Origin of the sequence: Anaerotignum lactatifermentans (assembly GCF_014982935.1) — a bacterium.
In the GTDB taxonomy this organism is placed as follows: domain Bacteria; phylum Bacillota; class Clostridia; order Lachnospirales; family Anaerotignaceae; genus Anaerotignum; species Anaerotignum lactatifermentans.
Window position 1 is genome coordinate 1 of the sequence record NZ_JADCKK010000012.1, and the last position, 57,671, is coordinate 57,671.

Genomic DNA, 57,671 nt, shown 5'->3' on the forward strand with positions numbered 1-57,671 from the left:
AAGTTTAAGTGAGTACATTGACCCGTTCACGGGTGAAAAAGTAAAAGGGAACAAATAAAAATAGCCGCCAAGGGCGGCAGTTGAGAAAGTAGAGCACTTGGCGGACTTTCAATGCGCTTGCAAGCGCTGCTGGTAAGAGCCCCTTCTAGGGGCAGAGCAAACCACCGGCTAAGCCGGTGGTCCTGATTCGTTTCTAAAAATAGACAAATTTGTAGTAGACGAAAATAACATTGCCCATAAAACAACTGTAGAAACAGGGCTGGAAAATGATACATACATCGAAATTACCAGTGGTTTGAGCATTGGTGATACAGTTGTTACCAAAGGTCAGGACTTTTTGTCAGATGGCAACACTGTAAATATTACAAACGGGACAACAGAACAGGAAACCACCGCAGAAGAAACAGAACAGGAATGATAAATTTTTCTGCGGATTTCTAAAACAAAGGAGTTGATATGTTTGGATATTACGAAGATTTCCATCAAACGTCCCGTTGCGATCATGATGGTTATGTTCATCATTATCATTCTGGGTGCGGTTTCCATTACCAAAATGGAAATGGAATTGACACCTGAAACGGAAATGTCTACGGTCATGATTATGACGACCTACGAAGACGCTGGACCGGAAGAGGTAGAAAATCTGGTTACAGAAAAAATCGAAAGTGCCGTTGCCAATGTAGAAAATGTAGAATCCATTTCTTCCACATCATCAGAAGGCAGCTCTATGGTTTCCATTGAATTTAATTATGGAACCAATCTGGATACAGCCATTACAGACCTGCGTGATAAATTGAGCATGGTAGAAGCGACTTTGCCTGATGGCTGTGATTCTCCTAATATCATGAAAATGGATATGAATTCCATGCCTATTGCAACAATTGTTGTTTCCGGCGATGATATGACATCTGATGAATTGAAATCATTTGCAGAGGATGATATCGAACCACGTCTGGAACGTCAGGAAGGCGTTGCTTCTGTAGACATCATGGGTGGTACAGAACAGGAAATCCTGATCGAGATCGATCCAGAACGACTGGAAGGTCTGGGGCTGACCATGACTTCCATCGGGCAGACCCTTTCCGCAGAAAACAGCAACCAGTCTGGCGGCAGCATCTCTTATGGCGAAAAGAGCATGACTATCAGTACAAAACTGCAGATGGAAAGCATTGAAGATGTTAAAAATACACCAATTCAGATTGCAGATGGTACAGTCATGCGTTTGGGTGATATTGCTACCGTTACAGAAACACAAAAAGAAATTACATCTATCAGCCGTTATAATGGAGAATCCTGTGTCACACTTTCTGTTACACAGTCCAGTGACGGTAATACCGTAACAGCTGTAAATAATATTTTGGATGAAGTGGAAAAACTCAATGCGGAATATCCTGATATGACCAATGAAGTGGTAAGTGAATCTGGCAGTACCATTGAAGATTCCGTTATGAACGTTGTTTCCAATATTTTTACAGGTGCCATTCTTTCCGTTCTGGTTATGTTTGTTTTCCTGAAAAATATTGGTTTGACAGGCGTTATTGCTGTTTCCATGCCAATTTCCATTATTGGTACATTCGTATTTTTGTATTTCTCCGGCACCACACTGAATATGATCTCTCTGGGCGGTTTGTCCGTTGGTGTTGGTATGCTGGTAGATAACTCGGTCGTTATGTTGGAAAACATTTACCGTTATCGTACCACTCTTGGCTACGGTAAGGTAAAAGGAACCTATCGTGCCGGCAGAGAAGTGCGGTCTTCCTTGATCGCATCTACATTGACAACCATTGTTGTATTCATTCCTTTCGTTTTCGTATCAGGTATGATGATGCAGATGATGACAGACTTGGCTCTTGCCATTGTATTCTCTCTGGCAATGTCTTTGATCTCTGCCATGACAGTGGTACCTATGCTGGCAGGTAACTATGTAAATAATGTACATCGAAATAAAGCACCGAAAAAACTGGACTTTATCAATAAGATGCTGAACATGTTCGATATCGGTATGAAAAAACTGAGCGAATTGTATGGCAGATTTTTGAGATGGGCAGTTTGGCACAAGAAAAGAACGCTTTCCTGCGTTCTGCTTGTATTCCTTGCTTCCCTGTGTATGCTTCCGTCCGTTGGTATGGAATTGATGCCATCCTCTGACGAAGGTACTTTCTCTGTAACCGTGAAAGCACCAAAGGGCAGCAATCTGGATACAGTGGATGCATTGTCCCTGCAGGTGGAAGAAATTCTGGAACAGATTCCTGAAATGGTATCCATGAGCGTTACGATGTCTGGTTCTTCCGGTTCCATCATGGGCAGTTCTGAAGAAAGCAGCATCAGCTGTGTATTGGTTGACAAAAACAAACGTGACCGCAGTACAGATGAAATTGTAGAAGAAGTACGTAATTCTGTGAAGAATATCGCTGGCGCGGAAATCAGCGTTTCCTCCAGTTCCAGTATGGGCTCTATGATGGGCGGTGGTGTATCTGTAGAAATCTATGGTGATGATATGGATAAACTGCAGGAAATCAGTGACCAGATTGCATCCCAGATGGAACAGGTGGAAGGTGTGCGTCAGGTAAGCAGCTCTCTGGAAGATCAGGATACAGAAGTTGCATTGAAAATTGATAAAGAACGTGCAAGACAGTATGGTTTGACAGGCTCTGATATTGCAAGTCAGGTAAGAAATACCGTTTCTGGCTTTACAGCAACCACATTGAAAGCAGACGGTACAGAAATGGATATTCGTATCGTATTCCCTGATGACAGTATGTCAACATTGAGTGATATCAATGATCTGTCTATTATGACAGGTGACGGTAAGGTGATTCCTTTGTCCTCTGTTGCTGAAATCACTATGGAAAATGTACCATCTTCCATTTCCAGAGATGACCAGAGCAGATATGTAACCATTTCCTGTGATGTATATGGTCGTGACAGCGGCAGTGTCGGCAACGATATTCAGGCAATCATCGACCAGATGACTGTACCTGATGGCTACAGTGTGAAGCTGGGCGGTAGCAATGAGATGATGAATGATACATTCTCCTCTTTGGGTCTGGTCATTGTACTGGCAATCGCGCTGGTTTACATGGTCATGGCAGCACAGTTCGAATCTTTTGTAAATCCTTTTATCATTATGTTTACCATTCCTCTGGCATTTACTGGGGCAATCTTCCTGCTGTTCATTACAGGAGAACCTCTGAGCATGATGGCTTTGATCGGTTGTCTGGTGCTAGTAGGTATCGTTGTAAACAATGGTATTGTATTGATTGACTATATTGATATTTTGAGAAACAGAGATGGTTATTCTCTGGTAGATGCCATTTTGACTGCGTGTCCTACCAGATTACGACCTATCCTGATGACAGCATTGACGACAATTTTGGGGCAGTTCCCTATGATTTTCTCCAATGGTACCAACAGTGAAACACTGAAGGGCATGGGTCTTGTCATTGCCGGCGGTCTGGCGGCATCTACATTCCTGACATTGGTAGTCGTTCCTTTGCTGTACATGATTTTGGATCGTTTTGTGCAGGCATTCCGTAATAAGATGAAATTTACTAAGAAGGCAAATCCTTATGAAATTGAACAGGAATGCTGCTAAAGAAAGGAGGTTTTTTATGAAGTATAAATTGGCGTTGCTGCTGACGTTGACGATGATGATGCCAACTGCAACGACTGCTTTTGCAGCAGAAACCAGTACAGAAACTGCAGCAGAAAGCACTTCCGAAGAAGGTACTGTAAGTACAGAAGAAAGCGGCGTTTGGCAGCTGACATATGAAGAAGCGCTGGAACTGGCAGAAGACAACAGCTCTGATCTGGATAATGTGGCAGAAAAGGCAGAATATCTGCAGGATTTGAAGGAAGATATCTGGGATATCACCGGTTCTTTCTCAGTGCCTACTGTCAGCTATCAGCAGTGGGTGGATGATGAAGTTTACAGCATCTATTCTCAGATTCAATCTATCAGCAGCAGTATGACGCAGAATCGTTATACAGAAGAAATCACAAAGCTGACATTGGAATCTACTGTAAAAAGTTACTTTACTTCTATCCTAAGTGACGAAAGCTCTCTGGAAGTTGCGAAAAAAGAGGCAGAGGTGAAGAAAACACAGTATTTGCAGGGTCAGACAAAAAACAAAATGGGGCTTATCAGTGACTACAATCTGCGTACACTGGAAACAGATTATAAGACGGCAGTGGACAATGTGGAAACACTGGAAAGAACCATTGAGGAAGAATATCGCTCCTTCAATCAGCTGCTGGGTATCAGCGATGATACAGAATATGAATTGGTATACGATATAGAATACACTCCCTATGAAATGGGGCAGAGTATGACACAGTATATCCAAAATAAGCTGAATACAGACTATACCATCAAACAGTTGGAACAGAATGTGGACGATGCTGAATTCAACAAAAACTATATGTCCATGTCCAGTACAAATTCTCAGTCTGCTTCCAACAAGTATTCCTATGAAGAAGCAAAAAGCACTTTGAAAACAGCCAAAGAAGATAAAGAACTGGCAATTCAGAATGCTTATAATGAGGTGCAGGAACTGGAAAACCAGTATGAAACAGCCCAGCGGAATCTGGAAACAGCAAAATCCAATCTGGAACTGGCAGAACTGAATTATTCATTGGGCAGAAATACAGCGTTGGATGTGACAAAAGCGGAATTGGATGTGGAAGAAGCAGAAAACACATTGGAGCAGATTGTATATTCCCATGACATGAAAGTTTATCAGTTGGAAAATACAGAATTGTTGTAAAATCAAACATAAAAGTGACTTTTCATAATTTGTGAGCTAGGATAAAAATATAGAAAGATATGTGATTTTCATTTAGAATTTCGCATATCTTTCTTTTTGTTTTTTTGGTAGAATAAAAAATAGAGTGGCAATCAAAAAAGAACAAATGGGGCAAAGGAGGGGAAGCCATGGCATACAGTGAACTGGTGAAAAATTTTAACCGCATCCGTGAGTATATGCGGGAGTTTTATGTCTATGGCTTTAAAAGCCGAGAAGAATATACGAGAAAAAGTGCGCGTTCTTATGATGATGAACGTAGGAGATTGGAAAGCTGGCTGGGAGATTATATGCGATTCCGCCAGAACGCAGATGGAAAGAATGTTTTTATCTCCATTGACAGCAGGGCTGTACAGCACAACCCTCTCTACACCGCATGGAAAACAAAAAGTTTCACCGATGGAGATATTACGCTGCATTTTATATTGATGGATATTTTTGCTTCCGCAGAGGATGCTCTTTCCCTGACGGAAATCATGGAGCAGATCGATACATACCTTTCTGCTTTTCAGGAACCGAAAACTTTTGATGTTTCCACTGTACGAAAAAAGCTGAAAGAATATATTTCAGAAGGAATTGTATCAGGCGAGAAGCAAGGGAAAACCATGTATTATCGCTGGACCATGTCAAAGTATGATTTGGATGGAGATATTCTGGACTTTTTCTCCGAAGTTGCGCCTTGCGGCGTTATTGGCTCCTTTTTGCTGGACCAGACAAAGAAACAAAATGACCATTTTTCCTTTAAACATCATTATATTACTGGTGCCGTAGACAGTGAAATTCTGTGTACTGTTTTTATGGCAATACGAGAAAAACGAAGCATTCTCTTGGAAACATGTCATCGCCATAAGGAACGTTCTTCAGAATCCCATGTAGTTCCTCTTCGCGTCATGGTCAGTGCGCAAAGCGGCAGACAATACCTCATTGCATATTCTCCAAGGTTCAGGCGGATTTTGTCCTTTCGGACAGATCATATTGTATCTGTAAAAATGGGAGAGGTCAGTGAACGTTTTGACCATATGCGGCAGAAGCTGGAAGAAATGCAGAAAAATATGTGGGGTGTCAGCACACAAAGCAGATGGGGAAATCGTATGGAGCATGTGGAATTTACCATTCGTTATGGGAAAGGGGAACAGCACATTCCCAAGCGGCTGGAACGGGAAAAACGTTGCGGAACCGTAGAACATCTGGACGAAAATACATGCAGGTTTACGGCGGATGTATATGATGCCAGTGAACTGATTCCATGGATTCGGACATTTATCTGCCGCATTACAGAAATTCATATTTCCAATGAAAAACTGGAAGAAAAGTTTCGGGAAGACATGTATGCAATGTATGCCCTTTATGGTTTGGAAGATGGTGATGAACATGATATTCAGTGAATTATACAGTATATATTACCAAACGATGGCAGCTATCCTGAAAGCGGCAACAGATCATCCGTTGGAAGCAAAAGAAATGCAGCACATTGTAGGGAAACATGCTTTTGGGGAAAGCCTGCTGCATATTTTGCCTGCTATCGAGGAGCAAAGGTGGCAGCTCATTACGCTAGATGGCACAACACCTCTGCATAAAGAGCCTGCTATGCCGCTGACTCTTTTGGAGAAACGGTGGCTGAAAGCCATTGCCAACGATCCTCGCATGCGGTTGTTTGGTGATGATATTTTTGATTTCCCAGATGTGGAACCGCTTTTTTTGCCAGAGGATATCCTTGTGTTTGACCGTTACGCAGACGGTGATGATTACACAGATGAAGCATATATTCGGAATTTTCGCATCATTCTGGATGCCATCAAACAGCAGTATCCGCTGAAGATTACACTGCAAAACCGCAGAGGTAATCCATTGCAGATGAATGTAATGCCCAAGTGTCTGGAATATTCGGAAAAGGACGATAAATTTCGATTGATCGGTTCTTCTGACCGTTACGGAAGTACTATCAATTTAGGGAGAATTATAAGCTGTGAAAGATGTCAGGATGGGATGGCAAGGCATCTGACGAGAAAATCAGAGCAACAACGTAAAGTAGTTTTTGAACTCTTTGACCAAAGAAAGGCATTGGAAAGGGTACTGCTTCATTTTGCCCATTGTGAAAAAGAGGCAGAAAAGCTGGATGATCAGCATTACCGTATTACGGTTGTTTATGACAAAGAGGATGAAACGGAGATGGTCATTCGTATTCTTTCCTTTGGACCATTGATAAAAGTAACGGCGCCACAGCATTTTGTAAACTTAATAAAACAGAGATTACTGAATCAAAAAAGTTGCGGACTTTGATGTTCGCAACTTTTTTTCCGTGATGAGATTGGAAATAACAGGTAGAATAAAGATACAAACAGAGACACAAATCCAAAGGAGATACATATCCAAAGGAGATACATATCAGTACAAGGAAATGATTCTCTGAATGAAAGGCGCATACAGCAAACCCAATGCAGACTGTTGACGAATCAACCCTTCAACAACGGCAGATGGAAATCTGCGAAATTTGCGCCTTGTAAAAATGAAAAAGGCGTAGACAGCAATCGAACTGTAGAGGGCTAGAAATCCTCGGTGCAGGCAGATGTAAATCTGTAAAAGATGCGCCTTGTGAAAATTGAAAAAGGCACCAACAGCAAATGATGGATTTTACTTTACATTCGATGGTTTCAGACCATTGGTGCGAGCTGGCCCCGCTTTATATGGTGCCTTGTGATAATAAAGAAAAGGAGGATCATGATGTTAAAATACATGAAACAGGAAGCCAATATGACCACAACAGAAAATGGCGCAGCTGCATATGTTTCTACAGGCTCTAAATGTCTGGATTTGTTTGCCACCATTGGAGCACTGCGCGGACAAAGTGAAAAAGAAATCATTGCACGTTTTGTGCAGGCGTATACAGAAGATGCGGATTTAGCCATGAAACTTCTTTTCTTTGCAAGAGATATTCGGGGCGGATTAGGCGAAAGAGAAGTGTTTCGGACAATTCTTGGCTGGCTGGCCGAAAATAAACCTGCATCTGTTCAGAAAAATCTGACTTATGTAGCGGAATATGGTCGTTTCGATGACCTTTTGGCATTGATGGATACGCCCTGTGAAAAAGAGATGTTGATTTATCTGCGGAAACAGTTTGAAGCGGATATGAAAAAACTTGCAGAAGGAGGATCTGTTTCTCTCTTGGGAAAATGGCTGCCTTCTGTCAATGCATCCAATCAGGAAACTGTATATCAGGCTAAAAAGGTTGCCAGAGCCTTTGGCATGAACGACGCAGCTTACAGAAAAGCCTTGACAGCACTTAGAGCCAAAATACATATCATTGAGAATCACTTGCGTGAAAAAGATTATACCTTCGATTATGAACAGCAGCCCTCTAAAGCGCTGTTCAAATACAAAATGGCTTTCTGGCGGAACGACAGGGAAAGATATCAAGCTTTTCTCTCCAAAGCAAGTACTGGAGATGCAAAGCTCCATGCAGATCATGTGGCACCCTATGAGTTGGTTGAATCTTATCTGAATACAAGATGGAATAGCACTTTTTCGGAAGAAAAGGCATCGCTGAATGCGACATGGGCTGCTTTGCCAGATTTTGGCGGAGAAGAAAATGCCCTTGCTGTCATTGATACTTCCGGGTCTATGTATTGCGGTAGAAACCCCATTCCTGCGGCAGTGGCACTGTCCTTGGGACTTTACTTCGCAGAACGGAATAAAGGGGTTTTCCGCAATCATTTTATTGAGTTTTCTGAAAGACCGCAGCTGATTGAAATCAAAGGGGAAACCTTTGTTGACAAACTGCAATATCTAACAACATTTGAAGAAATTGCGGATACCAATCTGGAAGCAGTTTTTGATCTGATTCTGCGGGCAGCGGTGAAAAATCAGGTTCCCCAGGAAGAATTGCCTGCAAAACTGATTATTATTTCAGATATGGAATTTAATGCCTGTGTCAATAAGGCTTCTAAAACGGTTTTCAAAAACGCCAAGAGAAGATACAAGGAAAAAGGATACCGCTTGCCGGAAGTTGTCTTTTGGAATGTAGCCAGCAGAAACCGCCAGCAGCCCGTAACCAAAAATGAACAGGGAGTTGTATTGGTTTCCGGCGCGACACCAAGGATATTTTCTATGGTAGCAGGGGGAAATCTCTCACCTTATACATTTATGATGGAAGTGCTGCAGAGTGAGCGTTATGCGCCCATTGCAGCATAGCTTCAAAAGGAGGGAAGCAGTATGTTAGAAATCAAAGGAAAAGTAAATACAGCTATTTGCTATGCGAAAGTCATTGAGGATGTTGCCATTGAACAGATTCGCCGTATGTGCGACTATGGTCTGACAGAAGGCAGCAAAATCAGAATTATGCCTGACGTTCATGCAGGAAAGGGCTGTACCGTTGGTACAACCATGACAGTCAAAGACAAGGCATGCCCCAATATTGTAGGGGTAGATATTGGATGTGGGATGTATACCGTAAAACTAGCGGAAAAAGAAGTGGACTTTGCGAAACTGGATGAAGCCTGTCATTATATTCCTTCTGGCAGAAACGTGTGGGAAGGCAGAATGGAACGGTTTAACCTGACAAAACTGCGTTGTTATCGCTCTTTGCGGGATGCAAAAAGACTGGAACGCTCTCTGGGAACATTAGGCGGCGGAAACCATTTTATCGAAGTCGATCAGGCAGCAGACGGAACTTGCTATCTGGTGATTCATTCCGGCAGCCGTAATCTGGGAAAACAGGTGGCTGAGGTATATCAGCAGCTGGCTGTTGACCTGCATATGGGAAAAGAGGATTATTTCCGTCAAAGAGAGGAAATCATTCATACATACAAGGCAGAAGGCAGACGGGCAGAGATTCAGGATGCTTTGAAAGAACTGAAGAAAAATTATGAAACACAGGAACTTTTGGTTCCAGAAGATATTTGCTGGCTTTATGGAACATTCCTGGATGATTATTTGTATGACGTAGAAATCTGCCAGCGTTTTGCAAAGCGGAACAGGGAAAGAATGGCAGAAATCGTTCTGGAGAGAACAGGCATGACTGCTGTGGAATCTTTCCATACCGTTCATAACTATATTGATGTGAATGAAATGATTCTCCGCAAAGGTGCCATTGCGGCTCACGCTGGAGAAAAAGTCCTCATTCCCATCAATATGCGGGATGGTTCTATCATTGCAGTGGGAAAAGGCAATCCAGAATGGAATGATTCTGCGCCCCATGGAACAGGGCGTGTCATGTCCAGAGCAAAAGCAAGAGAAACTCTGAATATGGAATCTTACAAGGAAGCCATGGCAGGGATTTACACAACTTCTGTTAACGAGGACACACTGGACGAAGCGCCTATGGCTTACAAATCATTGGAAGATATTCTGGATGTCATCGGCGAAACAGTGGAAGTCATGGATGTGATGAAGCCCATTTATAATTTCAAAGCATCCAATGAAGACGCACCTTGGATGAAAAAGAAGGAGGAAGCCGATGGAACAGACGATTGTCAGAAAACTCCGTGAAATTGAGAAAAATGAACATGTTCGCATCCTGCTTGCAGTGGAATCCGGCAGCCGCGCATGGGGATTTCCTTCTACTGACAGCGACTATGATGTACGGTTCATTTATATTCGTCAGAAAGAGTACTATTTGCGTTTAGAAAAAACGCGGGATGTCATTGAATTGCCCTTGGATGACGTTTTGGATATCAATGGATGGGACTTGCAGAAAACATTGCGGCTTTTCCGAAAATCGAATCCTACGCTGTTTGAATGGTTTTCTTCACCCATTGTATATATGGAAACACCTTTTGCAGAAATGTTCAGAACAATGATGGGAAATTACTTTTCCACAAAGAGAAGTCTCTATCATTACATCCATATGGCAGAAAAAAACAAACGAGAGTATCTGGAAGGAGACATGGTCAAAGTCAAAAAATATTTTTATGTACTTAGACCTGTATTGGCATGTCGATGGATTCTGGAGAAGAAAACACCGCCTCCCATGCTTTTTTCAGAACTGATGGAGGCAGAACTTCCGGATGCATTACGGGCAGATGTAAACAGGCTGCTGGATTTAAAACAAAATTCACCCGAAGTCAAAATGACTGCGAAAGTGGATAAAATCAATACATATCTGGAAGATTCCATTGCAGATATCCAAAATATTTTAAAAACCTTGGAAGAAACAAACCCCGCCGACTGGCAGGAATTGGATGATCTGTTTTTGCAGCAATTGCAGACTATGTAGCAAATCGGCACAAGAAGTATTTTCTGTGCCGGTTTTTTATATGTTCTTGACAAATGACAAAAATTCAACTAAGATATGTCGTAAGCGACGGATTAGGGGGTCATGATATGGATATCATCGAATTTAAGATTCTGAACACAGCCATTGAAAGAGTGCTGAATCAGGAGTTAGCGGAACTGGATATTACATATATGCAGGCATATGTGATTGGTTATTTGAACATGAACCGTACACAGGAAATATGCCAGAAAAACATTGAACATAGTTTGGGTTTGACACATCCAACGGTAAGCAGTATTTTAAATCGTCTGGAAGAGAAAAAATTGATTATGACAGAACCTTTGGAAAGTGACAGACGCTATAAAAAAATTGTTCTTACAGATAAGAGTTCAGCAATGACAACTGCTATTGAGGAGAAGATCGGCAAAATTACAGAACGTATCTTTGCAGGGATGTCTATGGATGAAATCGAATCTCTTTCCGGCGTGATAAAAAAATTAACCAAAAACATCAAATAAAAAAATTTACATTAATAGGTCGCAAGCGACTTAAAAAGGAGGAATATTTATGAAATATTTGGTTACAGGTGCAGATGGCAAACTGGCAGGCAGAGTGGCAAACAATATGTTGGAAGACGTTGCAGGAACAGATTTGATTTTTACATGTCCAAACCTTGCAAGAGTGCCTATGGAAAAGAAAACTGCTTGGGAGGAAAAGGAGTAACTGTAAAAGAAGCCAATTATGATGATGTGGAACAAATGACAAAGGCTTTTGAGGGAGCAGACAGACTATTCTTTATTTCCAGCATTATCAATGGACCCAAAAGAGTGGAACAGCATAGAAAAGTCATTGAGGCATGCAAAAAAGCCGGTGTGAAACATATTACTTATACATCCTTTTTTGGCGCAGATAGAGAAGGCTATAACCAGTATGTGCTGCCAGACCATAGAGCCACAGAGAAAATGCTGAGAGAAAGCGGCATTGAACACAACATTATGAGAAATAATCTTTATATGGAAAATTATTTGACCACTTCTGTTATGCTGGCAATGTTGAGTGGAAACGTATGGGGTACCACCGCAGGAGAAGGGAAAGTCACAAGTATTGCAAAAGACGACAGTGCAAGATGCGGTGCGGCTCTGCTTCTTGGAAAAGGCGAACCTAATCGAGCATATGACCTGACCAGTACCATTCCCTTAAGCCAGAGAGAGATCTGTAATATGATTGCAGAAAAATCAGGGATTCCTTTTGAATATAAGCCAATGACAGAAGAGGAATTCAGAGCATATCTGGAAGCACTGCATATTCCAAGAACAACAGACGGGGATTTTTCTCAGGCGCCGGTTCCTTTTTGCAGTAACGATATGATCACCAATGAAGCAGGTATTTCCGAAGGACAGATGGGCGTTGTCACCCATGATGTGGAACTTCTGACAGGCAGAAAACCTTTGGAAGTATACGATTTGCTGGATCAGTATAGTTATGTATGGAAAAACAAAGTTCGTCATTGGAAAGATTTGGTTTAAAAAATATTTTTTTGGACAAATAGGTCGTAAGCGACGGAAAGGAGGACATGATGCAGAATCAGGAAGTGTTGCAGAATCCACTGGCAGTGGATTCTGTATGGAAGTTACTTGGCAAATATGCCATTCCGTGCGTCATTTCCCTGTTGGTGAATTCCCTTTATAACATGGTCGACCAGATTTTTATCGGACAGGGCGTAGGGTATCTTGGAAATGGCGCAACAAATATCATATATCCACTGACAGTGATTATGCTGTCCATTGCATTGATGCTGGGCGATGGCGGTGCATCTTTTTTAAGTCTTCGCCTTGGAGAAGGAAAAAAAGAAGAAGGGGCAAAAGGGATTGGCAGTGTCATCACATTTTCTGTTGTGGTGGGGATTATCATTGCTGTTCTGATGGCTGTTTTTCTGGAAGATCTTGTTTATCTGTTTGGGTGCACAGAAACCCTTTATCCCTATGCCATGGATTACGGCAGGATTATCATCATCGGTTTGCCTTTTGTTTTGGTCGGAACGGTTTTTACTGCCATTGAACGAGCAGACGGCAGTCCCCAGTATTCCATGGTTTCATTGTTGGTTGGCGCAGTGACCAATACCATTTTAGACCCGATTTTCATTTTTGTTTTTCAGTGGGGTGTCAAAGGTGCGGCATTGGCAACAATCATCGGGCAGATTTTTACTTTTTTGATGGGGCTGAACTATATCAGACGATTCCGTTCCATTTAGCTGAAAAAATCGGATTATAAGATTCATTTTCATTCCTGCAAAAAAGTAATGGGATTGGGTATTTCCAGTTTTATTACACAAATGTCTATTGTCATTGTGATGGCTGTCATCAATAACCTGCTTACAAAATATGGCGCTCTTTCGGAATATGGTTCTGAAATACCCATAGCTGTTGTAGGTATCGTCATCAAAGTCAATCAGCTGGTAATTGCAGCAACAGTCGGGATTGCTTCCGGTGCACAGCCAATCATTGGATTCAACTATGGGGCAGGCAATATCAAACGGGTGAGACAGACATTCCGATGTGTTGTGATTGTGGCAGAAATACTGGCTGTGATTGCTTTTGCGGCATATCAGCTTGTACCCGTTCAGATTATTTCCATTTTTGGTAAGGAAAGTGGATTGTATAACCAGTTTGCGGAATTATGTTTCCGTATATTTTTGCTGGCAACTATTTTCAATGGTTTTCAGACAGTGGCAGCATTGTTCATGCAGTCCATTGGCAGAGCAGTGAAATCTGCGGTCATTTCTTTGTCCAGACAGATCATCTTTTTGCTGCCGGCAGAATTTATTCTTAGCAGTATTCTTGGAATTTTAGGTGTGTTGTGGGCAGGACCTGTGGCTGATACCCTTGCCTTTATACTGGCAGTAGCGATTGTAGGCAGAGAATTGAAGATATTAGAGAAAGAGGTGTAACCATATGCAGTACAAGATTATTACCATCAGCAGAGAATTGGGAAGCGGAGGAAGGCTCATCGGAAAAAAGGTGGCGGATCAGTTAGGTTATCATTTTTATGACCGTGAAATTATTGACCAGACCGCAAAAATTTCCGGCTTTTCCAAGGAGCAGATACTCCATTCCGAAGAAAAAATCACAAATAGTTTTCTGTACAATGTTGCAATGGGAACAGGTTACGGATTAGGCGTTTTAAGTGGAAACGGCAAAGAATCCCTGCCATTAAATGCGCAGATTTATTTGGCACAGCGTCAGGCAATCCAAGCATTAGCCAAGAAGGGACCGTGCGTCATTGTTGGCAGATGTGCAGACTATATCCTGAAAGACGAACCGGGAGTACTCAGCTGCTTTGTCTATGCGGAATTGCAAAAGCGGGTCAACGGAGCAGTCAATGAATATGGTATGGACGCAGAAAATGCAGAAAAACAGATTTTGCAGACAGATAAATCAAGGGCTGTATACTACAATGCAGTAACTGACCAGAAATGGGGAGATTACAGCAATTATGACTTAATGATAAATAGTGAAAAAGTCGGCATCGATATGGCTGCCAAATTGATTGCGTTTCTGGCAATCGGCAGCAATCAGGATACATGATGACTAAGAAAATTTTGGAAAACAAGAAATCTGGTGAAGTAATTCAAATACGAAATGAATGAGAATCAAAAAATAATTGCAAATTTAGGGATTATGCATCATACTATTCGAAAATTTGCAGATGCAAAGTTTATGGAAATACAGAATGGATTGTCAGGCATGTATGTTTTTGTCCTATTGTATTTGGCAAAGCAGGAACAGGCGCACAAAAAAGTCTTTCAAAAAGATCTGGAACAGGAATTTCAAATTTCCAAAGCCACTGTGTCACGTATGCTTTCCAGAATGGAGAAAAAGAATCTCGTAAGAAGAAAGGGAAATGGGGAAGATGCTCGGTTTAAATGGATTATTATGACAGCGTATTCCAGAAAAATGATTCCTGACCTCAAAAAGGCAGAAGAACAGTTAGAGTGTACCGTTCTGGATGGGTTTTCTAAAAAAGACAAAGATGTACTGCTAAGCTGTATTGCAAAAATGGAGCATAATCTCTTGAAATCTAATAAATAAAGGAGTGTCACTATGCTGAAATCCTTATTGAAAAGCGTAAGGCAGTATAAAACTGCATCCTTGCTTACGCCCATACTGGTTGCAGCTGAAGTCGTTTTGGAATGCCTGCTGCCATTTATCATGGCAGAGTTAATCGACGAAATGACAGGAGCTTCCATGACGCCGATTATCAAATATGGCAGTGTACTGATCATCATGGCGATATTGTCATTGATTTTTGGGGTATTGTCCGGGAAGACGGCGGCGACAGCTTCCTGTGGGTTTGCAAGGAACTTAAGACAGGATATGTATTTTAGAATACAGGAATTTTCTTTTGCGGATATTGATCAGTTTTCGACATCCTCTCTTGTCACAAGGATGACGACGGACGTAACGAATATACAAAATGCCTACCAAATGAGTATACGAATTGCGGTCAGAACACCTTTGATGCTGATCTTTTCGATTATCATGAGCATGAACATCAATGTCCGCATGGCAGTGATTTTTGTAATCATGTTTCCTATTCTTGGGGCAGTATTGCTGGGAATTTCCATGTATGTATATCCAATATTCAAACGAATTTTTAAGAAATATGACGCAATGAACAATTCTGTGCAGGAAAATATTGCCGGAATCCGTGTTGTCAAATCCTTTGTGCGTGAGGATTATGAAAAAAGAAAATTTGAGCATGCTTCCGAAGAAGTGCGGAAGGACTTTACTAGAGCAGAAAAAATTCTGGCTCTGAACAATCCTTTCATGATGTTTTGTATTTATATTGCCATGCTTCTGGTCAGCTATTTTGGGGCAAATATTATCATAAATACGGTTTCTGTAGACTTAACAACAGGTGAGTTATCCTCTCTCATCAGTTATGGCATCCAGATTCTGGCGTCCATGATGATGCTGTCTATGGTATTTGTTATGACTTCCATGGCGACAGAATCAGCAAACCGTGTTGTGGAAGTGATTGAACATGAAAGCGTTCTGGATAAAAATCCTGAAGGCATCCAAGAAGTGAAAGATGGCAGCATATCTTTCCAGAATGTAAATTTCAAATATTCAGAAAAAAGCGAAAAGAATGCCTTAAGCGATATTAATATTGATATCAAAGCCGGGGAAACTGTAGGTATCATCGGCGGAACCGGCTCCGGGAAGACGACACTCATCCAGCTTATCTCAAGGCTTTACGATGTAACAGAAGGGGCTGTTCTGGTTGGCGGAAAAGACGTAAGATCCTATGATCTTACAGCGCTGAGAAATGAAGTGGCAGTGGTCCTTCAGAAGAATGTCCTCTTTTCTGGAACCATCAAAGAAAATCTGAAATGGGGAAATGCAGAGGCATCTGACGAAGAATTGGTTCGTGTATGCAAACTGGCGCAGGCAGACAGCTTTATCCAGCGTTTCCCGGATAAATATGATACTTATATTGAGCAGGGCGGAACCAATGTTTCCGGGGGACAGAAACAGCGTTTGTGCATCGCAAGAGCACTTTTGAAGAAGCCAAAGATTTTGATTCTGGACGATTCCACATCGGCAGTGGATACCAAAACCGATGCTCTGATTCGCAATGCCATGTACAAAGAAATACCGGAAACAACGAAAATCATCATTGCACAGCGTGTATCATCGGTACAGGATGCGGATAAAATTCTGGTGATGGAAGGCGGTAGGATTGCAGAACAGGGAACTCATGAAGAACTGTTGCGTCTGAATGGTATTTATCGTGAAGTATATGATTCACAGACAAGGAACAGGGGGATGAATGATATGCGTGAAATAGAAAAACATGCCGGACGCGGAAATACATTTTTCAGACTAACGGTCTATTTAATGAAACATTATAAACTGGAACTCATTGTGGTAATGGTTTGCATTGTCATCAGCTCCTGTGCGTCTGTTGTTGCGACGGTGTTCCTGCAAAGGCTTATTGATGAATGTATCACACCAGGGATTACGTTGGGAATGGGGGCTGTGTGGTCACAGCTTGTTTCCATCCTTACAACCATGGCAGTGGTTTCCATTTTAGGTGTCATTGCGGCGTTTGCCTACACACGTATTATGGCAATCGTCACGCAGGGAACACTGAAGCATATGCGTAATGATATGTTTTCAAATATGCAGACACTGCCGATCCAATATTTTGATACAAATTCCTACGGGGATATTATGAGTACCTATACCAACGACACAGATGCCATCAGACAGCTGATCGGGCAGAGTATGCCCATGCTTTTGCAGTCTTTTCTGACGGTATTGGCTATGTTTGTCATGATGCTTTGTTACAGCATTTGGCTGACACTTGCAGTATGTGTATTCCTTGTGTTTATGCTCTTTATGACACAGAAAGTAGGGGGCGCAAGTTCTCGTTTCATGATGGCACAGCAGGAATCTTTGGCAAAAGAAGAAGGCTTTGTGGAGGAAATGCTCAATGGGCAGAAGGTCATACAGGTGTTTTGCCACGAAGAAGAAAGCAAGAGCGATTTTGTAAAAATCAATGATCAGCTTTTTTCCGACAGTGAAAAGGCATTTCAATTTGGGAATATCTTGATGCCAATTCTGAACAACGTAGGGAATCTGATGTACGTGTCTTTGGCAATCATTGGCGGTTTGCTTCTGCATTTTCAGGTAGGTAATCTGTCTTTGGCTGGCATCGGAACTATATCTGTTGGTATCATTATTTCCTTTTTGGGTATGGCAAGACAGCTTTCTCAAACAATCGGACAGGCAGCCATGCAGGTTTCTCTCATTGCCATGGGGCTTGCCGGCGCAAAACGTGTTTTTCAGTTAATGGATGAAAAATTGGAAACAGACCAAGGCTATGTGACATTGGTCAAAGGGAAAAAAGACGAAAAGGGAAAAATTACAGAAACAGACGAAATGACAGGCACATGGTTCTGGAAGCAGCCTGACAAGGAAAGTGGTCAGGTAATCTATCGGGAATTGACCGGCGATATCCGTCTGGAGCATGTGGACTTTGGGTATGAACCCAGAAAGCTTGTTCTTCGAAATATATCCCTGTTTGCCAAACCGGGTCAAAAGATTGCTTTCGTTGGTGCAACCGGTGTCGGAAAAACAACCATCACCAACTTGATCAATCGCTTTTATGACATAGCAGATGGGAAAATCTATTATGACGGCATTGATATTTCGAAAATCCGCAAGCCTGATCTGCGGAAGTCCCTGGGTATTGTATTGCAGGATGTAAACTTGTTTACCGGAACCGTGATGGATAATATTCGATATGGTAAATTAGATGCTACCGACGAAGAATGTATTGCGGCTGCAAAACTTGCAAATGCAGATGATTTTATCAGACGATTGTCGCAGGGCTACCAGACAGTCCTGACAGGGAATGGTTCCAGTCTTTCTCAAGGACAGCGGCAGTTAATTTCCATTGCTCGTGCCGCAGTGGCAGACCTGCCTGTCATGATTCTTGACGAAGCCACATCTTCCATTGATACACGTACTGAGGCATTGGTACAGGATGGTATGGATAATCTGATGAAAGGAAGAACTGTTTTTGTCATTGCCCATCGGTTATCAACCATTCGGAACAGCCAAGCCATTATGGTACTGGACCACGGCAGAATCATTGAACGCGGCAGTCACGAGGAATTGATTGCACAGAAAGGCACTTATTATCAATTGTACACAGGAGCATTTGAACTGGAGTGATATGCATTTTAGATGATTCTATGAAAAGAAAAACAACTTTAGCAGCGAGATGATATTTCGCTGCTTTTTTCTTTGTTGAGACATGAGCAGTATCATAAATTTCGAAAGAAATTCTTACAAAACGAGGGCTTTCCTATTCTTTATTCCTTTCTATGATATGATAAACATATAGATGTATTTTTCAAGATACATTAAAAGAGGCATTGTTTGGATGATTGGGAAAGAGGGATGACTATGAAAAAGTTTGATTGCAGTATTGGGAAAAAACTGGCAGTTCCGCTTCTTTGCTTTGCGTTTCTTTTGCCAGCAGGTGAGTGCGCATTGGGGGCAGAACCGCTCAAATGGACAGAAAACAAGGCTGATGTACGTATTTATCAAACAGAATTATCAGATTTTTATGAAATTTCTTTTTTGAATTTAGATTCAAATTGCGAGGAGAGCACTTATGAAAGAGATGTAAAAAATGGTATCCGTCTGCTGATGATTAACGGCGGATTTGTACCGGAACCAGAAACCGTGCTGCAAGATGGTGTTGTGTATGCCCCTTTGGAAAAAATCGCAGAACCTCTGGGCATTACCTATGATCTGACCGATGAGTCTGGAAATTATCTGACATTGAAAAAAGGGGACAACACCCTTGTTTTTCCAAGATATAATGAAAGTACCGTGCTGCTGAATGGTCATGAAATGGCTGCATCTTATTACCTGTGTGATTACGATTATTTGTATGTTCCACTGCGCTTTGTTGCGGAGACCTTTGGTGGAAAGGTACAGTATGTGGATGACTACGAAAAAACTTATTGTCATGAAGATAATTCGGAATCCCCCAATTGGGTAAAAGTCAGTGTCATTGCCATTGAAATGCCGAACGGAACAAAGCCCCAATATGTTTCCAAAAATGGTCTGGAAAAAATCACTGATGTTTCTGTTCAGTATCAGAAGGATTTGATTGCTGCAAAAGAAGAAACAAATCAGGAAATTGAGCAGAAGTTTTACTATGATGCTTCGGCAGTGACCTATACCGGGAAAAAACTTGCCAGATTTTATGTATATGAGTTAAAAGGGTTCGAAAATTTCCCAATCTATTTCAATGAATATACAGGAGAAATTTATAGCGAATCAGCGGGTCTGGCATTTGCAGGCTTGCATAAAGGATTCATCAATATTGGTTTTATGCTTTCATAATGGAGGAAGCGAGGGAAGAACAATGAAAAGAAGCCTCGTTTTTCTGGCGACTGCCTGTGCTTTATGTGTGGCATGGGTGCTTTGCAAAGGAATGCAGGCTGATACCCGAACCGTTGAAATAGAGGGAGAAGCCATTCCATATATTTGCCAGAATGAAAAAGTGTATGTTTATCTAAAAGATTTGCTGGACTCTGGATTTTTTGTGGATGCTGCAGAAAGTCGTACACTGGAAACCAGATCGGGCATGGTATCAGAAATCGTTTTGTGGCAGGAGGATATTTATCCAAATGAAGATAAAAAAAGGCGATATCCCACATGTGCAGGATGGATGGAAATATGAAACATATATCAATGGTCTGCAGATTGGCACTTATGCCTGCCAGGGAGAATTGCTTGTTGATGCGGAAGAGTTGATTGGACAGCCTGTTTCATTCAAAGAAGATGCATCCATATCGGAAAAAACTGTTTTATATGACCAGAATGGAAATGAGGAGGTTTTACCTGAGAATCTGGAACAGATTACAAAAACAAATAGAAATTCTGTCCATGGCAATCCAGAAGCACCAAATCGTTTTTCTTTTGAAAACTGTTCCCAGTATCTGATGCGGGCAGAGAAAAATACAGCGCATAAGCTAGGGATAGACGTGCTGCAGAAAGGGGATATTCTGAAAACAAAGAAGGGCTCTTTCCCTTTGGAAGAAGTGAAAGCGGGAGAATGTGCAGGGGTTTCCATTCTGACCATTCAGGAAGAGTATACGGAACTTTCTGCTGTTCTGAAGGAGTTAGGCATTTCCTATTCTTTCAACAATGGAAAGCTGGAATTACGAGGAAAAGGAAATGGGAAAACCATCAACCAGAAAAGTACCGATGCCATGGGCACCATTCCCCAATATCCATATCGTATGTTTGCCATGACATTGGAACTTTCTAATGGAGATAAGTTGGACTGTTTATACGATGGTGAGAAGCTTTTTGTCGCAAACAATGATTTGGAACAGACCGATATTTGGAAAGAATACGGATATGTTTATGAAAATGGCAATTGGACTTCATTGAAATAAAGGTGTTGTTGTTAAAAAAGAACAGATTCTCTGTCACATCTTGTCTATATAAAATTTACAAGAATCTTGTCACGAAACAGAAGAAAATAAAATGTTTTCGACAAAAAAACAATAATCTTTGTGAAAAACACAAATTTCTAAAGATTTCCATTTGACACACAAAATAAAGTATGCTAGTATCAACTCGTGGATTATATGACTGACGGAATCGTGGATCTAACCACATGGAGTATAATCGTTACCACAAGCCGACCGTCTGGGCAGGAAAAGCCCGGGCGTGCGGCTTTTTCTATTTCAAAAAATTGGATAGAAAGAGGTGATGATATGCAGCAAGGCAGAATCCATTCCATTGAGTCCATGGGACTTGTGGATGGACCTGGAATCCGTACCGTTCTTTTTCTGCAGGGGTGCCATTTGCGGTGCCGCTACTGCCATAACCCTGATACATGGCAGCTCTCCGGCGGAAAAGAAATGGATGTAGGTCAAATTATGAAGATGCTGAAACGTTATCGTCCCTATTACGGCAATACAGGTGGTGTCACCTGTTCCGGTGGGGAACCTTTGTTGCAGGCGGATTTTGTAACGGAATTGTTCAAAGCCTGTAAAGCCGAGCATATTTCTACCTGTCTGGATACGGCAGGTTATGGAAATGGTTCTTATGATGCATTGCTGGATTACACAGATCTGGTGATCTTTGATATCAAGCATGTGATATCGGAGAAATACCACAAACTGACGGGAGGCGATTTTTCCATTGCGAAAACGTTCTTGGAAACGGTCATTGCAAAGAATGTTCCGCTTTGGATCAGGCATGTAGTAGTGCCCGGTTTGACTGATGAGGAAGCGCATATTCGGCAATTGGGGGAAATGATTCAGACAATTCCTAATGTACAGAAAGTGGAACTGTTGCCTTACCATACCATGGGCGTGGGAAAATACCATGCTTTAGGCATTCCATATTCTCTGGAAGGCGTTCCGCCTATGGAACAGAAAAAAATACAGTATCTTCAAAATTTGCTGACGGAAATGATTGCATAACATGTGGTTAGAAAGGATGACGCAGAAATGAATACAATGGCTTGGCAGGGTTTTCAGACAGGAAAATGGACAAAAGAAATTGATGTCAGAAACTTTATTCAGAAAAACTATACCCTTTACGAAGGTGATGACACTTTCCTGGAAGGGGTTACAGATAGAACACAGAAAGTATGGGATAAATGCCATGAACTGATTTTGGAAGAAATGAAAAAAGGCATTCTGGATGTGGAAACCAATATCGTATCCGGTATTGACAATTTTGCACCGGGATATATTGACAAGGAAAATGAGGTAATTGTGGGCTTGCAGACAGATGCGCCCCTGAAACGGATTGTCAATCTTTATGGCGGCATGAAAATGGCAAAAAGTGCCTTGGAACAGTACGGCTATGAATTGAATCCCCAGCTGGAAAAAGATTTCCATGCTTATCGGAAAACTCATAACGAAGGCGTATTCGACGCATATCCAAAGAGAACAAAAGTAGCAAGACACGTAGGTCTTTTAACAGGTCTGCCTGACGCTTATGGTCGTGGTCGTGTCATTGGGGATTACAGAAGAGTTGCCCTCTATGGTGTGGATTTCCTCATTGGCGAAAAAGAAAAGGAACAGGACAAGTTTGATGGTCCTATGACAGATGAAAGAATCCGTTTGCGAGAAGAAATCAGCATGCAGATTCAAGCGCTGAAAGAAATGAAATCCATGGCAATGAAATATGGTGTGGATATCAGCGAACCTGCGAAAAATGCCAAAGAAGCCGTTCAGTTTTTGTATATGGCATATCTGGCAGGGGTAAAAGAAAACAATGGTGCCGCTATTTCCTTGGGACGTACATCCACATTCCTGGATATTTACATCGAAAGAGATTTGCAAAACGGTGTTATCACAGAAAAAGAAGCGCAGGAACTCATTGATCAGTTCATCATTAAATTAAGACTGGTGCGGCACCTGAGAACACCGGAATATAACGAACTTTTCGGCGGCGATCCCACTTGGGTGACAGAAGCCATTGGCGGTGTCAGCATCAATGGCAGACCTTTGGTTACAAAAAATTCCTTCCGTTATCTGCATACCCTGACCAATCTGGGAACAGCACCGGAACCCAATATGACAGTACTGTGGAGCAGAGATCTGCCGGAAGAATTCAAGAAATACTGCGCAAAAATGAGCATTCAGACAGATTCTATTCAGTATGAAAACGATGATGTCATGCGTCCTCTTTACGGCGATGATTATGCCATCTCCTGCTGTGTATCCGCTATGCGTGTGGGCAAACAGATGCAGTTCTTCGGCGCAAGAGCAAATCTGGCAAAATCTCTGCTGATGGCGTTAAACGCAGGCGTGGACGAATTGCAGAAAGTGCCTGTAGTTCCCGGAATCAAACCATTGAAAAACGAAGTTTTAGATTTTGATGAAGTTTGGGATCGTTACAAAAAGGTGCTGGACTATGTTGCAGAACTTTATGTGGATACCATCAATATCATCCACTACATGCACGATAAATACGCGTATGAAGCAAGCCAGATGGCGCTTCATGACGGCAATGTGGAACGACTGACCGCCTTTGGTATGGCTGGCATTTCTGTTGTGGCAGACTCTCTTTCTGCCATCAAGTTTGCCAAAGTAACTCCTGTCCGTGATGAAAATGGTGTGACTGTAGATTTTAACGTGGAAGGGGATTTCCCGAAATACGGCAATGACGACGACCGTGTGGATGAACTGGCAGTGGAAGTGGCAACCTATTTCTCCAATGCATTGAAGAAGCATCCCATCTACCGCAATGCAAAACATACACTGTCTGCTTTGACCATCACAAGCAATGTCATGTATGGCAAAAAAACAGGTACAACACCTGATGGTAGAAAACATGGGGAACCTTTGGCTCCCGGTGCAAACCCCATGCATGGCAGGGACGAAAATGGTGCATTGGCTTCTTTGAATTCTGTTGCAAAAATTCCTTATAGAAATGTATGTCAGGATGGTGTTTCCAATACATTCTCCATTGTTCCTGATGCATTGGGAAAAGATGAAGCGCAGCGTATTGAAAATCTGATTCACATTTTGGATGGTTATTTCTATCAGGGTGCGCATCACTTGAATGTCAATGTCATGAATAGAGAAATCCTTTTGGATGCCATGGAACACCCCGAAAAATATCCTACACTGACCATTCGTGTTTCTGGTTATGCCGTAAACTTCAATCGTTTGTCCAAAGATCAGCAGAGAGAAGTTATCATGCGTACATTCCACGAGGCGGTATAATTAGGAAGAAATAGAATTTGTTTACGACAAAAAGCCAAACGCTTTTAAGAAGGGTTTGGCTTTTTTGTATAAATGTTTGTGCAAGGGTGTGAAAATATTGTAAAAAAATCTTACATTAATTTACATTTATAGAAATAAGTGGTAGTATATAGCGATGCTGAACAAGAGGTGCTTCTGCTATGCTCAAAGATGTCTGAAATACATCAGATAAAGATATGCATTTGGTATCGGCAACGGATTTTGGTCAAAAGTTTATGATTCATAACAAATATAGGATTACATTTTTAGGTAAGAATAGAAAAGAAAATAAACGAACTGAAAAAGAAAAATCAATCCTTTTGTGAATCATTCAACCGTTGCTGGCAAAGGTCAATACATGTTTTTAACCAATGGCAGCTTGTTTCCTCTCTGGCAACTGCACCACCAAGGACCAGGTAATCACTAAAATAGGGTTCTTCCGTAGGTGGAATTGCATCGAACTTCTGTATGATCCGTTTTAGTTTCTGCAATTTTGCTTGATGCAGGGCTAATTGGTGTTCCAATAGTTCAATGCGTTTTTCCGGTGGAAGACAACTGGAAAAGTATAATTGCAATCGAAATTCGTCTTTGGTATTTGGCTGCAATGGAAGTTTTTTGGATTCCCAATGCAGGAAATCGCTGCGTCCTTCCTCTGTAATGGAATATACCTTCTTTTCCAATACAGTGCCAGAGATTTCAACTTCATATTTGACCAGACCTTTTTGTGTCAAAGATTTTAATTCTGGATAAATTTGGCTGTGTTTTGCGCGCCATGATCCCAGAAGGCTGTGTTCAATTGCTTTTGTCAATTCATAGCCCGTCATCTCTTGGCGGTTTAATAACCCAAGGATGGCATATTTTAACGTCCCCATATATTTCACTCCTTAATGTATTACTATGCCATGAAAACTAGATGTATTATATCACAAACAAAGAAACATTTCTAGAATTACATGTTAAAAAAAACATGGAATTTTAAACATGTAAATATTGACATGTTGCAAATGGAGTGATAATATGAGTGCGTGTTTGAAGAGTATCATCTTTACACGGAAACACCCTGGATTTTGAAGCGTAAAAGGAGTGTGATGTGGTTGGAAGAGGATTGTGATTGGAAAGTCCAAAATGGTCGCTGGATTTAATGAAAATTGAAGTCTGGTGTGCCGAAAAACCTGAGGGGATACAGATGTATTTCCCTCATAATGGTGATATGAAATTATAGAATGAAATTTTTGTAAACGCTCTTATGAAAAAAACGACAAACAGGTGCATCAGCACAAGGAGTTTGCCGCGTGACTAGAAAGAAGGGATGCGGCGGCAAAAATTCAAAAAAGAAAAAACACCAATGAAAGTACAGAAAAAAGATAACATCACAGCGGAAAAAATCAAAAAATGTTTGGTAATTCTATTGTTTGAATTGCCCTGCATGTTCTAAAAAGATATTGGGTATAATTTCCTACAAAATGAAATCATTTCTGCCGATTTCGGAGAAAAAGACGAAAATAAAAAAACACTTACATGACCCACAAGAAATTACTACAATATTTCTTGTGGACAAAAAAGGCAGTAATGGAAATAAAAGGAGGATAATTATGCCGCAGAATAAAAGAGAAAGTTTGATTTATACCGTATTGATGTGTTTTGTAATGGTGTTTTGGATGAGTATGTATAATGTTACACTCCATATGGGCAGTCCGTCATTGGATGTATTGAGAGAAGGTTGGCTTGGTTTTCCCATCGCTTACATATACGCTATGTGCTTTGACTGGTTTTTGGTATCTAAACTGGCAAAAGGCTTTGCCTTCCGTTTTTGGTAAAACCTGAAAGCAGTACACTGCGTAAGGTCATTTGCATTTCCTCTTGTATGGTAGTACCCATGGTCATTGTCATGAGTTTATATGGCGGTTTGGAAATGTGCGTCAGAACGGGAGAATGGGGACAGCTTGGTATGATTTGGCTGACCAATATCCCCAAAAACTTTATCATGGCTTTGCCATTTCAGCTGCTCATTGCAGGACCCATTGTTCGGAAAGTATTCCGCAGTGCTTTTCCGGTAGGGAGTGTACAGTAATCGTAAAAAAGGAGTAATCATATGGGAAGTTTAGCAGAAGAACTGATGAACGAGCTGAACTGTGAAACGGCATTTACCATTCCTGTGTTTGGCGGGATACCGGTTCCCGAATCCGTGGTAGCTACATGGATCATCATGGCTTTTCTTGTAGTGGCTTCGCTTTACCTGACCAGAAATCTGCAAATCGTGCCAACAGGAAAACGTCAGGTTTTTGTGGAATCCTGTGTGACATTTTTACAGGATTTTTTCACGGGGATTTTTGGTGAACATGGCAAAAGATATGTGCCATATCTGGGAACGGTGCTTCTGTTCATAGGCTGTGCGAACCTCATCGGACTTTTTGGCATCAAACCGCCAACAAAAGATCTGAATGTGACAGCAGGACTTGCCATCATGAGCATTGTGCTCATTGAGTACGCAGGCATTCATCAGAAAGGTGTGAAAGGCTGGGTTAAAAGCTTTGCAGAGCCTATGCCAATCATTACCCCCATTAATATTTTGGAAATCTTTATCAAGCCGCTGTCTCTTTGCATGCGACTTTTCGGGAATGTATTGGGTGCATTTGTTGTTATGGAATTGATTAAAATCATTGTACCAGCAGTCATTCCAGTGGCATTCAGCCTGTACTTCGATATTTTCGATGGACTGATTCAGGCTTATGTATTTGTATTCTTGACCGCTTTGTTTATCAAAGAAGCCATAGAGTAATAAAAAGATGAAATTAGGATATTCAAGGAGGAAATAAAAATGACAACTTTAATCGCGATTGGTGCAGGTATTGCAGTATTGACAGGTATTGGCGCAGGTATCGGTATTGGTATCGCTACTTCTAAAGCAGTAGAATCTATTGCAAGACAGCCCGAAGCAGAAAGCAAAATCAGCAAAACACTGCTGCTTGGTGCCGCACTGGCCGAAGCAACTGCAATTTACGGCTTTGTTATCGCATTGCTGATTATCCTGTTCTTAGGCTGATAAAAGGAGAATGTGGAAATGTTAACGCTGAATTGGAATATTATTTGGACTTTTGTTGATTTGATCGTACTGTATGTCCTTATGAAAAAATTTCTGTTCGCAAGGGTACAAAAAGTTCTGGATCAGCGGCAGGAAATGATTCAGGGACAGATGGATCATGCCAAAGAGCAGGAAGCATTGGCAAACCAGAATCTCCAGCAGGCACAGGAAACCGTGGAAAATGCCACAAAAGAGGCAAGGGAAAAGGCGCAGCGCATTTTGGAAGCAGCCAGCAAAAAAGAAAAAGAACAATTGCAGGCTTCTGAAGAAGAGGCAAAACGCATTTTGATTTCATCCAGAAAGCAGGCTGAGCAGGAACGAAAAAAACTGCTGGCAGATACTCAGGATGAAATGGTTACCATTGCCATGCTTGCAGCTAGAAAAGCAGTGGGAAACAATATCAACGAAGAAAAAGAAAAAGCGCTCTTTGAAGATTTGCTGAAGAAGGTAGGTGAAGCGTGATGGCAGAAAATTTCACAAAAGAATTTTTTGAAGAAAATCGAATTTTGAAGGCGATCATTCATTATGCCAAAAGACCTTCTGAAGGAGATTTACAGGAGCTGAAAAAAATCCTCCAGAAAACATATAATGCCACAGACGTGGTACTGGAGGAACATCAACATGATGACATTCTGGGCGGTTATATGCTCCAGATTGGGAATAAAGTTTTTGACAATACATTCAAACTGACTTTTGATAAACTGGAACGTCAGCTTCGGAAAGAAAAAGGCAGAGAAGATATCATCTCCATTATGAAAAGTGATATCAATGGTTTTGAAGATGAATTTTCCATTGAAGAAGGCGGCTATGTACACCATCTTCATGATGGGATTGCTGCGGTAAAAGGTATCTCCAAAGCCATGTATGGTGAAATCGTATTGTTTGAAAACGGTCTGAAAGGTCTGGTACAGAATATCGACGAAACAGAAATCCTTTGCATGGTTCTGGGTGATGAACAGACTTTGACAGAAGGTACCCGTGTGCTGCGTACCAAACGCAGAGCCGGTATTCCCGTAGGGGACAGCATTCTGGGACGTGTTGTGGATGCCCTGGGTGCGCCCATTGACGGTAAAGGTGAAATTGAAGCAAAAGATTGGTATATGCTGGAAAGAAAAGCTGCCGGCGTTATTGAAAGACAGTCTGTCAATGTTCCTTTGCAGACAGGTATCATGGCGATTGACTCCATGTTTCCCATTGGTCGTGGTCAGAGGGAATTGATCATCGGCGACAGACAGACTGGTAAAACAGCCATTGCCATTGATACCATTCTGAACCAGAAAGATAAAGATGTGATCTGTGTATATGTAGCCATTGGGCAGAAAGCCTCTACCATTGCACAGGTAATGACCAATTTGAAAAAACATGGTGCAATGGACTATACCGTTGTTGTTGCGGCAACAGCCAGCGCACCGGCGGCATTGCAGTATCTGGCACCTTATTCCGGTACTGCCATTGCGGAATACTTCATGGATCAGGGAAAAGACGTTCTGATCATTTATGATGATCTGTCAAAACATGCGGTGGCATATCGTGCACTGTCACTGTTGCTGGAACGTTCTCCAGGACGTGAAGCATATCCCGGTGACGTATTCTATCTGCACTCCAGACTGCTGGAACGTTCCTGTCGTATGGATGAAGCCCATGGCGGCGGCTCCATTACAGCACTGCCCATTATCGAAACACAGGCAGGGGACGTTTCTGCGTACATCCCTACCAACGTTATTTCTATTACCGATGGTCAGATTTATCTGGAAAGCGATTTGTTCTTTGAAGGCTTCCGTCCTGCGGTTAACGTAGGTCTTTCCGTATCCCGTGTAGGTGGTGCGGCGCAGACAAAAGCCATCAAGAGCGTAAGCGGTACCCTGCGTATCGACTTGGCACAGTATAAGGAAATCGAATCCTTCTCCCAGTTCAGTTCTGAACTGGATACCAGCACAAGAGAACAGATCGAATATGGTCAGCAGCTGATGGAATTGCTGAAACAGCCTTTGTATCAGCCAAAATCTCTGGAAAGACAGGTTATTACCCTTTGTGTTGCCACTAGCAGAAAACTCCTTGGTATTCCCAAAGAAAAAGTTGCTGGTTTTGTATCTGACTTTTATGGATACATGGAAGAAAATAAACCTGAAATTCTGGAATTTATCAGAAATGAAAAACAATTTACACCGGAACAGAAAGAAGCTGTTCTGGCAGAATTAGACGTATTCAAGAAGGAGCAAGGATATGGCAAGCAGTAAAGAAATTCAGGATCGTATGAAAAGTATTTCAGACACCATGAAGATCACCAATGCAATGTATCTGATCTCCTCATCCAAATTGCGAAAAGCAAGAAAAAATATGGAGCAGGTGCATGATTACTTTTATACCATTCGCCGAAGCATTGGCGATATTTTGCATCATATACCAGAAATGGAACATCGCTTTTTGGAACCTGTAGATGGACCCAATTTTGCCGGAAAACGGGCTTATATTGTTATCACGGCAGATAAAGGTCTTGCCGGGGCATACAATTTGAACGTGGAAAAGAAAGCAGAGCAGGAATATCACGAACATCCAAATGCCCGTTTCTTTGTTGTTGGGCTGGTTGGTCGCCATTATTTTCAGCACAAACAGATCCCCATCGAAGAAGACTTTTTGTATTCTTCCCAAAAGCCTACCTTACAGCGGGCAAGACAGATTACAGTTGACTTGCTGGAAGAAGTGCGTAATGAAAGCGTACAGGAAGTGTACATCATTTTCACACGTATGAAAAATGGCTTGCAGTCAGAACCTGTCATGATGAAACTGCTGCCCCTTTCTCGTGAACAGTTTCATCATAAAGATATGGGTCTGCCGGAAGGTGACGAACCGGAAGTACCGGAAGAATTTTTCCCGGATGCGGTTTCTGTGTTCAATCAACTGGCACCTATCACCATGCAGGGTATTATTTTCAGTGCATTGACAGAAAGTTACTGTGCCGAACTCAATGACCGTATGGTTGCCATGGATGGCGCAACCAAAAACGGAACGGAAATGTTACAGCAATTGCAGCTGCAGTACAACCGCTTGCGGCAGGGCAGTATCACACAGGAAATCACAGAAGTCATTGCTGGTGCGAAAGCCCAGAAAAAGAAGCGGTTGTAAAGGAGGAACTGGTGTATGGAACAAGGAAAAATCATACAAATCATGGGTGCTGTTGTGGACGTGCGTTTTCCACAGGAGCATGTACCCAAAATTCAGGAAGCACTGACTGTTGTGGTAGAAGACCATACACGGGTAATGGAAGTAGCACAGCAGTTGGGGGAAGGCGTCGTGCGCTGTATCATGATGGATACCAGCGAAGGTCTTTCCAAAGGATTGGAAGTTACCGCAACAGGTGCCGGTATTACGGTTCCTGTTGGCGAAAAAGTATTGGGCAGAATGTTTAACCTTTTGGGGGAACCCATTGACGGCGGAGAACCTGTGCAGTCAGAAGAACACTGGTCTATTCACCGGAAAGCCCCTGATTTTGAAAAACAAAGCCCCGCAGTAGAAATACTGGAAACAGGCATCAAAGTTATTGACTTGCTGGCACCTTACGCAAAGGGCGGTAAGATTGGTCTGTTCGGTGGTGCTGGTGTTGGGAAAACCGTATTGATTCAGGAACTGATTCATAATGTAGCAACAGAACATGGCGGTTATTCCATCTTCACAGGCGTTGGCGAACGTTCCAGGGAAGGCAATGACCTGTATTGGGAAATGAAAGACTCTGGTGTTTTGAGTAAAACCGCACTTGTATTCGGTCAGATGAATGAAGTACCAGGTGCCAGAATGCGTGTTGCAGAAACAGGCTTGACTATGGCAGAATATTTCCGTGACAGAGAACATCAGGACGTACTGCTGTTCATCGATAATATTTATCGTTTTGTACAGGCTGGTTCTGAAGTATCCGCATTGCTGGGTCGTATGCCTTCTGCCGTTGGTTATCAGCCTACACTGGCAAATGAACTGGGTCAGTTACAGGAACGTATCACTTCCACAACAGATGGGTCTATCACTTCTGTACAGGCAGTATATGTGCCTGCCGATGACTTGACTGACCCTGCGCCTTCTACTACATTTGCCCATCTGGATGCCACAACAGTATTGTCCAGAAAAATTGTGGAACAGGGTATTTACCCCGCTGTTGACCCCTTGGCATCTTCCTCCAGAATTCTGGAAGCGGACATCGTAGGGGAAGAACATTATCAGACAGCTATGAAGGTACAGCAGATGCTGCAGAAATATCAGGAATTGCAGGATATTATCGCAATTCTGGGTATGGATGAACTGAGTGATGAAGATAAACAGACTGTTTATCGTGCAAGAAAGATTCAGCGTTTCCTGTCTCAGCCATTCTCTGTGGCTGAAAACTTTACAGGCGTTAAAGGTGTATATATCCCTCTGGCAGAAACTGTACGAGGATTCAAAGCCATCGTATCTGGTGAAATGGATGACTATCCAGAAGCAGCATTCTTCAACGTCGGCACCATTGATGATGTGAAGAAGAAAGCAGAACTGATGGCACAGGGCGCATAAGGAGGCGGCAATATGACACAGTTTCAATTGAAGATTTCCTCCAGCAGTGGTCTGTTCTATGAAGGTACCTGCGAAAGTTTGGTAGTGCCTACCAGCGATGGGGAATATGGCGTTCTGGCGAACCATGTTTCCATGGTAATCGGTATTGCCATTGGCATCCTGCGTTACAAAATGGATGGAAAATGGTATTATGTGGCTGTTGGACAGGGATTTGCTCGTGTCGTAGGGAATACAGTCACCATGGTCGTAGACAGTGCCGAAAGACCGGAAGACGTTGACGCAAAACGTGCGCAGGAAGCAAAAGAACGTGCGGAAGAACGCATAGCTTTGCAGACAAGCCGAAAAGAGTATTATCGCGGTCAAATGGCTATGGCCAGAGCTATGACGCGTTTGAAAATCAAAGAAAAGAAATTTATGTGATAATTTTGATGAAGTAGTAGTATGGAATGAAAAGGCAGAGCCGTGGACGGTTCTGCCTTTTCTGATGTGATATGGGAAAATTAAATTTGACGGAATGGAAAACAAGGACCATAATGGAATCAGTACAGATTGTGAGGAGAGGATTGAATGCGGATATTGGTTGTAGAAGACGAAATGGATATGAACCGTTTGTTGGTAAAGACACTGAAACGAGAAGGATATAGCGTAGACGGCTGTTTTGATGGAGAAGAAGCTTGGCTCCACCTCATGGGTGCGGAATATGATGCTGTGGTACTGGATGTGATGATGCCCAAAAAGGACGGCTATACGCTGATACAGGAACTGCGTGATAAAGGAAAAGACATTCCTGTATTGTTTTTGACTGCAAAAGACAGTATCGCAGACAGAGTCAAAGGATTGGACTTAGGGGCAGACGATTATTTAATTAAGCCCTTTGATTTTGATGAACTTTTGGCAAGAATTCGAGCAATGACACGAAAACATGTTGGGAATAGAAACAATAGTTTTACAGCGGGAAATTTGACGATGGATGTGAAAAGCCATGTTGTCACAAGAGATGGGAAAGAAATCACTCTGCTGCCAAAGGAATTTTCTATTCTGGAATATCTTTTGCGGAACAAGGGGAATGTTGTATCCAGAGAACAGATTGAAGATCGTATTTGGAATTATGAGTATTCGGGCAATTCCAATAATGTGGATGTGTATATGAGTAAATTACGGAAGAAAATTGATGATGGATATGACACAAAACTTATCCATACCATCCGCGGCGTTGGCTGGGTACTGCGCGAAGACGAACAAGGGGGAAAATCATGAAACGTGTTTCCATTAAGCTGAAAATCACCATCTGGTATTTCATACTTATGACCATTATGAGCGTGCTGATGATTGGTTTTCTTTGGTTTGTCAGCAATGCGGTTACAACCCAGACAGCCATGAACAATGTATTTCAGGTGGTGCGCAGCAATTTAGATGAAGTGGATGTAGCAGATGGAAAATTGCAGCTGGGTAATGAATTCCAGTTTTATCAAAATGGTGTATACACTGTAATTTATAGCCAGAAAGCATCTTTGCTGGCAGGACAGATACCTGCGTCTTTCACTGTTTCAGAACCCTTTGAAAATGGCTTGACGCGCATGGTTTCCAATGGAGAGAATCGGTTTTATGTTTTTGATCTTTGGTGCCCATTTGGCTGGGATGATGGTGTGTGGGTAAGAGGGGTCATGGAAGTATCTGAAGATACTCTAATGATTCGAAATCTGGTTATGAGTTCCGTTGCAGCCATGCCTATCTTTATTCTGCTGGCTACCATTGGCGGTTATTTGATTGCAAAGCGTGCTTTCCGGCCGCTGGAACAGATGATACAAAAAGCAGATACCATTAGCGAAGCATCTGACTTGTCTGCACGAATGGAAATTCCGGAAGGAAATAATGAATTTACCAGATTGGCAACGACTTTTGATAAAATGCTTGAAAGGCTGGAAAAATCTTTTGAAGCGGAACAGCAGTTTACTGCCGATGCTTCCCATGAATTGAGAACACCTACTTCTGTTATCAAAAGCGCCTGTGAGTATGCGAAAAAATATGAAGAAACGCCGGAAGAACGAGCAGAAACCATTGATATGATTTATCGGCAGGCAGTAAAAATGTCGGATTTGATTTCTGAACTCCTCAGCATTACCCGATTGGATCAGGGAACGGAGTCTGTGAAATTTGCGCCTGTAAATTTTGTTGGATTGATTCATAAGACTTGTGAAGAAAATGGATATGACCTTACAAGATTCCATTTTGCATTGGATGAGAATATGGTGTTGCAGCTGGATATGTCTTTGATGGGACGGCTGATTCAGAATCTGGTGGAAAATGCTATCAAATATGGAAAGCCGGATGGACAGATTTGGATAAAGCTGGAACAGAAGGGCAATGAGGTTTTGTTCCATGTGCAGGATGATGGCATCGGCATTGCCAAAGAGGAACAGGAAAAAATCTGGAAGCGTTTTTACCAAGTGGATGCTTCTCGTACTGGCAAACGTGGTGCAGGCTTGGGGCTTTCCATGGTACAGAAGATTGCGGAACTGCATCATGGATATATGGAGTTGGAAAGCACACTGGGAAAAGGCAGTACATTTACACTTCATTTGCCAGCGTCACAGAAATAAGAAAAAATTTAAAAATTCTTTCCAAATTTCATGTTTCTTTCATGTTTGCAGGTTATGATAAGTACAACAAAGAAAACAAACATAACCGAAGCAAAAAGGGAGGCGTTTATATGAAATATTTAGGTAGATTGACAGTAATGACAGCGGCAGCGTGGATGATGACAGGCTGTGTACAGCAGACAAAACAGGCAGAATATCTGGGCGTTGATGCAGCAAAAGCCATTGCGTTGGCAGCGGCAGATATTACGGAAAGTGACGCCGTGTTTACCACAGCGGAATTGGAAGAAAAAAATGGACTTTCCTACTATGAAATTGATTTTACTGTAGGTGGTCAGGAATATGATTATGATATCGATGCCATCAGTGGTAAGATCATTGAGAACCAGACAAAGGCAGTGGACGATACAGCAGCAAATGAAGCTACCACAGCAAATACCACAAATGCCGCTTCTGACGGACAGGTGACACTGGAAGAAGCTAAGGAAATTGCACTGAATCATGCTGGATTGACTGCCGATGGAGTAACTTTCATCAAGGGCAAACTGGAACGTGATGACGGCAGAGAAAAATACGATATCGAATTCTATACTTCTGATTTCAAGGAATATGACTACGAAATCGATCCTCAAACAGGAGAAATCCTTTCTTATGACTATGACGCAGAAGATTATGCACCTCAAAAATCATCTACAGGAAACAGCAGTGCCATTACAGAAGCAAAAGCTAAAGAAATTGCAGTAGCGCAGGTTTCCGGTGCTACAGTGGATGACATTCGAGAATGGGAAGCAGATTATGATGATGGACGTCTGGAATATGAAGGTAAAATCTATGACGCAGATACAGAATATGAATTTACCATTGACGGATACAGCGGTTCCATCATTAGCTGGGAAACAGAACCTCTGCGCCGCTAAATAACAATCAATTACAGCAAAAACGGTTAAAGCCTCTTGGTTTTAGCCGTTTTTTTGTATTGGCGTAATTTTAAGGAATGCGTAAGAAAAAAGCCTTGACTATGAAATATTACTGATGTAATATTTAGAAAACTATTTTTTTGGTTTGAAATATTACATTTGTAATAAAATGAGGTGGAATGAATGTATAGAAAAAGGTTACTTGTTTTATGTGTGCTTGCTGCAACTTTGGGATGTTCCTGTGCAAAGATAGAAACAGAACTGCCCATAAAATCGAATGTTGATACGCAAACATCTTTTGATGAAGAAAAATCCTCTCAAATTATTGTCATTTCATTGGAAGCAATGAAAGAACAGGCTAGCAATCCTTCTGAAACGAAATTAGAGAAGGTAAAACAGGTTATGCAAAGACTGGAAGAGCAGGGATATGCTGCTGTAGACAGCAAAAATCAGATCAATATGGTTTGTGCAGATCAGGCAATTGATTTTTGTCAGGCAGTGGAAGAAAAGCAGCAGGATGATTTTATGCTTACGGTGATTTCAGATACTTTAAAGTGGACTATATATGATTTTCATTGTGAAGATGGAACTGTTACTGTAGCAAGAAATATCTATCAATACGAAGATGGCAATATGCAACTGGAAGATTCAGCCGTTTACACTGCTTTAGATTGGAAATACACAGCGGAGGGATATATCATGTTTTCCGGAAGCTGGTATTCAGAAGCATATTACCTTTTCACACTGAGTGATATGCAGGAAAAAGTTGCTCTGCGTGTCCTTCCTTTGGATGAGAAATACCGCACATTGAATGAAACTTATATGATGCCCATTAGCTATGTAAAAAACAATATGTTTCTGGTGGACTGGAGTGAGGACGATTTTTCTGCCCTTGATTTTTATGATCTGTTTGATATTTTTTACCGCCAGATTTACGGAAAAGAAGTGCCATATGGACCAAGTGATAACTTAGGTATGGGTACAGTATATCAAATTCCAAAGGAGGAATTTGAACATACCATTATGACATATCTGAATATCGACAGCCAAACATTACAGCAGAAAACATTGTATCATGCGGATACAAAAACATATGAATATCGTCCACGAGGTTTTTATGAGGCAGAATATCCAGAGCATCCATACCCAGAAGTGGTTGATTACACGGAAAATGCGGATGGAACCATTACGTTGCTTGTAAATGTGGTATTTCCCTATGAGGGTTTATCCAAAGTCTTTTCTCATGAAGTGGTGGTGCGCCCGCTGGAAAATGGCGGTGTGCAATACGTTTCCAATCATGTGATACCGTCAGAAGATAACGTAGAAGAAAGCTGGTATAAGCCGCGGCTGACGCTGGCAGAATGGGTGGAAGTTTATGGAGCGGAATAAAAATGAAATGATAAAAAGGCAGGCGAATAACTTATGAAAGAACAGATTGAAAAACTTTATGAAAAATACAGACGAGGGAGATTAAAAGCGGTTATCATATGCGTAATTGCTTATTTTGCCATGATGGGCGTTGTCAGCATGTTTTTAGGCAGTCCCTTTCCTCATAAAACACAAATTTTATTTATGGAAACCATGGCAAATGGATGGGTGAATACCCATGGATATTTGCTGATTCTTTGCGGCATTATTGGAATTATTGTGGGCATGGGCAGTATCATATATCAAATCCTCCGTGATTTTGGGCAATTCGATAAGATTCTCTTAGAAGAATGTGATACAAAAAAATATCTGGAACTCATGGAATATGCTGTATCTTATGGAACAGATATAAAACGGAAAGATTTCCAGAAGTCTGTTTTTACACTGGCGCAGCAGCGGTATGTATTGGCGCTGATGGCAGAGCATTGTTTTCCTAAGGCAATGGCTTATCTGCAAAATCATTGGCAGGGCAAGAAAACGACAAACCTTTACCAAAATACAGCATTGAGTGTGCAGCTGGCATCCTCTTTTGAAAATAGTAACGAGGAAGAATTTGCAGAATTGTATCAAAAGGGTGAAAAACTATTCCGTAAAAATGGAATTTTCTTAGAAAAGAAATTGTTTTTGGAAGGGAAGTATGCTGACGCAGTGGAACTCCTCCAGAACATCCAAAAGAAAACAAATTATCAAGAAGTGCAAAGACAGTATATGTTAGCCATGTGTTATGAAGCATTGAAAGAAACGGAGCAGGCGTCTATCTGTATGGAATATGTTGCAAAATACGGAAATACCACGCCATGCAGATATGCAGCAGAACAATGGAAGAAAGAAAATGCTTCTATAATATTGTCTGAATTGATGACAGAATAATTGAGAGATCACTCGGGGCTATTATATAAAAAACAAAGAAAGCTGGAATTCCTAAATTAGTAAAGAATTCCAGCTTTCTTATATTAATCTTTTATTTTATGGCAAAATATGCTGATCGGATAGGATGGAAAGTGCGATTTCAGATGCGCGACTGCCTGTAGCATTTTCATCAGACTGAATGTTGCAGGCAAAGATGTATGCGTGTTGTCCATCTTCTACAGAACCCACAAACCAGCCATTTATATCTTCGCCATTGACTCTTCCTGTCCCTGTTTTTCCGTATAATGCAGTGTCAGAAGAAGCAGAAAGTTGGATGGCTTCTTTGACGGCTTCGATATTTTCAGGTGCAAAATCAAATTCATTTTGATATAGTTTCGTCAGCAGTTCCACTTGTTCGATGGGGGAAATCTTCAGGGAAGATTCCATCCAATAGGAAGAAATATCTCCTGTGACATCGCCATTGCCATATCCGATTTTCTGGAAATATGCAGCAAGACGATCACTGCCAAGCTGGGCATCTAAGGTCTGAAAATACCAGTTTACAGACGATGCCATGGCAGAGGATAATGTCTGGTCAGCATTCCAAGCAGCAAACGGATTCGCTTGTCCATCCCATGCCATGAAAGAATGGTCAGGCGTTATGATGCCTTCCTCCAGAGCGAATAACGCATCATAAATTTTATAGGTGGAATCAGGAGAGATACGCTTTTCCGCCTGTTCCATATTGTAAATCTGCCATGCATCTTCTTCCAAATCATACAGCACAAAACAGCCTTCATCATCTCCAAAATAGGTTGAAAGGTCAACAGAAGTGATATTTTGGGAGGTTGTATTCCAGTCATACTGGTCCTGTTCTGCACCATAAATAGAGAATGCCGGAGAGATACCCCATAAAAACAGCGCAGCACATATGAGAATACACATACTTTTCCGCTGTTTCTTTTTTGTTGGCATTTCATATTGAACAATATGCAGGATACGCCTTTTCATTTGTTTTTTGCTGTTTATAAGACTTGCGGCTGCTGGAAAGGTTTCCAGTGCGTTTCTTTCTGCAAAACGCAGCAGAGTGTTTCCGTATTCCAAGTGCTGGGGCATATCCAGCATTTCCAATACAGCTTCATCACATGCAATTTCCTGTATGCTGCGCATTTCTTTGAAAGCGAAACCAACGAATGGATGAAACCAATACACAATACCAGCTAGATTGATGAAGTGGTTTACCAGATTATCTTTATGTTTCTCGTGTGCCAATTCATGCATCATTATGAGTCGTAAATCCTCCACACTAGAATCGTTCATTATGGAAATAGGGATATAGATTCGTGGTTTCCAAACTCCGACCAGTATGGGAGTGCGCAGAAATGCAGTGCTAAAAATGGGAATTTCTTTTGTAATACCGCATTCTTGCAAGCAGGAAACAAATAATTGGCGTACATTGTCATTCTGCACAGGCAGAGCAGATGTTTCTAGTGTTCGCAGATGCAGGTAGGAACGGCAGAACTTGATGGCTGTAATGATCATCCCGCAAAGCCAAATGCTTGCTAAGAACCATCCTAAAAAAGAATCGGAATCTTGATTGACTGAAACAGCAAAGTCATTTGCGAAGTTAAGAGCAAAATCTTTGGTTTCTCCAATATTTGAAGTGGGAACAGCCGTTGTTTTGGAAAAGAGAAAACTGTTTCCCATCGTTGGTACCCATTCCCAAATGCCTTTCAGCGAAAAGGGAAGAAAGGGTACAGCCAGCAGACATAAAAATAAAAGCCAAATCTGATATTGCCTGCGAGGCGGCAATGTTTTTCTGCATATGTGTTTCAGTAAAAATAATATGCCGATGACTCCGCAGAGATAGATATTGCAGATCAGAAAACGAATCATGAAAAGAAACATATCATTCGCCTCCTTTTCTGGAAAGAAGGGTGCGCAGTTCTTCAATGTCGGACTTCGATAATTCATCATCCTCCAGATAAGCAGAAACCATAGCTGAAATATTGCCATTGAAATAGCGGTTTAAAAAAGAATCGCTTTCCTGTTTGAGATAATCCTGTTCTTGGATAAGGGGTGTATACACAAATACCCGACTTTGTTTTTCATATGTGATGGCGCCTTTTCCCGCAAGGCGTTTGATAAGTGTGTGGATGGTTTTGGGGCTCCAATCGGTACACTGTAATAATTTATCTGTAATCTCATTGGTGTTAATGGGGGCATATTTCCAGATAACTTTCATTACTTCATATTCTGCTTCCGAAATTTGGGGAAGTTTTTTCATAAATATCACCACTTTTTAATCTTACAACTGTAATATATATTATAATTTCTACTTTGTCATAAGTCAATTTAGAAAAGCGTAGGGAGATATGTTTGATATGTTTTTATCAAAAAATATATGCAAATATGTCGTAGGCATATGGTATAAAAATGCCGAAATTACAAGGTATTGTAAGATTTCAACCAGAAATGAAAAGTGAAATTTACCAATTTTTTGATAGACAAATGTATGCAGATGTGTTATATTGTTGGCGGATGGTATTCGGAAAGAAGCTGTACCGCGATTATTTTATTTTTTATAATGATTCAGGATCGTATTGAAGACAAGCGATACCGGAAATGACAGATTTTTTATGCCATCACTACCCGGAGAGGAGTGAAGGGCATGAAAGTTGGTTTTATTGGTGCAGGGAAGGTAGGTTTTTCCCTGGGAAAATATTTGAAGTCCCACGGCGTAGATGTAGTGGGTTATTACAGCAAAACACCAGAATCAGCCAAATCAGCAGCAGATTTTACAGAAACAAAGGTCTATGATGCTATTCCTGATATTGTGCGGGATAGTGACACCCTTTTTGTGACAGTGCCGGATGGGCAAATTTGTATGGTTTGGGATTGCATAAAAAATCTGGATATAAAAAATAAAAATATTTGTCATTGCAGCGGCTCGATTTCATCAGCCGCTTTTTTTGATGGCGAAAAACTTGGTGCATCCGTATATTCCGTACATCCGCTATACGCCGTAAGCAGTAAATATGATACATACAAAGAATTGGGACAGGCTTATTTTACACTGGAAGGATCGGCTGACCATCTACAGGAAATGAAAGATTTGCTCCGGGATGCTGGCTGTAAAGTCATTGTGATGGACAGTGAAAATAAATCTCTGTACCATTGCGGAGCCGTTGTTGTCAGCAATTTGGTAACAGGACTCTATTCTTTGGGCGTACATATTTTGGAAAACTGCGGTTTTGAAGAGAAGGATGCGCAAAAGGCTTTGATTCCATTGTTTTTGGGCAATGCACAGGCTGTTGCGGAAAAAGGTCCTGTGGACGCACTGACTGGACCAGTGGAACGGGCAGATGTTTCTACCATAGAAAAGCACATCCAATCTATTCAAAACATTTCTGATGCAAAAGCGGGAGCAGATTTAATGAAAATCTATCTTCTTTTGTCAGAGCAGTTATTGGCGATAGCAGGAGAAAAACATCCCGAAAGGGACTATGTAAACGTTGCGGAGGTTATCGATGATGAAAAACACAGTATCCACATTTAGAGAACAGAAGGCAAAAGGCGAAAAAATTTCCATGCTTACTGCTTATGACTATTCCACAGCAAAGCTGATGGACGAAGCAGGTATCAACGGTATTCTGGTTGGGGATTCCTTGGGAATGGTTATGTTGGGTTATGAAGATACGCTTCCTGTAACTATGGAAGATATGATCCATCATACAGCCGCTGTGTGCCGCGGTGCAAAAAACACATTGGTTGTAGGGGATATGCCTTTTATGTCCTATCAGGTATCCGTTGAAGAAGCTGTTTACAATGCAGGCAGACTCATGAAAGAAGGCAGATGTCAGGCGGTGAAACTGGAAGGCGGCGCAAGTGTATGCCCGCAGATCAGAGCCATTACAAACGCTTCTATCCCAGTTATGGCGCATATCGGTCTGACACCTCAGTCCATCAACGCTTTTGGTGGTTTCAAAGTACAGGGCAAGAGTGAAGAAGCAGCGAAAAAACTGCTGGAAGATGCCAAAGCCGTAGAAGAAGCAGGTGCTTTTGCAGTGGTATTAGAATGTGTTCCTGCAAAATTGGCTGAACTGATTTCTAAATCCATCTCCATTCCTACTATTGGCATTGGTGCAGGCGCAGGATGCGATGGTCAGATTTTGGTATATCAGGATATGCTGGGACTGTTCTCTGACTTTACACCAAAATTCGTAAAGAAATATGCAAATGTTGGAGAAATGATGACACAGGCGTTCCGGGATTATATTGCAGATGTGCAGGAAGGTTCTTTCCCGGCTCCCGAACACACCTTTGCCATTTCTGAAGACGTCATCAAAAAGTTATATTAAGGAGAAGAAAAATGAATATTGTAAAAACCATTTCTGAAGTAAGAAACGAAGTAAAGAACTGGAGAAAACAGGGGTTGTCTGTTGGTCTGGTACCCACCATGGGCTATCTGCATGAAGGACATAAAAGCCTCATTGACAGAGCATGCAAGGAAAACGATAAAGTGGTTGTCAGTGTGTTTGTCAATCCTACACAGTTTGGTCCCGGTGAAGACCTTGCCACATACCCCAGAGATATTCAGAGGGATGCGGCTCTCTGCGAAGATGCAGGCGCTGCGTTGATTTTCAATCCTGAACCGGAAGAAATGTATTTTGATGACTTCCATACTTATGTGACCATGGAATCTCTTTCTGATGAACTGTGCGGTAAAACAAGACCCATTCATTTCAGAGGGGTCTGCACAGTGGTAAGCAAACTGTTCCATATTGTTGCGCCCGACAGAGCGTATTTCGGTCAGAAGGACGCACAGCAGCTTGCTATTATCAAACGTATGGTAAGAGATCTGAATTTTGACATTGAAATCGTAGGCTGTCCTATCGTCAGAGAAGCAGATGGACTGGCAAAAAGCTCCAGAAATACTTATCTGAATCCCGAAGAAAGAAAAGCTGCCCTTGTGCTGAGCAAAGCGGTAGGTTTGGGACAGGAACTGATTCAGAAGGGCGAAAGAAATGCGGACGTTATCGTTGAAAAAATGAAACAGCTCATCGAAGAAGAACCTCTGGCAAAAATCGATTACGTGCAGGCGGTAGACGCTATTTCCATTCAGCCCGTTGCAGAAATCAAAGGAACTGTATTGGTTGCCATGGCAGTTTATATTGGCAAAACAAGATTGATTGACAATTTTATCTATGAAGCATAAAAGATTCTTTTAAAAATATATCGATTCAGAAAATAATGTAAAAAGAAAGCTGGAATCCTTGAATCAAAGGGTTTCCAGCTTTCTTCTATTTATCTGAATGATACAAGGAATGCGTTCTTCTAACGGGACCATCGCAGTTTCTTTTAAGAAATTAAGGAAAAGCACTATTTTCTCAAGTGGAAGCTGCTTTTTTGTTTGCAAAAGGAAAGGGAGAAAACTTTTCAATTTTCTCCCTTAAATTACAAAACTATGATAGGTGATGTATTATCCAGCTTGGTGTGTAGTTTTTGCTTGCTCCAGATATTGTTTTTCCAGATAGTTGATGATAGCTGAGCGAAGAAGAATACCCACTACTTTATTGTCAGATACAACAGGTACTTTTTTCACACCTGATTCGCCCAATAGTTTGCAGACTTCTTGGATGGATGCGTCTGCATCAATGGTAATGGCTTTTTTGGTACCGATTTCCAATATATTCAGATGCATGATGGTGTTGATTTTTTCACGGAATTCAGCATCAGGGTCCCAAAGATATTCCATAAAGAGTGTGGAACTGTCTGTTGCCATGGGAGCCAGTTTTCCTTCTTTCATATATCGCATGATGTCGCCATCACTGATAAAACCAATGGCAGTACCTTCTTTGGAAAGAATGGGAGCACCGCTGATATTTTTTTCGGAGAAGAAGGCAATGGCATCATAGACAGTTGCGTCTTCCTGCAAAGCATATACTTCTTTTTTCATATAGGGTGCCAATGTATGGACTTCTTTTTCAGGTGCTTCTGCAGAAGCTGCTTTTCTAAGTTTCCGATAATACCGGTCGGAATAAACAATATAGATAATCCCGCCAACCACATAAGCGATGGCTGTCAACGCAAAGCCTTTCTGCAAACCAATGCTTTCCTGTAAGCATCCCATCAGCAGGGAGCCGATGCCAATGCCGATGTCGTAGGAGAGTAAGTAGGTAGCATTGGCAACGCCTCGTTTTGGCGCAGGTGTGGTACCAGTAACGAAGGATTGAAAAAGTGGCTGCAAAATGCCATAACCGATACCGAAGAAGAACCCTGCAATCAGCAGATGTGCACCTGTTGTCAGGAAGATGTAACTGGTCATGGTGATTACCAGAATGATCAGACTGATGTAAACAAGCACACGATGTTTGCCGGCATCAATCATTTTCTGTGTAGAAATTTTAGACAACAGCATACCGATCACAAGGCAAATATAGAAGTAAGGAAGAAAAGACATGAGATTTTTTTCCTGCGCCAAAATGGAAGAGTATGCGATGACTGCCCCGTAAGGAATCATGAGGAAAGTCATGTTGAACATAAAGGGCAGTGCGGGATTATAGATGGAATCTTTGATGGAGAATTTTTTCCGTTTTACTTTGGGATATTTGATTCTGCAGCAGGACACGCAAATCAAAGCAATGACGGAAATGGCAAAGACTGTCAGGAAAGAAGCCTTGCTGTCCAGATGGTTTTGTACCTGAATGCCCACATAAGGACCTACTGCCATCCCAATGGAAATGGTGAATGCAAATCTGCTGATGCCTTCCGTAATTTTTGTGGGAGGCAGTACATCGCTGGCAAGTGTCATTGTGGCAGAACCGCAGACAGAATATACAGCGCCCATATACAGACGGATGACAATCAAAGCGCCAAAAATGGGGAATGCGATAAAGCTGGGAAATGCCAGACAGAACAAAGCCAGAAATAACAGATAAACACGATAACGGCTAAAGTTATCCAGCAGATATCCCGCAATGGGACGGAACAGAATGGTTGCAACGGACATGGCAGTCAATACAATCCCGATGCCAGAGCCGGTGATGCCGATTTCCTGACAATATACTGGAATGATGGGGATGGAAGCATAAAAGGCTGCCAGTACCAAGAGGTTGATAATAAAAAGCAGTATAAACTTTTTATTCCAGATTTTTTGAATGGTTTCCATATGAATACAACTCCTTTTTTAACCAAAACTAGTGGCAATTGCCACTAGTTTTAATATAGCAAAGAATGGTTCACAAGTCAATAACTAGTTGCAATTGCCACCAATTAAGATTATAATGTTTCTGTAAAAAGGAGGTTTTATTATGCCAAATATCATTGAAAGTCCCTTTAAATCCATTTCGATTTTATATCGAAAATCCCATATGTGGCTCAATAACTGTTGTTTGCAGCATAATCTGACAGCAGCACAGGCTGTTGTGATTTTAATCATTTGTGATTTCAAACAACTGACACAAGACGAAATCACAAAGCGTTTGGCTCTGGATAAAAGTGTTATTGCAAAAACGGTTACAAAGTTGGTGGAGCTGGGATTTCTGATTCGTACGACCAATGCAAAAGATAAGCGGACATTTGACATTCAGCCCACAGAAAAGTCATGGGAGGTATATCCTTTTATTAAGGAAGAGATTGAAGCTACCTTTCAGCGGATGACCCAGCGGATGACAGAAAAGGAACGGGCAGAGTTTAAAAGACTTTTGTCGATGGCAGCAGAAGCGTCCATTGATCAGGAAGACTGAAAAAGTGGATTTACCTAAATGAAAGAAACAAAAAGGATACGTATTGTAATAGTGAATGATATATGCTAAAATAAAGATAAATTTTTGGATTTGTATTTATTAAGGAGTGAGTGTATGCCAAAGGTTGCTTATTCCGAAGAAGAACGGCAGCAGATTCGAGATGATTTGATTCGAACAGCTTTGGAACTGATGGCAGAGCAGGGGATTCAGCATACGACAGTGGAACAGATTTATAAGAAGGTCGGCATATCCCGTACATTTTTTTATTCTTTCTTTCCTACCAAAGAGGATTTGGTCATTGAAGCCCTTTATTATCAGCAGCCCAAAATCATTGCTTACGTAAATCAGCTGATGTCAGATCCGGCTTTGACATGGCATGATGCCATGAGCCGGTTTATATATTCCTGCTGTAAGGGCGCAAAAAGCGGCTTCGCCATTATGAGTATGGATGAACAGCGAATGTTATTTCAGCGGCTGTCAGAAGAAAGCTATAGAATGTTTCGGAAAAAGCAGGCAGTTCTTTTTGGAAAAATACTGGAATGTTTCGGAATTGAACCCAGCAAAAAGCGCGTGGATTTGTTTATCAATCTGTGTTTGACCATCATCCTCATCCACCGTTCTGTTCCGGAGAGATTACCATTTTTTGTACCGGAAGCCGCAGAAGAAACCACAAAATTCCAAATTGATGCGGTCATCAATCATTTGGAAAAATGGAAGGCATAGTGCCATATTGACAAAAGCATATCCGTCCGAGTAATCTGACGGATTTCTTTATACATAAAATAAATACAAATTCTAAAATTTATTTTTATTTTAGTTCGTAAACTGCTGCGATGATGTCATTTTATTGTGGCAGATAAAAATATTATTTTAAATGTTTAGGAGGGAACAAATATGGGATTTTTCGGAAAATTGTTTAAAGGACCTGAAATTGACATGGAGAAAAGCAATGCCAATGCGAAGAAAATGCGTCAGCTTTTCAATCAGGTAGTGGAAAACGGAGATACATATCAGCTGATCTTCGGGTATACGGAAGACGTTGCCTGGTTCAATTATGGTTTTGTCCATGGCAGCAAAACCCAAATTGGCAATCTTATCGTAGGCTGGAATGAAGAAACGAAAACCATTGTTGTGGTTCCTACAGTTCCAGACCTTTCTGGCTGTGGTGATCCTGTATATTACCGTCACTCTGAAATCCTGAAGGCATATCGGAATAAATATCCTACCGATGCGTTTATTATTTATCCTGATAAAAAGGCATACATCGGTATCAATGCTTATGATTGGCTGGAAGATGAAAAACTGTATGTATATGTATCTCAGGAAAAAGAATTGGCAGCCTTTACAGAATTTTTCATGAATCAGTACGCAACGAAATGAGGCGCATAGATTGTTAAAAGAAATTGGCGGTATTTTTGTTTTTCTTTTGGTCATCGTAATTTTTGGAAACATTTGGTTTCATTTCATAGAATCTATATTGCAGAAGATCAAGAAAATCATTCACCGACATGAAAAGCCTCCTGTGTGGCATCCTCTTCCAAAGGAAGATACGCAGCAAGATGAAAAAGATGCCTGAAAATGGGGGAAGGCGCATCGGAGAATGTCATTGAAAAACTGCATATTGTAAAAACAGCGAAATTGGCTGGAATAATTCCTATGATTATTAGATACTCCTTGTTTTTTTTTATGACAAGGAGTATTTTTATGGAGATTTGATTCAAAGAAGTATTGATATTTAGATATATCCTGCTTTTAGAGAGATTTTTTATTGAAATTAGAAAATTGCGTTCTATTTAGATGGATATTTGTTACTACAAACCCTCCCAAAATAGAAGATTAGGATTAGATTATTTTTTTTCAAAAAAGGTTGACTCTCCAGTTACTGTATCAGGTAAACTGTATTCATATTGGTATTCTGGATGTTTTTTTATCTATTTTGAATTTTATAATACAGCTTATTTTGAAAACAGAAAGCCAGTTCCTGCTGTTTTCGATGATCTAAGATATTTGAAATTCTCAAAGAAAGGACGGCGATATTTCATGGATAACAGTTGGTTACGTTCTGTACCAAAAGAATTACAAAGTTTACTTTTGGAAGACTTACTACAAAGTTCCCTTGTGGGTATTAATATTACAGATGGGGAAGGAAGAGTGTTGTTTTTAAATGACATCCACAGAAAAATCACCGGTCATGACCCACAGTTATACTTGGGGCGCACCATGAAAGAAATTGTAGAAGATAATTTGATTTCAGAATCAGCCACACAAATTGCGCTGGAAAAGAAACAAACGGTATTTATCAATCAGGTATCATCCCATAAGAATAAATATTTTCAGGTCAAATCTGTGCCGTTGATGAATGATAAAGGTGAAATCCTGTATGTGCTCAATTATTTGCTGGATGCATCAGAATTAATCAAATTGCGTGATAAGCTGGAAAAAGCAGAAAAGAATAACGAACGACTCATTACCAGCAATGAACTGCTGCGTCAAAAACTCAATCAATCCGGTGAAATCATTTATCGAAGCAAAAAGATGGAACGTGTTGTGGAAATGGCAACAAGAGTAGCAGAATGCGACGCCTCTGTACTCATTACAGGACCATCCGGTTCCGGCAAAGAGGTCATTGCCAACCTGATTCATTCCTATAGCAGACGCAACAAAGGTCCTTTTATTAAAATCAATTGCGCTGCTATTCCAGAACATCTGCTGGAAAGTGAGTTGTTCGGTTATGAACCGGGTGCATTTTCAGGGGGGAATCCCAAAGGGAAAAAGGGACTGATTGAAAGTGCTCAGGATGGTACATTGCTGTTGGATGAGATTGGGGAACTGCCATTGCCGCTGCAGTCTAAGCTTCTTCGGGTGCTTCAGACACAAAAAGTACGTCATGTTGGTTCCAATAAAGGAATTGAAGTAAACTTCCGTCTGTTGGCTGCTACCAATGCAAATTTAAAGGAAATGATCGAACAGAAAACATTTCGGGAAGATCTTTATTATCGACTTAATGTCATTGATATTGTCATTCCCGGACTGGATGAACGTCGAGAAGATATTGTGCCGCTCTTGAATCACTTCTTGGATTTGAATAATGAAAAATATCATGCCAAGAAGATTTTTAGCAATGACGCTTTGAAATTCCTTGCAGGATGCAGTTATCGCGGAAATGTGCGGGAATTGCGCAACGTAGTGGAAAGAATGGTAATTATGAGCAGAGAAGATGAGATTACGCTGTCTGATGCTTCCATTGCCTTCGCGGCTATGAATGTAAATGAGCAGGGATTGCCGGAAGAAGCTGCGGAAACGGAAGATTTCATCTTCGGAGAGGGGAGTTTGAAGGAAAAAGTGGCTGCTTATGAAAGAAAATTGTTGCAGCAGTATATGGCAAAATATAAAAGCGGTGCAAAAGTCGCAGAAGTTTTGCAGACAGACCAGTCTACAATCTCGAGAAAGTGCAAAAAGTACAATATCGTAGGAGAAGCATAACAGAAATAGGTTGCATATTTGCATAGTAATTTGCGTTTTTGCAAGTTCTTTGTGAATATGCAATTTTTTTGGCTGAATTTAGCCATTTTCTGGTTATTGCAAAACTGCATTGGTCTATGCAAAACTGCAAGATTCCCATTGAAAAGGTATGGGAGCCTATGAGAAATGGGATTTTATTTGTATAATAGGAATGATTCTATTTGAACAAACCAAGCTTTTTTGTTTCTTTTGTATATGAAATTGGTAAATCTTTTGGTAAATATATCTACAAAAAAACTTTGAAAAGTGAATGGTTTTGGCACGGGAATTGCTTTTTATATAGGCATGAAGAGGGGATCTTTGATACCATCTTAAAAAGTTTACATTTAGAAAGGAGAGATTATAGTGTACAAATGTAATGTAAATCGAATGGAGGATAAAATTAAAACTTTTTCTCAGTTTGGCGATGCTGGTCATGGGGGAATCACCAGATATTCCTTGTCAAAAGAAGCAGAAATGGCAAGAGATGAATTTGTAAAGAGAATGAAAGCCATCGGTGCTGAAATTGAAACAGACGATTTGGCAAATATCTATGCAACCATTCCGGGCTCCGATCCAAATGCAAAAAGAATCGTAATGGGTTCTCATTGCGACTCCGTAAAAAACGGTGGTAACTACGATGGTATTCTGGGGGTAATGGGTGCCATGGAAGTTCTGGAAACTGTTGTTGAACAGAACATTCCTCATAAACATCCATTGACAGCAATGATCTTTACAAACGAAGAAGGTTCTGAATTCCCGCCTTGCATGATGTGCTCCGGTATTCTGGCACATGATTATATGCCTGAAAGATTCAAAGACAACTTCGAATACAACAAAATGATGGCTTCCAGATCCATTCTGGACCCCAATGTGACTTTTGGTGAAAAACTCAGCCAGTTTAAATATAAAGGCGACATCAAAAACAGAATGTCTCCCGATAAATATAAAGCGCTGTTTGAACTGCATATTGAACAGGGACCTATTCTGGAAGATGCAGGAAAAGATATCGGTGTTGTTACCTGCGTACTGGGTCAGATGATCTACAGAGTAAAATTCTATGGTTTTGCTGCACACTGTGGCACATTCCCTATGAAAAAGAGACACGATGCATTCCACGCAGCAGCAGAAGCACTTTGCTGGCTCCATGAAGAAATCGATAAACTGGGGCATGAAGATCTGGTATATACAACTGGCGAAGTTGTAATCCATCCTTGTGTAAATACAGTAATCCCTGATTATTTCGATTTTTCCATTGACGTAAGACATGAAAATCCGGAAGTTCTGGATCAGGTTCGTGAAATCCTGTTCCAGCTGCCTAAGAAAAAATGGCAGCAGTGTGACTGTGAAGTTGTTCTGGGCTGGAACCGCGATACAGTTTACTGGAATAAAGAATTGGTTGGTTATGTAAGAGAAGCAGTGGAAGAACTTGGCATTTCTCATATGGATATCAATTCCGGCGCTGGTCACGATGCGCAGTACATTTCCTATATGATTCCTACCACAATGATTTTTGTACCTTCTGATAAGGGTCTGTCCCATTGTGAACCGGAACATACTTCTGTTGAGCAGTGTACAGATGGGGCTTCTGTTATGCTCAACGCAGTACTGAAACTGGATCAGGCGTCTGAATAAAAAATTCTGAATAACATATATCGAAAATTGTATGACTTGGAAGGAGAGAAGCAGTATGAAAACTTTGATTAAAAACGGTATGATTCTGACTACAGAAAACGAATTCAAAAGTGATATTCTGATTGTTGACGAGAAAATTGCTGCCATCGGCAAGAATCTCTCCGAAGAAGGTGTTGATAAAATCATTGACGCAGAAGGAAAATATGTATTCCCTGGCGGTATTGACCAGCATGTACATTATTCTTTCGTATATCAGGGCAGTAAAGTAAGAGGTTTTGAAACTTCCAATGCACCTGCTTTGGGCGGCACCACAACTGTAATCGAATTCGTAAATCAGGTACAGGGCAAAGGTCTGCTGGAATCCATTGATGAATTCAAAACAAAAGATGTAGACGGTATTGCCATGGTTGACTACGGTTTCCATATCGTTATGACCGATCCCCGTCCGGAAGTCATTGAAGAAATTCCGAAACTGGCTGAAGCTGGTTATCCTACACTGAAATTATTTATGGCATATAAAGGACAATTTTTCCATGCTGATGATGATGCCATCATCCAGGCACTGACAAAAGGGAAAGAAGCCGGCATCACTGTTATGGTTCATGCAGAAAATGGTGATATCGTTGACTTCCTGACAAAGAAACTCATTGCAGAAGGCAAAACAGGTACATACTATCACGCTGTTTCCAGACCTCCTGTATGTGAAGCAGAAGCTACACGCCGTGCGATTTATCTGGCTGAAATGGCAGATGCACCTATTTACATCGTACACGTTACATGTAAAGAAGCATTGGATGAAATCAGAGCTGCATATCAGAGAGGACAGTCCGTATATGGTGAAACATGTGCCCACTATCTGCTCTTTGATGAATCCGTACTGGATCAGCCCAATTTCGAAGGCGCAAAATATATCTGTTCTCCCGCACTGCGCACCAAAGACCATCAGGAACCTTTGTGGGAAGCCCTGAACAAAGGCTGGCTCAATGCGGTAAGTTCTGACCACTGTGGTTTTGACTTTGCAGTACAGAAACATATGGGCTTTGGTGAAGGCAAATCCTTTGCAGATGTTCCTAACGGTGCACCTTCTGTACAGAACAGAGTGAATGCTGTATGGACATATGGTGTATGCGAAGGCAAACTGTCCAGACAGGAATTCGTAAATGTTATTGCAGCTTCTCCTGCAAGAGTCAATGGTTTGACAGAAAAAGGGCACATTGCAGTAGGTTATGATGCAGATATTGTTGTCTTTGACCCCGATTACAGAGGCGTTATGGGCGTTGCAAACTCTCTGGAAGGCGTAGACTACAGCATTTACGAAGGCATGGAACAGAAAGGCAGACCGGAAACAGTACTGCTGCGTGGTCAGGTTATCGTTGAAAACGCAGAATATGTAGGTAAGAAAGGTCAGGGCAAACTGGCAAAAGGCAAACCTTTTGGCTCTGCTTATGACAAATTCAAAAAAGCATAAACAAGGAGGAATCAGATGAAGTCAATTACTTGTTTGGGCATTTCCACAGCCGTATGCTGCGCTGTATGGTCCTTTTTATCACCGGAAGTTGGATTGTTGAGCTGGGCTGGCTTCGCTGGATGCACATCTTATTTTGCCTGCCCTGATCACGGTTGGAAAGGCGTAAAATCTGCCTTCTTCTGTGTCATGAGCGGTATTGCCTATGCACTGCTTACTTTGTACTTGAATAAAGTATTTCCCTCTTTCGCCGTAAGTTTGGTGGTTGCATTGGTGACAGTACATCTGATGTGTATCCAGAGTAAGATTCCTATTCTGGCATATATCCCTGGTACATTCTTTGGTTCCTTCTCCACATTTGCTGCCGGTGGTGATCTGATCATCATTCCCTGCATGATTCTGGGGATTATCTTAGGTCTTTGCTGTGATAAAGGCGGCGCATGGCTGTTCAAGCTGGTTGGAAAAAAAGAAGATGTAGAATTAGAAGAAGCAGAATCCTAAGGGATTCATAACAGAAAAGGGAAGCAATGATATGCTTTCCTTTTCCTTTCTGAAAATAACAATATATTAGATTTTTGATACGATAAGGAGGCGGTAATATGTATTATTCCAATATGAAATCTGTAGATATCAGCAAATGTATATTATGTCATGACGCGGTGTGCACAAAAGCTTGTCCTGCAATGGACCCAGCAAGAATCATTCGTGCGCTACGATTTGATAATGCTGCAGGCGCATCTATGATGCTGCCCAAAGAAGATGTATGTCTGCATTGCGACGGCAAATGCCAAAATGTCTGTCCAGCAGAAGTTCCCATTCAGAAATTGATGTCTGGTCTGCGGAAGGAATTCCCGGAACAAAAAGAAATTCCCGGTTTGGACGATGTAGATTTGAGCTGCGATATCTGCGGTGTAAAATTGGAAAATCCGTTCATGTTATCTTCCTCCGTTGTTGCCAGCAACTATGAAATGACAGCCAGAGCCTTTGAAATGGGTTGGTCTGGTGCTGCTTTTAAAACCATCTGTCTGATGGATATTCGTGAGGCTTCCCCCAGATTTTCAACAGTAAAGACAGGTGAAGGTTCTTTCTATGGCTTCAAAAACATCGAACAGCTTTCTGACTACGAATTAGAAGAAAACCTGAATTTCTTCAGAGAACTGAAAAAGAATTATCCCTCCAAAGTCATTCTGGCATCCATCATGGGCAGAAATGAAGAAGAATGGACATATCTGGCAAAAGTTGTAACAGAAGCAGGGGCTGATGTCATCGAATGTAACTTCTCCTGTCCAAACATGGAAGCGAAAAATACCGGTGTGGACGTTGGGCAGGACCCTGAAACTGTAAAACGCTATGTACAGGCTGTGCGCAGAGGGACAAATATTCCGATTTTAGCCAAAATGACACCCAATGTGGCTGATATGCGTCCTGCTGCAAGAGCCGCTATTGAAGGCGGTGCAGACGGGATTGCGGCAATCAATACCATTAAGAGTATCATTAATGTAGATTTGGATACTTTCACAACCGCACCTGCCGTCAATGGCAAATCTATGGTCGGCGGTTATTCTGGTGTTGCTGTAAAACCCATTGCACTCCGTTTCATTTCCGATATGTATAAAGATCCTGCGATTCGTGGTCACCATATCAGTGGTATGGGTGGCATTGAAACTTGGCGCGATGGTATGGAATTTATTGCCCTTGGTTCTGGAAGCTTGCAGGTAACAACAGCAGTTATGCTCTATGGTTATCGCATCATTGATGATTTACTGTTGGGAACAAAAATCTACATGGCTGAAAACGGCGTAAAATCTATTTCTGAACTTATTGGTCGCGCAGTAGATGGCATCGTAGAAAACGACGAAATCGAAAGAGATACCATCGTTTATCCGAAATTCTACAGAGATCATTGCGTTGGATGCGGTAGATGTTATATTGCCTGCCGGGATGGCGGTCATCAGGCACTGAGTTTTGATGAGGAAACACATCGTCCTACTTTGATTCCTGATAAATGTGTAGGTTGTCATTTGTGTGCACTGGTTTGTCCAGAACATGCGATCCGCGGCGATGGTAAACGTATGGGAAAGAAAAAGAAATAATAATTTCTTTCTATAAAACATTTCTGTAAGATTTATAACAATGGGTAAGGCACAAATCCTGAAAAAGGTTTTGTGCCTTTTTCAGTTTTATCATTTTATTTTTGGTTATCAATTACACGAAATGTGCATAAATATCACAAAAACAGGTGAAATATAATGAAATTTATGCTAAAATATAATATAATTGTGAAAAACAGGAGGTGCGGCTATGTTTCGTATCGCGGTTTGTGATGATAATGATGCAGTTTGCAGTGCAATTGAAAACACCATTGATGGCTTTTTTAAAACAGAAAGCATTCATTATGAAATTGACAGTTTTCAATCGGGAGAAGAATTGTTGGAAGAACTGAATGATCATGTTAAATATGATTTGATCTATTTGGATATTGAATTAGCGCAGTTAAACGGCGTAGCAGTTGGACGTTATATTCGAGAAAATCTTCTGGATGACTATACACAGATTGCGTTTATTTCTGCAAAGCCATCCTATGCTTTGGAATTGTTTCAAATTAGACCCATTCATTTTTTGGTAAAACCATTTACACCCAGACAGGTTATTGGTATTTTGGAAAAAGCTATGGAACTGCAAGGCCGTCAAATCAAAATTTTCAGTTATAAAACTGGAAAGGTTGAAAACAGAATTCCCTTTAAGGATATTATGTATTTCAGCAGTGAAACCAAAAAGATTATTGTTCATACGAGAAATGGAAAAGATTCTTTTTATGGAAAATTGTCAGAACTGAATCTACCTGATACAGAATTCATACAGATCCATAAATCTTTTATCGTCAATAAGCAGTACGTGAAGCGTTTTAAGTTTGATAGTGTGCTGTTGAGCAACGAGGAAGAGTTGCCTATCAGCAGAGCTTATCGGAAAATAGTCAGAGAAAATCTTATGTCATAATGAAGTGAGGAAATAGAAATGATATTGGAGTATCGTCATATAATTTATTTGATTGCGAATATATTTCGTGTCTTTAGTATTAATCTGTTTTTAGAAACCATTTTCTCTAAAAACAATTTACGGTGTTCACAGGAATTAAAGCGTACAATTTTTATATTGTATTATATTTCCAATAGCTTTATTTATTTGCATTATCGAATTCCCATTATCACAGTGTTTTCTAATTTGTGTTTGTTTTTCTTTCTGACTTTGCCTTACTACAGCACAATGTGTAAAAGAATATTTGTAGTATTTTGCATCTTTTTATTAGGAATATTATGTGAAACCATTGTTTCAAGATCGTCAATATTGATTTTGGGGCATATTCCTTCTATTGAAGTGATTACATACACCATAAGCAATTTTCTGTTTTACATTGTAGTGATTTTGACAAAAAGTATTTTGGGGCGGGAAGAACGTATCTATCAAAAAGGACGTTGGGCAGTATTGATTATGATACCAAGTATTTCTGCTTTCACAGATATTTTGGCTTTATATGGAGGGTATGAACAGTGGATTACTGTCAGTGTGATTTTCTGTTTGTTTTTAATCAATATAGCTTTTTTCTATTTATATCAGATTGTTGTATCCAATTATGAAGTTGAAATACAGAATCAATCATTGATGCTGCAAAACAAAGCGTATCAACAGCAATTGGATATGATTCATGCTACAGAAGACAGTCTGAAAAGAGCCAGACATGATTTTAAGAATCATTTGATTGCATTGGAAGAGCTTTCGAAATCCGATGAAAGAACAGATCTTCAGGAATATTTTCAAAAACTTGGCAGAGAGTATCAGTTATCTGAAGATTATATCTGTACTGGCAATACCATATTGGATGGTCTAATGAATCATAAACTAAAAATTATGACGGCAACAGGAGCGGTGATTGATACAAAAATGCAAATCCCTGAAAATCTTGATGTCAATTCTTTTGATCTTGTGGTGGTGATTGGCAATTTGTTGGACAATGCCATTGAGTCGCTAAGCAAGCAAAAGAAAGGAAGTTTCCAAATAGAGATCAGTTATCGGCAGGGGACACTTTTGATCAACGCAAAGAATACATATGAAGGGGAAATCATCCGAAAAGGCGAAACATTGATTTCTACCAAAAAGAATGCGACAGAAGCCCATGGTATTGGGTTGAGCAATGTACGACGTGTCATCGAAAAATATGATGGGGAAATGATGATTGATACAGAGGATAATTTGTTTAATGTGCATATTATTGTGTATATATGAATAAAAGGAACTGCATTATACGACAAATGTGCTTTCTTTGTCAAAAATGGAAAATACATGGGTAATTTTGGCAGGTTTTAGAAATGCGTAAAAATTCATTTATAATAGAGTACGCAATATATCTTTTATAGAATAACGGAGGGTGATTTTATGAAAAAATGGAATTGGTTTAATTTCAAAACAGATATGTGGAAAGTAGTGGCATCTTTGGCACTGATCATTACCACAGTTTCTGTAAATACGACATGCATGTTCGAATATTATCAGCCTAAAATGCCGAAAGGAAGCGAAAAACTGAAACATATCTAAGGCATTGAGGGTACGAGGTGATTTCTATGACAGAAAAAATAATGGAAAATGTATGGAAAGGAATGAAAACCACAGGTAACGTCGATGAAGAAGATAAGGAAATATACTTGTTTGGTTTTTATCAGGGACTGATTTTTCTGTTAAATTTGGTGACGGCTCTGTTGACTGGAATCATCTTGGACATGTTTCTGGAAAGTGTGCTGTTTCTGATTTGTTTTATACCGCTAAGAATTTTTGCAGGAGGATATCATGCAAAAACACAATTCAGATGTTATGTGATGTCGACAGTTACGACGGTGATCCTTTTGTATCTGATTGCGTTTTTGCAGAAGAATATGGGGGTTGAAGCAATAGCGTTATATATCATTGCAACATGTATCATTTGGAAATTAGCGCCTGTTCAGGACAAAAATAAACCATTAGACTTAGACGAGCAAAAGAAATACCGCAAGAGAGTCCACAGTTTGCTGATTATTATCAGCTGTATTTCGGGATGTCTGTATTTTTGGGGAATTTATGTCGTTCCGGCGGTGGTTGTATGCGTTGTTTGCCAGTTGTCCATTGTTCTAATATGGGGAAAGTTGAAAAATCATGCACACGGCTGCACATCAACTGTGTGAGAAAGAACAGAACATATGGTAGGAATAAATGTGCCCATTTCATCTCGTATCGGAAAAAAGAATGTGAAAGGGACCATGTTCCTAATATGCGCAAAGCAAACACTAATCAGCTGTGACTTTGTCCGAAAAAGCGGCTAGAAAAGGTTCTTCTATGGAAAAACATAGAAGAACCTTTTTCGTTATTGAAAATTTTGATGGAATAAAAAAGATAGCTGAAATCCTCGAATGAAAAGGGACTTCAGCTATCTTTTTATATGAAATAGATTTTTGCAGTTCTATTGAAAATCAAGATGAAAGAAATGGTGTACACAGACGCGCAACCATTAAACTATGTTATGCCATATGCATCATACGGAATATCAAGCTTTTATACTTTTCCAATAA

At 40.9% G+C, this 57,671-nt stretch carries 56 protein-coding genes and 1 riboswitch (1 of these 57 running past the window's edge); of the genes, 51 read left to right on the forward strand and 5 right to left on the reverse strand.

Annotated elements, in window-relative coordinates:
- Positions 1 to 295 precede the first annotated feature (295 nt).
- The 21 genes from INF29_RS14910 (at position 296) to pflB (ending at position 24,301) form a co-directional block, all read left to right on the forward strand.
- The gene (locus INF29_RS14910; RefSeq protein ID WP_272872629.1) at positions 296 to 418 is read left to right on the forward strand and encodes a hypothetical protein; all 123 of its coding nucleotides are present in this window, start codon (positions 296 to 298) and stop codon (positions 416 to 418) included.
- A gap of 42 nt (positions 419 to 460) precedes the next feature.
- Entirely contained in the window at positions 461 to 3,595 is a 3,135-nt protein-coding gene (locus tag INF29_RS04630) for an efflux RND transporter permease subunit (protein WP_193484930.1), read from the forward strand.
- 16 nt (positions 3,596 to 3,611) lie between these two features.
- Complete coding sequence (locus INF29_RS04635; RefSeq protein ID WP_193484932.1) at positions 3,612 to 4,766, forward strand: TolC family protein; 1,155 nt, start codon at positions 3,612 to 3,614, stop codon at positions 4,764 to 4,766.
- 167 nt (positions 4,767 to 4,933) lie between these two features.
- On the forward strand, positions 4,934 to 6,187 hold the full coding sequence (locus INF29_RS04640; protein ID WP_193484934.1) for a helix-turn-helix transcriptional regulator: 1,254 nt from the start codon (positions 4,934 to 4,936) through the stop codon (positions 6,185 to 6,187).
- A complete protein-coding gene (locus INF29_RS04645) occupies positions 6,168 to 7,082 on the forward strand; it encodes a WYL domain-containing protein (protein ID WP_243184090.1) in 915 nt (304 codons plus the stop codon). Before INF29_RS04640 ends, INF29_RS04645 begins: the two co-directional genes overlap by 20 nt.
- 441 nt (positions 7,083 to 7,523) lie before the next feature.
- Positions 7,524 to 8,990, forward strand: coding sequence for a DUF2828 family protein (locus INF29_RS04650; protein WP_193484939.1), 1,467 nt, complete (start codon positions 7,524 to 7,526; stop codon positions 8,988 to 8,990).
- 21 nt (positions 8,991 to 9,011) lie between these two features.
- The gene (locus INF29_RS04655; RefSeq protein ID WP_193484942.1) at positions 9,012 to 10,286 is read left to right on the forward strand and encodes an RtcB family protein; all 1,275 of its coding nucleotides are present in this window, start codon (positions 9,012 to 9,014) and stop codon (positions 10,284 to 10,286) included.
- Positions 10,255 to 11,013: a nucleotidyltransferase domain-containing protein gene (locus tag INF29_RS04660; protein ID WP_193484944.1), complete on the forward strand. Its 759-nt coding sequence runs from the start codon at positions 10,255 to 10,257 to the stop codon at positions 11,011 to 11,013. Before INF29_RS04655 ends, INF29_RS04660 begins: the two co-directional genes overlap by 32 nt.
- 107 nt (positions 11,014 to 11,120) lie before the next feature.
- Positions 11,121 to 11,531, forward strand: coding sequence for a MarR family winged helix-turn-helix transcriptional regulator (locus tag INF29_RS04665; protein WP_193484946.1), 411 nt, complete (start codon positions 11,121 to 11,123; stop codon positions 11,529 to 11,531).
- Positions 11,532 to 11,580: 49 nt separating this feature from the next.
- On the forward strand, positions 11,581 to 11,736 hold the full coding sequence (locus INF29_RS14680; RefSeq protein ID WP_243184092.1) for a hypothetical protein: 156 nt from the start codon (positions 11,581 to 11,583) through the stop codon (positions 11,734 to 11,736).
- A complete protein-coding gene (locus INF29_RS04670) occupies positions 11,718 to 12,539 on the forward strand; it encodes an NmrA family NAD(P)-binding protein (RefSeq protein WP_243184093.1) in 822 nt (273 codons plus the stop codon). The genes INF29_RS14680 and INF29_RS04670 overlap by 19 nt, the downstream gene beginning before the upstream one ends.
- 47 nt (positions 12,540 to 12,586) lie before the next feature.
- Positions 12,587 to 13,264 carry an MATE family efflux transporter gene (locus INF29_RS14685; protein ID WP_243184094.1) on the forward strand — a complete coding sequence of 226 codons (678 nt, stop codon included), beginning with the start codon at positions 12,587 to 12,589 and terminating at the stop codon, positions 13,262 to 13,264.
- Positions 13,265 to 13,312: 48 nt separating this feature from the next.
- The gene (locus tag INF29_RS14690) at positions 13,313 to 13,960 is read left to right on the forward strand and encodes an MATE family efflux transporter (RefSeq protein ID WP_243184095.1); all 648 of its coding nucleotides are present in this window, start codon (positions 13,313 to 13,315) and stop codon (positions 13,958 to 13,960) included.
- 4 nt (positions 13,961 to 13,964) lie between these two features.
- Positions 13,965 to 14,597, forward strand: coding sequence for a cytidylate kinase-like family protein (locus INF29_RS04680; protein WP_193484948.1), 633 nt, complete (start codon positions 13,965 to 13,967; stop codon positions 14,595 to 14,597).
- A 132-nt stretch (positions 14,598 to 14,729) separates the two neighbouring features.
- Positions 14,730 to 15,101 carry a MarR family winged helix-turn-helix transcriptional regulator gene (locus tag INF29_RS04685; protein WP_193484950.1) on the forward strand — a complete coding sequence of 124 codons (372 nt, stop codon included), beginning with the start codon at positions 14,730 to 14,732 and terminating at the stop codon, positions 15,099 to 15,101.
- A 12-nt stretch (positions 15,102 to 15,113) separates the two neighbouring features.
- On the forward strand, positions 15,114 to 18,758 hold the full coding sequence (locus INF29_RS14505) for an ABC transporter ATP-binding protein (protein ID WP_207728122.1): 3,645 nt from the start codon (positions 15,114 to 15,116) through the stop codon (positions 18,756 to 18,758).
- A 234-nt stretch (positions 18,759 to 18,992) separates the two neighbouring features.
- Positions 18,993 to 19,943 (forward strand): stalk domain-containing protein, encoded by a 951-nt coding sequence (locus INF29_RS04700; RefSeq protein ID WP_193484952.1) that lies wholly within the window; start codon positions 18,993 to 18,995, stop codon positions 19,941 to 19,943.
- Positions 19,944 to 19,965: 22 nt separating this feature from the next.
- Positions 19,966 to 20,283 (forward strand): hypothetical protein, encoded by a 318-nt coding sequence (locus INF29_RS04705; protein WP_072849585.1) that lies wholly within the window; start codon positions 19,966 to 19,968, stop codon positions 20,281 to 20,283.
- Positions 20,231 to 21,004: a hypothetical protein gene (locus INF29_RS04710; RefSeq protein WP_193484954.1), complete on the forward strand. Its 774-nt coding sequence runs from the start codon at positions 20,231 to 20,233 to the stop codon at positions 21,002 to 21,004. Before INF29_RS04705 ends, INF29_RS04710 begins: the two co-directional genes overlap by 53 nt.
- 185 nt (positions 21,005 to 21,189) lie before the next feature.
- A riboswitch (ZMP/ZTP riboswitch) is annotated at positions 21,190 to 21,273 on the forward strand.
- A gap of 55 nt (positions 21,274 to 21,328) precedes the next feature.
- Positions 21,329 to 22,042 (forward strand): pyruvate formate-lyase-activating protein, encoded by a 714-nt coding sequence (gene pflA, locus INF29_RS04715; RefSeq protein WP_193484956.1) that lies wholly within the window; start codon positions 21,329 to 21,331, stop codon positions 22,040 to 22,042.
- Positions 22,043 to 22,069: 27 nt separating this feature from the next.
- Positions 22,070 to 24,301, forward strand: coding sequence for a formate C-acetyltransferase (gene pflB, locus INF29_RS04720; RefSeq protein WP_193484958.1), 2,232 nt, complete (start codon positions 22,070 to 22,072; stop codon positions 24,299 to 24,301).
- A 329-nt stretch (positions 24,302 to 24,630) separates the two neighbouring features.
- Here the strand turns inward: pflB and INF29_RS04725 are convergent, their stop codons facing one another.
- The gene (locus tag INF29_RS04725; RefSeq protein WP_072849578.1) at positions 24,631 to 25,191 is read right to left on the reverse strand and encodes a PadR family transcriptional regulator; all 561 of its coding nucleotides are present in this window, start codon (positions 25,189 to 25,191) and stop codon (positions 24,631 to 24,633) included.
- A gap of 720 nt (positions 25,192 to 25,911) precedes the next feature.
- Here INF29_RS04725 and INF29_RS15010 point away from each other — a divergent pair.
- From INF29_RS15010 to INF29_RS04790, 14 genes are all read left to right on the forward strand, one after another.
- The gene (locus tag INF29_RS15010) at positions 25,912 to 26,136 is read left to right on the forward strand and encodes a hypothetical protein (protein WP_330608280.1); all 225 of its coding nucleotides are present in this window, start codon (positions 25,912 to 25,914) and stop codon (positions 26,134 to 26,136) included.
- Positions 26,130 to 26,390 (forward strand): hypothetical protein, encoded by a 261-nt coding sequence (locus INF29_RS15015; protein ID WP_330608281.1) that lies wholly within the window; start codon positions 26,130 to 26,132, stop codon positions 26,388 to 26,390. The genes INF29_RS15010 and INF29_RS15015 overlap by 7 nt, the downstream gene beginning before the upstream one ends.
- Before the next feature lie 21 nt (positions 26,391 to 26,411).
- Positions 26,412 to 27,098, forward strand: coding sequence for a F0F1 ATP synthase subunit A (locus INF29_RS04735; RefSeq protein ID WP_072849574.1), 687 nt, complete (start codon positions 26,412 to 26,414; stop codon positions 27,096 to 27,098).
- A gap of 39 nt (positions 27,099 to 27,137) precedes the next feature.
- A complete protein-coding gene (gene atpE / locus INF29_RS04740; RefSeq protein ID WP_072849572.1) occupies positions 27,138 to 27,362 on the forward strand; it encodes an ATP synthase F0 subunit C in 225 nt (74 codons plus the stop codon).
- 18 nt (positions 27,363 to 27,380) lie between these two features.
- Entirely contained in the window at positions 27,381 to 27,863 is a 483-nt protein-coding gene (locus tag INF29_RS04745) for a F0F1 ATP synthase subunit B family protein (RefSeq protein ID WP_087989502.1), read from the forward strand.
- Positions 27,863 to 29,638 carry a F0F1 ATP synthase subunit alpha gene (gene atpA, locus INF29_RS04750; RefSeq protein ID WP_193484960.1) on the forward strand — a complete coding sequence of 592 codons (1,776 nt, stop codon included), beginning with the start codon at positions 27,863 to 27,865 and terminating at the stop codon, positions 29,636 to 29,638. Before INF29_RS04745 ends, atpA begins: the two co-directional genes overlap by 1 nt.
- Positions 29,625 to 30,524: an ATP synthase F1 subunit gamma gene (atpG, locus tag INF29_RS04755; protein WP_193484962.1), complete on the forward strand. Its 900-nt coding sequence runs from the start codon at positions 29,625 to 29,627 to the stop codon at positions 30,522 to 30,524. Before atpA ends, atpG begins: the two co-directional genes overlap by 14 nt.
- Positions 30,525 to 30,539: 15 nt before the next feature.
- Positions 30,540 to 31,937 carry a F0F1 ATP synthase subunit beta gene (gene atpD, locus INF29_RS04760; protein WP_191344172.1) on the forward strand — a complete coding sequence of 466 codons (1,398 nt, stop codon included), beginning with the start codon at positions 30,540 to 30,542 and terminating at the stop codon, positions 31,935 to 31,937.
- 12 nt (positions 31,938 to 31,949) lie between these two features.
- A complete protein-coding gene (atpC, locus tag INF29_RS04765) occupies positions 31,950 to 32,357 on the forward strand; it encodes an ATP synthase F1 subunit epsilon (protein WP_087989498.1) in 408 nt (135 codons plus the stop codon).
- Positions 32,358 to 32,504: 147 nt separating this feature from the next.
- Entirely contained in the window at positions 32,505 to 33,194 is a 690-nt protein-coding gene (locus INF29_RS04770; RefSeq protein WP_087989497.1) for a response regulator transcription factor, read from the forward strand.
- Positions 33,191 to 34,537 (forward strand): HAMP domain-containing sensor histidine kinase, encoded by a 1,347-nt coding sequence (locus INF29_RS04775; protein WP_193484964.1) that lies wholly within the window; start codon positions 33,191 to 33,193, stop codon positions 34,535 to 34,537. The genes INF29_RS04770 and INF29_RS04775 overlap by 4 nt, the downstream gene beginning before the upstream one ends.
- 110 nt (positions 34,538 to 34,647) lie before the next feature.
- Positions 34,648 to 35,451, forward strand: coding sequence for a PepSY domain-containing protein (locus INF29_RS04780; protein WP_193484966.1), 804 nt, complete (start codon positions 34,648 to 34,650; stop codon positions 35,449 to 35,451).
- Between the two features lie 183 nt (positions 35,452 to 35,634).
- Complete coding sequence (locus INF29_RS04785; RefSeq protein ID WP_272872630.1) at positions 35,635 to 36,840, forward strand: DUF6070 family protein; 1,206 nt, start codon at positions 35,635 to 35,637, stop codon at positions 36,838 to 36,840.
- A gap of 33 nt (positions 36,841 to 36,873) precedes the next feature.
- Positions 36,874 to 37,749: a cyclin family protein gene (locus INF29_RS04790; RefSeq protein WP_193484970.1), complete on the forward strand. Its 876-nt coding sequence runs from the start codon at positions 36,874 to 36,876 to the stop codon at positions 37,747 to 37,749.
- A 96-nt stretch (positions 37,750 to 37,845) separates the two neighbouring features.
- Here INF29_RS04790 and INF29_RS04795 read toward each other — a convergent pair whose 3' ends face one another.
- Both INF29_RS04795 and INF29_RS04800 read right to left on the reverse strand, forming a co-directional pair.
- The gene (locus INF29_RS04795) at positions 37,846 to 39,744 is read right to left on the reverse strand and encodes a BlaR1 family beta-lactam sensor/signal transducer (RefSeq protein WP_330608282.1); all 1,899 of its coding nucleotides are present in this window, start codon (positions 39,742 to 39,744) and stop codon (positions 37,846 to 37,848) included.
- Positions 39,638 to 40,015 (reverse strand): BlaI/MecI/CopY family transcriptional regulator, encoded by a 378-nt coding sequence (locus tag INF29_RS04800; RefSeq protein WP_072849530.1) that lies wholly within the window; start codon positions 40,013 to 40,015, stop codon positions 39,638 to 39,640. Before INF29_RS04800 ends, INF29_RS04795 begins: the two co-directional genes overlap by 107 nt.
- Positions 40,016 to 40,390: 375 nt before the next feature.
- Between INF29_RS04800 and INF29_RS04805 the strand changes: the two genes are divergently transcribed.
- Genes INF29_RS04805 through panC form a run of 3 tightly spaced genes read left to right on the forward strand, consistent with a single transcriptional unit; the run spans position 40,391 to position 42,946 of the window.
- Positions 40,391 to 41,287 carry a Rossmann-like and DUF2520 domain-containing protein gene (locus tag INF29_RS04805; RefSeq protein WP_302772084.1) on the forward strand — a complete coding sequence of 299 codons (897 nt, stop codon included), beginning with the start codon at positions 40,391 to 40,393 and terminating at the stop codon, positions 41,285 to 41,287.
- Complete coding sequence (gene panB, locus INF29_RS04810) at positions 41,262 to 42,089, forward strand: 3-methyl-2-oxobutanoate hydroxymethyltransferase (protein ID WP_072849616.1); 828 nt, start codon at positions 41,262 to 41,264, stop codon at positions 42,087 to 42,089. Before INF29_RS04805 ends, panB begins: the two co-directional genes overlap by 26 nt.
- A gap of 11 nt (positions 42,090 to 42,100) precedes the next feature.
- Positions 42,101 to 42,946 carry a pantoate--beta-alanine ligase gene (gene panC / locus INF29_RS04815; RefSeq protein WP_087990280.1) on the forward strand — a complete coding sequence of 282 codons (846 nt, stop codon included), beginning with the start codon at positions 42,101 to 42,103 and terminating at the stop codon, positions 42,944 to 42,946.
- Between the two features lie 264 nt (positions 42,947 to 43,210).
- Here the strand turns inward: panC and INF29_RS04820 are convergent, their stop codons facing one another.
- Entirely contained in the window at positions 43,211 to 44,899 is a 1,689-nt protein-coding gene (locus INF29_RS04820) for an MFS transporter (RefSeq protein WP_193484976.1), read from the reverse strand.
- Positions 44,900 to 45,041: 142 nt separating this feature from the next.
- Between INF29_RS04820 and INF29_RS04825 the strand changes: the two genes are divergently transcribed.
- From INF29_RS04825 to INF29_RS04885, 13 genes are all read left to right on the forward strand, one after another.
- A complete protein-coding gene (locus INF29_RS04825) occupies positions 45,042 to 45,476 on the forward strand; it encodes a MarR family winged helix-turn-helix transcriptional regulator (protein ID WP_087990282.1) in 435 nt (144 codons plus the stop codon).
- A 114-nt stretch (positions 45,477 to 45,590) separates the two neighbouring features.
- Positions 45,591 to 46,199 carry a TetR/AcrR family transcriptional regulator gene (locus tag INF29_RS04830; RefSeq protein WP_191344683.1) on the forward strand — a complete coding sequence of 203 codons (609 nt, stop codon included), beginning with the start codon at positions 45,591 to 45,593 and terminating at the stop codon, positions 46,197 to 46,199.
- Between the two features lie 171 nt (positions 46,200 to 46,370).
- Positions 46,371 to 46,856, forward strand: a complete 486-nt coding sequence (locus INF29_RS04835) for a hypothetical protein (protein WP_072849510.1) — start codon at positions 46,371 to 46,373, stop codon at positions 46,854 to 46,856.
- A gap of 10 nt (positions 46,857 to 46,866) precedes the next feature.
- Positions 46,867 to 47,052 carry a hypothetical protein gene (locus INF29_RS04840; RefSeq protein WP_072849506.1) on the forward strand — a complete coding sequence of 62 codons (186 nt, stop codon included), beginning with the start codon at positions 46,867 to 46,869 and terminating at the stop codon, positions 47,050 to 47,052.
- A 464-nt stretch (positions 47,053 to 47,516) separates the two neighbouring features.
- The gene (locus INF29_RS04845) at positions 47,517 to 48,959 is read left to right on the forward strand and encodes a sigma-54 interaction domain-containing protein (protein WP_072849502.1); all 1,443 of its coding nucleotides are present in this window, start codon (positions 47,517 to 47,519) and stop codon (positions 48,957 to 48,959) included.
- A gap of 384 nt (positions 48,960 to 49,343) precedes the next feature.
- Positions 49,344 to 50,612, forward strand: a complete 1,269-nt coding sequence (locus tag INF29_RS04850; RefSeq protein WP_072849498.1) for a Zn-dependent hydrolase — start codon at positions 49,344 to 49,346, stop codon at positions 50,610 to 50,612.
- Between the two features lie 55 nt (positions 50,613 to 50,667).
- A complete protein-coding gene (gene hydA, locus INF29_RS04855; RefSeq protein ID WP_072849495.1) occupies positions 50,668 to 52,080 on the forward strand; it encodes a dihydropyrimidinase in 1,413 nt (470 codons plus the stop codon).
- 15 nt (positions 52,081 to 52,095) lie between these two features.
- Positions 52,096 to 52,578 carry a DUF1097 domain-containing protein gene (locus INF29_RS04860; protein ID WP_087990287.1) on the forward strand — a complete coding sequence of 161 codons (483 nt, stop codon included), beginning with the start codon at positions 52,096 to 52,098 and terminating at the stop codon, positions 52,576 to 52,578.
- 98 nt (positions 52,579 to 52,676) lie between these two features.
- Positions 52,677 to 54,170 (forward strand): NAD-dependent dihydropyrimidine dehydrogenase subunit PreA, encoded by a 1,494-nt coding sequence (gene preA, locus INF29_RS04865; RefSeq protein ID WP_193484978.1) that lies wholly within the window; start codon positions 52,677 to 52,679, stop codon positions 54,168 to 54,170.
- Positions 54,171 to 54,378: 208 nt separating this feature from the next.
- Positions 54,379 to 55,074 carry a LytR/AlgR family response regulator transcription factor gene (locus INF29_RS04870; RefSeq protein WP_072849485.1) on the forward strand — a complete coding sequence of 232 codons (696 nt, stop codon included), beginning with the start codon at positions 54,379 to 54,381 and terminating at the stop codon, positions 55,072 to 55,074.
- An 18-nt stretch (positions 55,075 to 55,092) separates the two neighbouring features.
- Positions 55,093 to 56,358, forward strand: a complete 1,266-nt coding sequence (locus INF29_RS04875; RefSeq protein WP_193484981.1) for a sensor histidine kinase — start codon at positions 55,093 to 55,095, stop codon at positions 56,356 to 56,358.
- A 150-nt stretch (positions 56,359 to 56,508) separates the two neighbouring features.
- Positions 56,509 to 56,667: a cyclic lactone autoinducer peptide gene (locus INF29_RS04880; RefSeq protein WP_072849483.1), complete on the forward strand. Its 159-nt coding sequence runs from the start codon at positions 56,509 to 56,511 to the stop codon at positions 56,665 to 56,667.
- Positions 56,668 to 56,693: 26 nt separating this feature from the next.
- Positions 56,694 to 57,287, forward strand: coding sequence for an accessory gene regulator ArgB-like protein (locus INF29_RS04885; RefSeq protein WP_072849479.1), 594 nt, complete (start codon positions 56,694 to 56,696; stop codon positions 57,285 to 57,287).
- Positions 57,288 to 57,620: 333 nt separating this feature from the next.
- Here the strand turns inward: INF29_RS04885 and INF29_RS04890 are convergent, their stop codons facing one another.
- A protein-coding gene (locus INF29_RS04890; RefSeq protein ID WP_193484983.1) for a hypothetical protein crosses the window boundary here: on the reverse strand, positions 57,621 to 57,671 show its final stretch. It continues 1,440 nt past the right edge of the window; only the last 51 of its 1,491 coding nucleotides appear in the window; the start codon falls outside the window, past its right edge; its stop codon occupies positions 57,621 to 57,623.

What these genes read in the sequence shown, in the direction of transcription:
- INF29_RS04795 (WP_330608282.1), bottom strand. Translation starts at nt 39,744, where the DNA reads ATGGCAATATTTCAGCTATGGTTTCTGCTTATCTGGAGGATGATGAAT.
- INF29_RS04790 (WP_193484970.1), top strand. Translation starts at nt 36,874, where the DNA reads ATGAAAGAACAGATTGAAAAACTTTATGAAAAATACAGACGAGGGAGA.
- INF29_RS14690 (WP_243184095.1), top strand. Translation starts at nt 13,313, where the DNA reads ATGGGATTGGGTATTTCCAGTTTTATTACACAAATGTCTATTGTCATT.
- INF29_RS04635 (WP_193484932.1), top strand. Translation starts at nt 3,612, where the DNA reads ATGAAGTATAAATTGGCGTTGCTGCTGACGTTGACGATGATGATGCCA.
- atpG (WP_193484962.1), top strand. Translation starts at nt 29,625, where the DNA reads ATGGCAAGCAGTAAAGAAATTCAGGATCGTATGAAAAGTATTTCAGAC.
- panB (WP_072849616.1), top strand. Translation starts at nt 41,262, where the DNA reads ATGAAAAACACAGTATCCACATTTAGAGAACAGAAGGCAAAAGGCGAA.
- INF29_RS15010 (WP_330608280.1), top strand. Translation starts at nt 25,912, where the DNA reads ATGCCGCAGAATAAAAGAGAAAGTTTGATTTATACCGTATTGATGTGT.
- INF29_RS04775 (WP_193484964.1), top strand. Translation starts at nt 33,191, where the DNA reads ATGAAACGTGTTTCCATTAAGCTGAAAATCACCATCTGGTATTTCATA.
- hydA (WP_072849495.1), top strand. Translation starts at nt 50,668, where the DNA reads ATGAAAACTTTGATTAAAAACGGTATGATTCTGACTACAGAAAACGAA.
- INF29_RS04885 (WP_072849479.1), top strand. Translation starts at nt 56,694, where the DNA reads ATGACAGAAAAAATAATGGAAAATGTATGGAAAGGAATGAAAACCACA.
- INF29_RS04770 (WP_087989497.1), top strand. Translation starts at nt 32,505, where the DNA reads ATGCGGATATTGGTTGTAGAAGACGAAATGGATATGAACCGTTTGTTG.
- INF29_RS04875 (WP_193484981.1), top strand. Translation starts at nt 55,093, where the DNA reads ATGATATTGGAGTATCGTCATATAATTTATTTGATTGCGAATATATTT.
- INF29_RS04820 (WP_193484976.1), bottom strand. Translation starts at nt 44,899, where the DNA reads ATGGAAACCATTCAAAAAATCTGGAATAAAAAGTTTATACTGCTTTTT.
- INF29_RS04780 (WP_193484966.1), top strand. Translation starts at nt 34,648, where the DNA reads ATGAAATATTTAGGTAGATTGACAGTAATGACAGCGGCAGCGTGGATG.
- INF29_RS04665 (WP_193484946.1), top strand. Translation starts at nt 11,121, where the DNA reads ATGGATATCATCGAATTTAAGATTCTGAACACAGCCATTGAAAGAGTG.
- INF29_RS04745 (WP_087989502.1), top strand. Translation starts at nt 27,381, where the DNA reads ATGTTAACGCTGAATTGGAATATTATTTGGACTTTTGTTGATTTGATC.
- INF29_RS14505 (WP_207728122.1), top strand. Translation starts at nt 15,114, where the DNA reads ATGCTGAAATCCTTATTGAAAAGCGTAAGGCAGTATAAAACTGCATCC.
- INF29_RS04680 (WP_193484948.1), top strand. Translation starts at nt 13,965, where the DNA reads ATGCAGTACAAGATTATTACCATCAGCAGAGAATTGGGAAGCGGAGGA.
- INF29_RS04700 (WP_193484952.1), top strand. Translation starts at nt 18,993, where the DNA reads ATGAAAAAGTTTGATTGCAGTATTGGGAAAAAACTGGCAGTTCCGCTT.
- INF29_RS04825 (WP_087990282.1), top strand. Translation starts at nt 45,042, where the DNA reads ATGCCAAATATCATTGAAAGTCCCTTTAAATCCATTTCGATTTTATAT.
- INF29_RS04830 (WP_191344683.1), top strand. Translation starts at nt 45,591, where the DNA reads ATGCCAAAGGTTGCTTATTCCGAAGAAGAACGGCAGCAGATTCGAGAT.
- panC (WP_087990280.1), top strand. Translation starts at nt 42,101, where the DNA reads ATGAATATTGTAAAAACCATTTCTGAAGTAAGAAACGAAGTAAAGAAC.
- INF29_RS04735 (WP_072849574.1), top strand. Translation starts at nt 26,412, where the DNA reads ATGGGAAGTTTAGCAGAAGAACTGATGAACGAGCTGAACTGTGAAACG.
- INF29_RS04705 (WP_072849585.1), top strand. Translation starts at nt 19,966, where the DNA reads ATGAAAAGAAGCCTCGTTTTTCTGGCGACTGCCTGTGCTTTATGTGTG.
- INF29_RS04860 (WP_087990287.1), top strand. Translation starts at nt 52,096, where the DNA reads ATGAAGTCAATTACTTGTTTGGGCATTTCCACAGCCGTATGCTGCGCT.
- pflB (WP_193484958.1), top strand. Translation starts at nt 22,070, where the DNA reads ATGAATACAATGGCTTGGCAGGGTTTTCAGACAGGAAAATGGACAAAA.
- INF29_RS04870 (WP_072849485.1), top strand. Translation starts at nt 54,379, where the DNA reads ATGTTTCGTATCGCGGTTTGTGATGATAATGATGCAGTTTGCAGTGCA.
- INF29_RS04650 (WP_193484939.1), top strand. Translation starts at nt 7,524, where the DNA reads ATGTTAAAATACATGAAACAGGAAGCCAATATGACCACAACAGAAAAT.
- INF29_RS04685 (WP_193484950.1), top strand. Translation starts at nt 14,730, where the DNA reads ATGGAAATACAGAATGGATTGTCAGGCATGTATGTTTTTGTCCTATTG.
- INF29_RS04710 (WP_193484954.1), top strand. Translation starts at nt 20,231, where the DNA reads ATGAAGATAAAAAAAGGCGATATCCCACATGTGCAGGATGGATGGAAA.
- atpC (WP_087989498.1), top strand. Translation starts at nt 31,950, where the DNA reads ATGACACAGTTTCAATTGAAGATTTCCTCCAGCAGTGGTCTGTTCTAT.
- INF29_RS14685 (WP_243184094.1), top strand. Translation starts at nt 12,587, where the DNA reads ATGATGCAGAATCAGGAAGTGTTGCAGAATCCACTGGCAGTGGATTCT.
- INF29_RS04800 (WP_072849530.1), bottom strand. Translation starts at nt 40,015, where the DNA reads ATGAAAAAACTTCCCCAAATTTCGGAAGCAGAATATGAAGTAATGAAA.
- atpE (WP_072849572.1), top strand. Translation starts at nt 27,138, where the DNA reads ATGACAACTTTAATCGCGATTGGTGCAGGTATTGCAGTATTGACAGGT.
- atpA (WP_193484960.1), top strand. Translation starts at nt 27,863, where the DNA reads ATGGCAGAAAATTTCACAAAAGAATTTTTTGAAGAAAATCGAATTTTG.
- INF29_RS04645 (WP_243184090.1), top strand. Translation starts at nt 6,168, where the DNA reads ATGAACATGATATTCAGTGAATTATACAGTATATATTACCAAACGATG.
- INF29_RS04640 (WP_193484934.1), top strand. Translation starts at nt 4,934, where the DNA reads ATGGCATACAGTGAACTGGTGAAAAATTTTAACCGCATCCGTGAGTAT.
- INF29_RS04655 (WP_193484942.1), top strand. Translation starts at nt 9,012, where the DNA reads ATGTTAGAAATCAAAGGAAAAGTAAATACAGCTATTTGCTATGCGAAA.
- INF29_RS04725 (WP_072849578.1), bottom strand. Translation starts at nt 25,191, where the DNA reads ATGGGGACGTTAAAATATGCCATCCTTGGGTTATTAAACCGCCAAGAG.
- atpD (WP_191344172.1), top strand. Translation starts at nt 30,540, where the DNA reads ATGGAACAAGGAAAAATCATACAAATCATGGGTGCTGTTGTGGACGTG.
- INF29_RS04880 (WP_072849483.1), top strand. Translation starts at nt 56,509, where the DNA reads ATGAAAAAATGGAATTGGTTTAATTTCAAAACAGATATGTGGAAAGTA.
- pflA (WP_193484956.1), top strand. Translation starts at nt 21,329, where the DNA reads ATGCAGCAAGGCAGAATCCATTCCATTGAGTCCATGGGACTTGTGGAT.
- INF29_RS14680 (WP_243184092.1), top strand. Translation starts at nt 11,581, where the DNA reads ATGAAATATTTGGTTACAGGTGCAGATGGCAAACTGGCAGGCAGAGTG.
- INF29_RS04660 (WP_193484944.1), top strand. Translation starts at nt 10,255, where the DNA reads ATGGAACAGACGATTGTCAGAAAACTCCGTGAAATTGAGAAAAATGAA.
- INF29_RS04785 (WP_272872630.1), top strand. Translation starts at nt 35,635, where the DNA reads ATGTATAGAAAAAGGTTACTTGTTTTATGTGTGCTTGCTGCAACTTTG.
- INF29_RS04845 (WP_072849502.1), top strand. Translation starts at nt 47,517, where the DNA reads ATGGATAACAGTTGGTTACGTTCTGTACCAAAAGAATTACAAAGTTTA.
- INF29_RS04835 (WP_072849510.1), top strand. Translation starts at nt 46,371, where the DNA reads ATGGGATTTTTCGGAAAATTGTTTAAAGGACCTGAAATTGACATGGAG.
- preA (WP_193484978.1), top strand. Translation starts at nt 52,677, where the DNA reads ATGTATTATTCCAATATGAAATCTGTAGATATCAGCAAATGTATATTA.